This is a genomic window from Microbacterium sp. NPDC055988, from assembly GCF_042269505.1.
Classification (GTDB): domain Bacteria; phylum Actinomycetota; class Actinomycetes; order Actinomycetales; family Microbacteriaceae; genus Microbacterium.
In genome coordinates, this window is record NZ_JBHJXY010000001.1 from 447,336 (window position 1) to 505,006 (window position 57,671).

A 57,671-nucleotide genomic window follows, 5' to 3' on the forward strand; every position below is an offset into this window, starting at 1 on the left:
TTCACCGATCTCGATCTCACCGAGCTCATTGCCCTCAGAGTCCTTGATCACGACCGTGTCGCCAGGCTGACCCTTACCCTCGAAGGTCACATCCGGACCGACGAGCGTGGAACCCTTCTCCGGCGACGTCACCTCAAGAGGCGCCGTCACAACGACATCCTCGATCTCGACCTTCTGGTCACCCGACTCGACCGTCACCGAGCCACCCTCAGGCAGCGGAACAGTCAGCTCCCAGGTGCCGTCTTCACCGATCTCGATCTCACCGAGCTCATTGCCCTCAGAGTCCTTGATCACGACCGTGTCGCCAGGCTGACCCTTACCCTCGAAGGTCACATCCGGCCCCACGACCGTGCCACCGTTGCCCGGAGCGGTCACGACCAGCTCGGCCGTGTCGTCTTCGACGGTCACATCTTCGAGCACGACGGTCTGCTCCCCAGCGATCACCGTGATGGGTGCGGATCCTTCGGGAACCACGACCTTCACATCCCAGGTGCCGTCGCCATTGACCTCGGTCGAACCGAGCTCGTTGCCCTCGGCGTCCTTGATCACGACGGTCTCGCCCGGCTGACCCTTGCCCGAGAAGTCGGTGCCGTGGGTGCCGATCTTGTCATCGCCCTTCGGCGAGATGACCTCGAGCGGCGCGACCACGACGATGTCCTCGACGTCGACCTTCTGGTCGCCGGACTCCACGGTGACCGAACCGCCTTCGGGCAGCGGAACCTCGAGTTCCCAGGTGCCGTCCTTCTTGACCTCGGCCTCGCCGAGTGTATTGCCGTCGGAGTCCTTGATCACGACGGTGTCACCGGGCTGGCCGGTGCCCTCGAAGGTCACATCCGGTCCGATCAGCGACGAGCCGTTCTCGGGTGACGTGACGATCAGCTCGGCCGTGTCGTCTTCGACGGTCACGTCTTCGAGCACGACGGTCTGACCGCCGGCTTCGACTCGCAGCGGTGCCGCACCCTCGGGCACGACCACATTCAGCTCCCAGGAGCCGTCGCCCTTGACCTCGGTCTCGCCCAGCACGTTGCCATCGGCGTCCTTGATCTCGATCTTGTCACCGGGCTGACCGGTGCCCTCGAAGTCGGTGCCGTGGGTGCCGATCTGGTCGCCCGCCTTCGGCGTCGACACCACGAGCGGCTTGATCACGTTGAGGTCAGTGACCTCGATCTTGCGCTCCCACACCTCGACCGAGGCAGAGTTGGTGCCCTCGGGCAGGGCGACCTTCACCGAGAATGCTCCCGTCGTCGGGTCGGCCGTCGTGGTACCGATGACGATGCCGTCGGCGTCCTTGATGGTGACCGTGCGCCCGGGCTCTGCGGTGCCCTGGAAGAGCACATCCGAACCCACGACCGTGCTGCCAGAGGTGGGGGTGGTGAGCTTGATCTCGGCCGAGTCGTCGACCACGAATCCCGCCCAGTTGGCGGACTTCGACGCAGTCTTGAACGTCACGAACGTCGGCCCCTGGGGGAGCTGCAACGTCGCCGTCCACTTGCCGGTCGCGTCGGTCTTCACCGTGCCGTAGTTGTTGCCGTTGAGGTCGGTGATGGTCAGTGTCGCGTTCGGCTCAGCTGTGCCGGTGAACTTCGCGCCCTTCATCCCCACCTCCTGGCCAGCTGTGGGCGAGGAGATGACGATGTCGGCTTCTACGGCCTTCACAGCGGAACCGTCCGTCACCCAACCAGTGGTCGTGGAGCTTCCACGCAAGGCCATGAGGCGTCCACTCATGTGCTCAAGCCCAACCGTGGAGTTCGCGCCGTTCAGGGTGATGGTGGGATAGCCGCCGATCGATGCTCGCGATGCGGCCTTCCACATCTGAGCATTGCTGTTCGCGTTGCATGTCTCCCAGGTTCCGTCTCCGGTCGTGGGGTCGAAGCACTTTCCATACACGGACGAACCGACGGTCACGTTCCTGATGGGACCAATCGACCCCGCTGCCGGAAACTGGAACGCCCCCTTCGCAAGCGCAAGAGTTGCCGGAAGGGTGCTCGCGCTGAATCCTGTTCCGTTCGTCGCGCTTCCCGTCATCGCCGAGTAAGACGTCCCGCTCGCGTTCGGGCTGACCATGCTGCCTTCGAGCTGTGTCCCGGACTGCAGCGCTGCCTGTGCAGGAGCGGCGATGAACGCGCTCCCCGCCACCAATGCGGCGATCGTGCCGGCCGACGCGAGACCGCGCCCGAACTTCTTATTGATACCCAACATGTTGCCTTTCGTGTGTAATTGCCCGTTCCCCAGGGCGGGGCACCCCGCAGTGCGGGGCAGATCGTGACGGCTCTGCGAGGGCGGGCACAGTGCTCGCCGAGCCTGAGGCGCGGGTCCTGTGTGTGCCTTGGACCTGCACCGCTGATGTTCGTCATGCGTCGTCTGTCGTGAACCGGCGGAACACGCCGAACCGCTCCCGCGAAGGCGGCCCGCCGCCGGCGTGCGATCGCGTCCCCCGCGGCACGTATGCGGCTTCGCTCAGGCGTTGCGCTTGCGCGCGGCCCGCCAGGCGAAAAAGTAGAAAGCACCGGCACCCAGCACGAGCAGGACCATGCCGACAAGACCGAGGGCGTTGTCGAGCGGGTGCGCGCCCTGTTGGGCGAAGGAGCCCATCGCCAGCGCGGCCAGGTACAGACGCAGCTGGTTGAGCGCGAAGATCACGACCACGCTGATCGCGCCGATCGTGAGCGCACGCGGCCACGACACGAGGCGCAGGAGCGTGAGCACGCCGCCCGCGATCGCGACGACCCCGGCGAACAACGCAGCCCCGCACAGCACGGTGGCCTGGGCGGCGAACCAGCCCTCGCCCATCGTGAAACCGAGCGCCGGATTCCCGTCGCTCCACACGAACATGGTCTCGGTCGCGAACGTGGCGTCGGCGATCGAAGTCGCGATACGCATCTCGAGCTCACGGATCCACCACTCGCTCACGATCAGCCCGATGCCCATGACAAGCAGTGCGATGCCCGTGATCCAACGGCCGAGACCGCTCTTCGGCCCACGAGGCCGGTCTGTGCGCACTTCTTCGGTGCGTGCTCTTGTTGCGTCGTTTTCCAGAACGGAAGACATGGCAGATTCCCCCCATTGAGTTCGATTGGTTCCCAGTACCCGTGCGTCCCACGCAACGGGCTCATCGACTGCCGACGTTAGGTTCTGCCGCGCGAGCATTGCCTGGCCCGTGACGCCTCTCCGTGCTGGCGATGCGAAAGTTGGTGCGGAGCGCCAGGAATTCGACACACACTCTCGTAAGGCCCCGTGCATCGCGGAAACGCGCATTCGCGGTGCGCCTCCAGCCGCCAGGTACCTCTCCCCTGGCACGAAAAAGCGCGAGGACCGAATGGTCCTCGCGCTTTTCTCACGCACTCGCGTCGGGATCTCCGAAACGCCGGTAATGGGGGCGAGGTATCGCCTCCTGGGCGGCAAGGTAGCGCAGACGACGGCGCTCTCGCACGGCGAGCAGCAGGAAGACACCGACCGCGATGATGATGATCGCGGTGCCCATGACGGTCGTGAAGACGTTGCCGCCGGTGGCTACGAGCATGCCGCCGCCGCCGACCGCGGCACCTCCGCCCGGTATCTGTCCGTACATCTGAATCCCCCAAGGAATAAGTGGCCCGGCGTCATCCACCCAAGGAATGTGCCGGATGCCCACGCTAGGCGCGACGCTCTCCGACGACTCTGGCGCGAAGAGGAATCGGTGCAGGATCCTCCTGCGCCCGTGCCCGACGAGCCACCCTCCGTAGAAGGATCGGATACGCAGCCCGTGGCCCGCATTCGTCCCACACGCGCTCGCCCGCCGCCGTTTTGCGTACGCACGGGCCTCAGCGGTCGCACGTCGCCCGAGCGCGCCACGCGCTTCGCTCCCCCGCGCCCAACCTCCGCACGATCCTCGTTCGCGCCGGTTCATTCGCAGATCGAGGCGGGATCTCCGTAGAGAACACCCGAACACCCGAATGATCCACCCGAACCCCCGTACGGGAACATGTGCACGCTGGACGCCCGTCGACACGGACCGCCCACGCACGCGGCCGCCCGAAACCAGGGTTCGACGACGGCTGGCACCGACGATCCGCACCGACGCACGGGGACACCCCTGCTTCCGCCGGCCCCCGCGTACGCAGCGCATAGAAAGGGAGCACGAAAGCGACCGGGGAAAGTCGAGATCGACACCGGAGACGCACGACGCTGCGGCGGGGAACGCATACCTCCTTCTTGGGGGCTTCTGCCGAACGACCGTGGCTGCAACCACACCCATCGACTTCGAGCAGAGGACGTTTCATGAACGAGGTGATCACACCTTCCGCCGACGGGGAGACCGCGGTCTTCCGCACCCGCAGCGAGGCCCGCGCAGCTGAGGCCGAGCGCACTCCCGTGGCCGAGGCCGACCGCCCCGACGTCCGCGACACCGCTCCGACCCGCCGATCGCGCGCCGATCGTTCGACGGCCCCGCACGCCGAGCCGCAATCCTCCACCGACTCGATCCGCACGGCCAAGGTCAAGACGAAGACCGACGACGTCGTCAAGCCGGGGCTCCGCTTCGACGCGGTCGACGGCATGCGAGGTGTCGCCATCCTCTCGGTGCTGCTGTATCACTGCGGGTGGTCCACGCGCGGGCTCTTCGGCGTCGACGCGTTCTTCGTCGTCTCCGGCTTCCTCATCACGCTGCTCATGATCAAAGAGGCAGTGGGCACCGGACGCATCCGGATCGGGGCGTTCTATGCCCGCCGTGCGCGGCGCCTGCTGCCCTCGCTCTTCCTCACCCTCGGCCTCGTGCTCGCGGTGTTGTGGTCGAGTGGAACGCTCACCGAGCTGAAGTCCGCAGCCCAGACCGCGATCGCCTCGCTGTTCCAGGTGGCGAACTGGCAGCAGATCGGCTCGAACAGCGGGTACTGGGACCAGACAGGACAGATCATTCCGCTCGGCCAGATGTGGTCGCTGTCGGTGACCGAGCAGTTCTACGTGGTGTGGCCGATCGTCGTGCTGCTGCTGTGGTTCGTGTCACGCAAGCGCATCGGCATCCTCGCCACGCTGCTCACGGTGACCCTGTTCTTCACCGCACTGATCGCGCCGCTGCAGTTCGACGGCTCGAACACCGACCGCCTGTACCTCGGCACCGACTCGCGCATCGTCGCGTTCGTCGCCGGAGCCGCCGCGGCTGCTCTCGTCTATTGGCTGCTGCAGCGCGCTGCACAGCGGCCGGAGCGCACGCCCTCGCTGCTCGCCCGTGTCGGCGTCACCACGCTGAGCCTGGTGAGCCTGGTCGCGGTCGTCGCGGTCAGCATCGCGACCGAGACGTACCACGAGGCCTGGCTCTACCAGGGCGGGCTTGCGGCCGTCGCCGTCGGCATCGCGATCTTCACCGCCACTCTCTGTTTCCCCGCCAATGCGCTCGTGAAGCCGTTCTCGTACAAGCCCTTCCGCGTAGTCGGCATGGTCTCATACTCGATGTTCTTGCTGCATCTGCCCATCTTCTGGGCGCTGCAGCAGGCCACCGACGGAAAGATCCATCCGCTAGCTCTGTTCGTGGTCGGCGGTTTCCTGACCTGGATCGCGTCGATGATCCTGCACTGGGTGATCGCCGAGCCGCTGCGCACCCGCAACTGGAAGCCGTTCAGTGCGTTCATCGCGATCGTCGCCGGCTTCGCTGTCGTGATCGGACTGGCCTGGTACCTGCCGATCGATCGTGTGAACAACCCGCGCGTCGACGCGTCGGCACCGCAGGCCGCCAACCCGGGAAGCCTGTTCCCGTCCGGAGCCGCCTCGACCGTTCCGACCAGCGCCGACGGCTCGCCGCTGACCGTGGCCGTGATCGGCGACTCGGTCGCGGGCAACATGTACGACTCCCTGGCCGAGTACCGCACGGCGGACCTGAAGCCGCTCGACCTCACCTATGGCGGGTGCGGCATCTTCGACGCCGAGAAGGCCCGCGCCGACAACGGCTTCATCATGGAGTCGGAGCGGCTGTGCTGGAACTGGAAGGACAAGCTCCGCACGGCGAACGCCGACCAACAGCCCGACGTCTACGTGCTCCACAACGCATGGGACGCCGACGACCAGCTGTTCAACGGCGAGTGGGTCGGCCCCTGCACCGACCAGTGGCAGCAGCGCTACGCCTCGCAGCTCGAGATGCTCGTGGACATCGGCGACGAGCAGGCGCAGGCACCACTCATCCTGCTCTCCAACGACCGCGACCGCGGCGCCGAGAGCTCGCTGTCGGCCGAGCGCCTCGCCTGCAAGACCAGCGTCGAGGAGACGATCATGCAGGCGCACCCCAACGTGAAGCGCCTCGACTTCAAGACAGCCGTCTGCCCCGACGGGGTGTGCGTCACCGAGACCGAGACCGGCGACGCGATCTACACCGACGGCAGCCACTTCAGCCCCGCAGGCCTCGCGCGCATGGCGCCGTGGCTCCAGAGCGAGATGTCGAAGGCTCTGCGCCCGAGCGCGTGAGCGGCCTGCGACCACGAACCCACCCGAAAGAAGACATCATGACCAGCGCCTCTGCTCCCCTCGACACCCGAGCCTCCCGCCGAGCCCTCCGCGAAGCACAGGAGATCCGCGAGAAGCCGAACCCCTCCCCCGCGTACGTTCCCACCCCGACGACCAGCCGTGTGCACATGGCCATCCGCTGGGCACTGGCCCTGCTCTTCGCCGCCGGTGCCGCAGCCGCGGTGGCGTTCGAGCACGCGATCCGCACGATGGAAGCCGCGATCTCGGCCGAACTCCTGCCCTTGATCTTCGCGACCGGCACCAAGGCCGCGACCTCCAGCGGCAGCCCGGCGATCGCCTTCGAGGGCGACGGTCACTGGTATGCGCTGCGCATCACCGCGGAGTGCGCGATCGCGTTCTACGTCGCGGCCATCTTCGCCCTCACCGCGATTCTCCTGCTGCTGCCCCGCTTTCCGCTGGCCCGCCTACTGGGTGCGACCGTGATCGGCATGGTCGGTCTCATCGCGCTCAACCAGGTGCGGCTGGGCTGGCTGGCCTATGCGTTCTCGTTCCAGAGTCGCGAGGTCTTCGACTGGGTGCACATCGTCGGCGGCACCATCCTGATGGCCGTCAGCATGGCCGCCACCCTGCTGTTCTACGTCTTGTTCATCGTGCACAAGCCCAAGAAGAAATAGAAGGGAGGACGCATGTTCTTCACGATCGGCGGCTTCGCCTTCCTGCTCAGCGTCCTGTTCCTGCTCTACCTGGCGCTCATCCTCGTTCCGTTCCTGCGCGACAAGCCCGTCGTGCCGGGTGACCCCGACGACTTCCACTGGCACTTCTTCATCCCGTGCCGCGACGAGGAGGCCGTGCTCGCCACGACCATCGAACGCGCGCGCACGAACTTCCCGAACGCCCATCTGTGGGTGATCGACGACGACAGCGACGACGAGACGCTCGCGATCGCGGAGGAGTATGCCCGGTTCGACCCGCACGTGCACGTCGTCGCCCGCAAGCGTCCGAACGCACGACTCGGCAAGGGCGCGGCCCTCAACCAGGCGTACGCCGAACTGTCGGACTGGCTGCCGGCCCGCGCGAACCGCGACCTGGAGATCGTGATCGTGCTCGACGCCGACGGCGAGCTCGCCGAGAACGCGCTCGAGATCGTGTCGTCCGATTCGGTGTTCGGCGACGACGAGAACGGCGCTGCGCAGATCACCGTGTGGATGAAGAACCGCGACGACAAGAACCCGGTGCCCGGCGGCAGCGCGTTCAAGAACCGTTTCGGTCGACTCCTCATCCGCATGCAGGACATGGAGTTCCGCACGGTGAACGCGGCTATGCAGTCGCTGCGGTCGCGGGCCGGCACGGTCGGACTCGGTGGCAACGGGCAGTTCACCCGCCTCAGCATCCTCGACCGGATCGGCGACGAGTACGGCACCCCCTGGCATGGGTCGCTCCTCGAGGACTACGAGCTCGGGCTGCACGTCGTGCTCACCGGATCGACGACGAAGAACGTCAACGACACACACGTCTCCCAGGAGGCTCTTCCGTCGATGAAGCGCTTCGTCACGCAGCGTACGCGTTGGGCGCAGGGCAACATCGAGTGCGTCGGTTACATCCCGAAGGTGGTGAAGTCACCCTACGTGACCGCCGCCGGCGCCCTCGAGACCACCTACTACCTGCTGCTGCCCTACCTGCAGACGCTGGGGATGATCGCGCTCGCCCTGCTCGGGTTCAGTGCTCTGCTCGACGGCCTCGCGCACCCCGACGTGCTCGACGCCTTCGTGCGTGTGTGGTGGAGTGTGCTGACCATCTACATCGTCTTCACGCTGGCGCCGTTCGTGCTGTGGGGGCCCATCTACCGCAAGCGCTGCGAGCCCGACCTGGACCTTGCGACATCCATCCGCTACGGCTTCTGCTTCGCGATCTACATCTACTACATGTACCTCGTGTTGCCCGCCGCGTTCGTGCGCAAGTACTCCGGCAAGACCGGGTGGGCGAAGACCCGTCGCAACGGCGAGGTCGCCGCCAGGGGTGCCGCCATCGCCGTCGAGCACTGATCTGCCACACACCCTGAAGGAGGAACCCCATGACGAACGCGCATCGAACAGCCCGACCCCGATCCGGTCGCCTCCTCCGAGTGATCGCCGGCATCCTCATCGGCGCGGGCGTGCTCCTCGCCGTGGTGGCCGTTGTCGCGCCAGAGCGGGTCGAGCGCGCCTACGGCGCGACGAAGAGCACCGTTGACGCGATCGCTGCCGGCGTGCGGGCGACCGTGCTGGACGAGCTCCCCCGTGCCCGCCTGGGAGCGACCGGCGGCAAGGCGGAGCTCTCGCGCTGTGACGACACCTTCACGCAGATGGCTTCGTACACGCGAGCGGGCGTACCGCCGGTGTGGGCCGCCCACAACAACTGCGGTGGCGATGTGATCCTTAACTGGCAGCTCGGCGACCACGTCATCCTCAGCACCGCACAGGGCGACGTCGAGTACGAGGTGGTCGAGGTTCGACACGTCCCCAAGACGTGGTCCAGTACCGACGACCTCCTCGGACTCGACGGCGATCTCGCCCTCCAGACCTGCCTCTACGGTCAGGACATCATGGATTTCGTCGGCCTCGACCGGGTGGGGGACTGAGACCGGAGAGCACCGATGCTCGTCACTCCGTCCTGCAGGCGTCGGCGGCCTCCGCGGCCTCGTCTGGTTGCGGGTTCAGCTTCGGAGGGTTCAGTTGCACACTCGCGGGGAGGGCGACGTCCGGAACGTCGATCTTCGCGGCGATCACCGGACGCGACCACACGCCTGGGTCGGGTGGTCTGCGGCGTGGGCGCTCATCCGCACCACCGGCATCCGTCAGATCAGCCATCTACGCTCGTCCCCATCCCTCTCACGTGCCGCCATCGGGGAACCGCCCCTCCCGCCGGCGGTCATCGCACGTTCTCAGGATCGTGAACGTGAGCTCGCACGACAACGCTCGGGCCCACACTTCACCCACTTCCCCACCCTCGCCTTCCCCCGGGGGCGACAGAGGGAGTTCCGAGGGTTGTGCGTGCGCTGAAGCGAACTTTGCGTACGCGAACTCGGGATACGGGGTCACTTCTCCGAGGCATCACGCCTCCACGCGTCGCCGTGAGAAGCGCGCGATCGCAGGCAGCCGACAGCCGTCGACACGACCTCGGTCCGCCCCATTGCCGCGACGTCTGTTCTGACGATAGGTTTCGCGCATGCCCTTCCCTGTGTACACCTCGGCTGCCGAGTGGATCGAGGTCGCGCTGGGCTTCGCGCGCGGCTTCGCACTTCACGATGCGCGCGCCGCGATCCTGAACAGGAATCACCTCACCTCCGAGCACATCCGCGCACTGCTCACCGCTGAGGCAGCCGGGGCGAACGACGCTGGCGTCTCGACGGTCACGCCGGAACAGCTCGCCCAAGCCACCGGAATCGACCTGCGTGACGTTCTGCTGATACGAGCCGGGCTGTTCAGCTACGGCCTGCTGTCGAAGGCAGCCGCAGAGGCAGATGATGTGCAACTCCAGATCCCTCGCGCACACAGACCGTCCTGACGACGGTTCGGAGAACTTCCCGCGCATCCCTCATGTGGCGGACGCGCCGCGCCCGTCGCGACGCAGAACGAGCGCGAGGGCGGCGATGGCCAGTACGCCGGCCGCGATGAGGAGTGAGATCGCACTGCCGAGTCTGTGCGCGGCGGCGCCGACGACCGCCCCGCCGGCGAGCGATCCCCACAGGATCAGCGGACGCTGCCAGGCGCTGCGAGACCTTCCGGTCATGAGAGCGGCGAGCGCGAGGCCGAGACTGACAAGAGTGCCGGTCGCGTAGGTGATCGCGACGCGAGCGCGGCCCTCAGCGAGGTAGAGCGTGTTCACGGCGCCCATCGCGAACGCCAGAATCCAGAACCGCCACGGTTCTTCGGGCAGGAATACGGCCAGCGCAGCGCTGCCCGCCACAGCTGCTGCAGACCCGGCGACGGCCCGTACTCGTCGTCGGTCATCATCTCCGACGAGCGCCCCGGCCGTAACGCCCAGCACGAACGCCAGGACCAGTGAGAGCGGCATGAAGGCAGCGGTGATCCCGTGCTCCAGCACCTCGACCCCCGCCTGTGTGGAATTGCCGCTCATGAACGAGACGAACAGCCCGCCGGTGTCGATGAACCCGATCGCGTCGACGTACCCGGCCGTGACACTGAGCACGAGCGACAGCGTAAGCCCGCGGCGATTCACCTTCTTCACCGGTCGTCCTCCTTCACGCCTGCCGAAGACGCACTCGTCGAACCATATCGATTCCCGGCCGACATGAGCACGATGCGTCCTCGTCGACGAGGTCCGTGCACACCACCACGCGGGCCCATTCGACCCGGACAGCAGACGATTTCGCACGGGTCGTCGGCCGGCCTCCACGCAATACCACCGCAGCGACGCCAGCCCGCGCCGCGCCGCGTTAGCGTTTTCGACGAGGGCGGCTTCGGTTTCTCCGCGAACCCTCCCCGCGTCTCCCGTGCGCGGGACGGGAAACGAGTGGCCGGTCTCCCCTGGGGTCCGGCCACTCCCGTCGTCCGACGAGGAGGGATCAGAGCGATGGAAAGCCGCGGGATGACGCGCCGTGAGGAGCGCGCACGGCTCGAGCGCGACAGGCTCGAGCGCGACAGGGAGGCCGCGGAGTCGCAGTCCCTCGAGCAGCAGCCGACCCCGGCGGATGGTGTCCGCCCCGCTCCCACTGTCGGCTCCCGGCTGCGTGCCGTCGCCACGGGCGTCGGCGCAGCTCTCGCGATCGCTTTCTTCATCGCAGCAGCCATCCACTACACCAGCCAGCCTGCCCCGATGCCTGGCGCGGATTACGGCTCCTCCTCGGAACCACCGCCCCAGGTCGACCAGCCTGTCGCCGAAACCGTCGCCGAGCCAGGCAGCCCGTTCTCGATCGGCGCGCCGGGCCCTGCCCTCAGCTCTGCGGGGCCGCTGAAGGTTGCCCTTCTGGGCGATTCCGTCGCGGGGAACATGCACCAAGCGCTTCGCGATCATCGCAGCACCGATCTCGACCTCTCGCTGATGGCATCGGGTGGTTGCGGCCTGTTCGATGCGACCAAGGCCCGGGCCGGCAACGGCTGGGTGATGGATTCCGAGGAGAAGGGGTGCGGAAAGTGGAAGGACGACCTCCGTGGCCTCACTCCTGGCGAGCAGCCCGATGTCATCCTCGTGCACAACAAGTGGGACGTCGAGGATCAGCTCTTCGAGGGCTCTTGGATCGGCCCGTGTGAAGACGCCTGGGAGAAGCGCTACCACCAGCAACTCGAGACGCTGACGGGCATCACGGACGTCTTCGCCTCACCGCCGCTCATCCTCCTGTCCAACGACCGACCGCGTGACTGGTCGAAGACGGTCAGCCCCGAACGTCTCGCGTGCAAGTCGGCGGTCGAGGAGACGATCTTCGCGGCGCACTCGAACGTGCAGCGGCTCGATCTGTCCGGGGCCGTCTGCCCGGACGACGTCTGCGTCACCGACGTCTCCCCTGGAGTGGCTCTCTACGCCGACGATCGCGTGCACTTCACGCCGGCCGCGAAGCAGGTCATGGCACCGTGGATCGAGAATCGGATCGCCGAGGCGCTCTCCGGCCTCGGACGCCTCTGAGAAGTGAGGATGGCCCGGGGAGACTCCCCTCGCCCGGGCCATCCCGCGACGGTGGGACTTCGACAACTCACCGTCGCTCGCGACGCGGCGAGAGGGCCGCGTTCACTGCCGATGCGCCACCCGTGACGCATCGATCCTCATCCCACCGCCTCGCGGCAGCGACGGAGGGCCGCGCGAGACGATCCCCGCGCATCGTCTCGGATCCACCGTGCCGAAGCGCACGATTGCGTGCCTACGAGGTCGCAGCTCCGTGCCGTCTGCGCCCGGCGCGTCGTCGACGCGAGAGCGCGCCAGCGAGTCCCAGCACCCGTGCACACCAGCTGGCGCCGCGCCTACGTCGTGACCGCTCCCTGCTCTGAGCTCAGCGCCCGAGCACGGCCACCGTGTCATCCAGTTGAGCCCCGGAGAGCACGAGCTCGAAGTCCGCACCTGGGGCATCGTCAGCCAAGGCGATCAACGTCGCCCGCGGCGCCATGTCCAGCGTGCAGGGCCCGTCGGGCACACCTAGCGTCACGGTTGCGCCGCTCGCAGTCTGTTCCACATCGGTCGCCGTGGGTGCACACGTCGACGACCCCCAGGTGAGCAGCACGATGCCACGGTCGTCGAACCATCCGGCCGATGGCGCGAACTCCGTTTCCGAAGTAGACGCGGCAGCGAAGGCTTCATCGGCCTTCAACTCGACCGCACCACGCAGATCGTCGTACTCGATGAGGAGCTCAACGTCTTTGGACGGATCCACTCCCTCCGGGAAAGCGCCCAGGCTGGCGCGCGGCCCCATGTCGGCCGTGCAGGGTTGGTCCCCTTGCGGATCGGCCAGCGTCACCGACACCGTCTGCTCCTCCGTCTCGTCGTCGGCCGTCGCGTCGTCGACGATGGGAGGGCAGGACGACGACCCCCACGTGACCACGGCGAACATCCGACCGCCGTCGAGCCGAGCAGCCGCGAGGTCAGTCCCCACGTCTTCCCCCGGGGTTCCCTCAGCCTCCGCGGTGAGCTCGGGAGCCGGGTCCCCCGCCGTCGCGCAGCCGGACAGGGCGAGTGATGCCCCCAAAAGGGCTGCGATCGTGAAGCCGCGGACTCGTGCCGTGCCGATCGGGTTACTCCTGGCGACCATGTTCCCTCTTTCGTCGTGAGGTTGTGAGGTGGGCGCCGGTCGCGGTAGGGAGTGCCAGGAATCCCGCCTGGCGAACCGTGAACCGACCGGCGCCCATGTGCGGACCTGACCGTGACGACCTGCGCCGTGGGGGAGGAGCAGTCGGTGGTCCGCTGGTTCAAGAATCACCGATCGGTTCGATCCGAACAGCGATCAGACCCGGATTTCACCCCGCAGTTCACCTTGACGTTCGCCCGTGATCTCAATCCAGCTCACTGCGGCAGCTCGAACCCTGCGGGAGCGATGCCGGCTGATGCCGGAGAATCGGAATGTCCGGTGTCACCACGTCCACCGCGTGCACGGTCCACCACCCGCCGTCCGCGTGAACGGAACCCTGGAAATCCGAACGCTGTCTCATTCCGCTGTCTCCCTGCGTCGCGCGCCTGTGCTCACCAGTCTGCGCAGGCACCGCGTGATGCAACGCCGCGGGGCGCCTTCTCGGTATGGGCGCACCCGTTTGCCCGTACCGACGAGCTCCGGAGAGGTGGCGTGGGTTACGGCGTCGGGGCGGTCAGGTGCCAGTCCGGCCCCGCCTCATCGAGCGCGACGACAGCGGCACGACGCCCCTCGGCGATGAGGCGTCCGACATCGGACATCGTCCACTGAGCCATCCCCTCCATCTCGGGCTGGATCAACACGACGGAAGGATCCTCGACGAGGTCGGCTGTGCGCGAGACCGTCCTCATCATGCGCACGTTCTCCCACTTCGCATGCAGACGCACGACGATGACGCGAGAGGCACCGATCGCCCTGGTCGCCTCGACCGGGACATTGTCGATCATCCCCCCGTCGGCGAGGACCTGTTCGCCCCGGCGAAGCGGCGGGAGGAGTCCGGGCACGGCGACACTCGCCCGCAGCGCCTCGCTCAGCGGCCCGTGGTCGAGCACGACGCCGCGTCTCGTGCGCAGGTCGGTGGCGTACGCGGCGAACCGTCGCGGGAGGTCTTCGATGAGCGGATCAGTACCGAGCACCTGTTCCACCGCTGCGCGGATGACGCGCGTGTCCAGAAGTCCCCAGCGCGGCCGGAACGTCCACCGCGCGATTTCGCTCCAGCGGAAGCGCAGCACCGCGCTCTCGATCGCTTCGGCATCGAAACCGGCGGCATAGGCGCCAGCGGCGAGCGCTCCCGAGCTCGTACCGGCAGCGACCCCGGGCCGGATGCCACGCTCGGCGAGCACCTGCAGCACGCCGACGTGCGCGGCGCCGAACGCCCCTCCACCGCCGAGCGTGAGCCCCAGCGAACGGTCGTCACCCTCGAACATCTCGGCCCGAGCCGCCTGGTGCGCATGCCGCGCCGCCCCGGACCCGTCGGGTGTCGGAGGTTCGGAGATGTCGGTCATCCACCCACGCTAAGCGCGTCAGACGCTCCGCGACCAGAGCACGACGGGTGAAACCGGAGTGATCCGCGGGGTGAAGTTGCGAGGCGATCCCCGTGTGTGCGTTCACGCGACGCGATGCTGAGGGCACACGCCGTCGGCGCCGTCCGCACCGACGGCGGTTTCGAAACCAGAAAGGGCCTTCAATGACCACCACCTCCCCCCGTGCCACCGCCACCAACGGCATCCGCATCGCCCTCGGCGTGGGCGGCCTGCTCGCCCTGATCGTCGGAGTCCTCATCCTGGTGTGGCCGGGCAAGACGGCGGCCATCGTCGCCGCGATCGTCGCGGTCTACGCGGTCATCGCCGGTATCGTCTACGCCGCTCTCGGCCTGTTCAGCAAGACCAAGGGCGGGTGGGCGCGTATCGGACACGTGTTCCTCGGACTCGTGTTCATCGTCGCGGGAATCCTGGCCTTCTCGAACCTGGGGCAGACAGCGGCGTGGCTCGGCGCGTTCATCAGCATCCTCGTCGCGGTGCTGTGGATCGTGGAGGGTGCCGTCGCACTCTCGACCATCGGACACGCCGGTTCCAAGGTCTGGGCCGTGCTCTTCGCGATCATCTCCATCGCCGCCGGCATCGTGCTGCTGTTCGCTCCGCTGTGGGGCGCAGCGCTGCTGTGGATCCTGCTGGGACTGTCGCTCGTCGTGCTCGGCGTCGTGAACATCGTGCGCGCGCTTCGTTACGGCAAGAAGACCGCCTGATCCAGCAAACCCCTGCCGGGCGCCCACGCACCCGGCAGGGGTTTCACCGATGGGTCAGGCGGTCTCGTTCTCCGCGCGGGACAGCGCGAACACTCCCCCGACGGCCACAGCCCCTGCGACGATGAACGCGAACAGCGCCCACAGCGGAGCCGAGCTCGCCTCGCCGAGGATCACGATCCCGAGCACGACGGCGACGGCGGGATCCACGACGGTGAGACCGGCGACCACCACCTCGGGTCGGTTCGAAGCGTGCGCGCGCTGCACGAGGTAGACCGACAGCCCTCCGGCGATGCCGATCCCGAGGATGCAGGCGATCGTGAGGATGTTGGCCGCGTCCCATTTCAGGCCGCCCGACTGCAGCGCCGTCTGCACGCGCAGGATGACCGTCTTGCCGAGGGTCGCGACGAACGCCGAGAAGACTCCGCCGAGCACGACCCACAGCACCGGAGGGGTCGGCCGATTGCGGCCCAGCACCCACACGAGGCCGGTCGCGATCAGCACGGCGGCGAGCACCGACAGCACCGCGATCAGCTGCACGTCGGTGATCGGATGCTGCGTGCTGACGAGTGCCGCCACCGTGACGAATCCGGCGACGCCGACCACGCAGGTGAGGATCGCGAGCACGACCCGCCGCGACGGCATCCGCTTCGCGACGAGCGCCGTGATCAACGCCGTGAACACCAGCGCGACCACACCGAGCGGCTGCACCACCATGAGCGGGGCGAGGGTGAGCGCACTCAGCTGCAAGACGATCGCGACGACCAGCAGCAGCGCGCCGATCAACCAGAAGTGGTTTCGCACGAGGTGCATGACCTTGGAGCCGTCGACGCCCTGGGTCGCGTTCTGCTCCATCGCCCGCACACCGCGGGCTTGGAGCAGGTTGCCGAGGGCGAGCGCGGCGGCCGACGCGAGCGCCAGCGCGATTCCGAGCAGAGGGGTGGAGGACAGTTCCATTGTCATCTCTCGCTTTCCAGGTGGAGCTTCACGCTGATCTCGTAGGCGTCGAGCTCGTCGAGCACGTACCGCAGCGCGCTGGTGCTGTGTCGCCCCGACCGGCCGAGTTCGTGCAGGCGACCTCGCATCACCGTGATGACGGCCAGACCGAACTCGAGTGCCTCCGGGGTGTCGAGCCCATCCGTCGGGTCGAGGGGGGTGACGAACAGTGAGGCGGGTACGGCGTAGATGTCGTCCGAGAAGGGCTTGCGATCGCTGCGCCGCAGTCGGCCGCCTTCTACCGCAACGCGCGCGGCCTCGTTCAGCTCGGCATCGATCTCACGGATCTCCTCGCGCGGCAAGCTGCTCGATCCCTTGCGCAGCCCCAGAATACGAGCCAGCCACGGCAGCGTGAGCCCCTGGATGAGCAGGCTCCCCGCCGCGACGAGAAACGCGATGAACACCAGCAGGTCGCGCTCCGGGGTGTCGTTCGGCAGAGTCTGCGCGGCCGCGAGCGTCACGGCTCCGCGCATTCCCGCCCACACGATGATGGCGTTGTGCTTCCACGTGAGCGGTGACGTGTCGAAGTAGTCGATGTCGGCTCTCATGCGGCGGAGCCTCTTGCGGCGACGCTTGACCTGCTGAGCCGGAGAGACGCCGGGGAGGGCGGCCAGCGCCCGACCCGCTGTGCTCTCCGGTGGCGCGTCCCCTTGGTCCCCTGCCGACAGGCGCCCGCGCACGAACCTCTCCACGCGGGTCGTGTGCACGCGCAGCATCGGGAACACATAGGTCGCACGGACCGCGATGAGGATCACGAAGGCCAAGGCGGCGATGCCGATCCCCTTCCACAGCCCTTCGTCGGCGGCGAGATTCTTCTCGACGATGCCCCACAGCTCCAGTCCCATGAGAAGGAACACGGCGCCCTCGAGCAGGAACTCGACGGTGCGCCAGTTGAGCTTGTCCGAGATCCGCTGCTCCGGCGTCAGCCACCGCACCGCGCCCTGGCCGCACACCACTCCCGCGACGACGGCCGCGACGAGGCCCGAGCCGCCGAGCGCCTCGGTCGGCAGGAACGCGATGTAGGGGACGGTGAGTCCGAGCGCGGTGTTCGCCGTTGCACTCGTCGTCCACGCTCGCAGTCGCAGAGCGAGCGCTCCGGCGAGCGCACCGACCACGATCGCAGACAGCACCGCCCACGCGAAGGTGCCGAGAGTCGCGAGGAACGAGAATCCGGATGCCGCTGCCACGATCGCCGTGCGCATCAGTACCAGCGCGGAGGCATCGTTGATGAGCGCCTCGCCCTCCAACACCGTGACCACTCGGCGCGGCACGCCGAGACGACGCACGATCGACGTGGCGACCGCATCGGTGGGGCTGAGGATCGCTCCGAGTGCAACGGCCAGCGGGAACCCGAGGCCGGGGATCGCGATGAAGAAGAACACTCCCAGCACGAGGGAGCTGATGATGACGAGGAGCACGGCGAGCCCGCTGATCGCACTGAAATCCCGCCGGAGTTCGATCGCGGGCGCCGACACCGCCGCCGAGAACAGCAGGGGAGGCAGCACCCCCATCAGGATCAGTTCCGGTGGCACCACCACGGCCGAGACAGCGGGGATGAGGCTCACCCCGACGCCGACCGCGACGAGGATGAGCGGACCCGCGACGCCGATGCGGCTCGACAGTGCATTCGAGAAGACGATCACGATGACTGCGACGATGATCGCCGCCGTGAGCTCTAACGACATCCGGCTTCCCTCAGCTCGCCAGGTCGGCGACGCCGGAGCCGATCAGCTTGACCCCGAGGATGACGAACAGCACGGTCATGATGACGGCGTGATTCGACACGAGCCAGGTGCGCATCGCGCTCAGACGCACCTCGACCTTTCCCGGGGACACCACGCTGATGAACCACGGCACCATGACCGCCATGATGCCCATGACCCCGAAGACGAGAATGACGGCCACAACCTGTTCCACGGGCAGCGTCGCCTGTGAGATGCGGCCGCCGGCGGCGACGAGCAGGGGCAGATCCTTCGGCGACAGCGGTCCGGAGATGAGCACGCCGACCAGGAACGCCCCACCGAGCTTCAGCCCATCGAGCCGCGCCATCCAGGCCGGAGGCTCGTTCGACGCGCGGTGCCGCCACTGCCGGATCGCCAGTACGAGCAGGCCGAGGCCCAGGACGATCTCGACGATGTCGACCGTGATGTGGGGGCCGGAGTCCGGATCCTCCGTCCCCGCCGATCGCCCGACCAGGACCAGGATGCCGACGAAGACGATCGCGAACGTGTAGCAGCCGAGGATGAAGGCGGTGCCGTTGGTGCGGCCCTTGCCCGACGTGGCCATCAGGATCACGGCGACGATGGCGAGAGGACTGATCGCGATGGCGACGCCGATGGTGAGCAGGTCGGCGAGAACGGGGATCATGTCGGTACCTCCACCACATCGGGGGCTTGTGCGGATCGGCGCTGCAGCGCGCGACGTGCGGACTGGTAAGCCACCCCGGTCGCGGAGCGCACGCGGCGGGCGGGGCGCGAGGCCCCGGTCAGCCAGCCGACGACCGCGAGGATGAGTCCGAAGACCGCCACGGCTGTCCCGGTCGCGCTCAGGTCTGCGATGACATGCGCGTACACGGCGCCGATCGCAGCCGGCGGGATGCCGCTCTCACCCGCGGCGGCGCCGATCGCGATACGCCCGAACTCCAGGGCGACCGCCAGAGATCCGCCGCCGAGCGCCAGCGCGACGCCGATGCCCGTGAGCGCTGCACTCCGCCGTCGTGCCAGCATGAGCCCCGCCAGGAACAGCAGCGTCGTGATGATCGGGAGCCACCACCCGATGGCATCGGCGAGCGCGTACCCGGTGCGGATGGCGATCACGTTCTCCGCGCCGCCGACGATGATCGTGCGGTCGATGGTCGGCACGATCGTTGCGATCCCGATGCCGCGGTCGGCGAGCTCGGCTTTCACGCCGTCGACGAGCGGGCCCAGGCGGATGCCCACGCCCTGGTCGGTGAGTACCACGATCCCGCCGCCGTCCGACGTGGACACGGCCGTGAGCGCACGATGCCCGCCGCGCAGCGCCATCTCCCAGATGCGGGCGAAGGCCGCGGACTCGACGGCCGACTGCACCGAGGTCGACACCAGGCTGTCGAGACCATCGGCTGCCGGTTGCCGGAGCAGTCCGAGCATCTCGGCCGTGCGCTCGTCGGTCACGGGCACCACGACCCCGTCGAACACGGCGTCGGTCAGCACCTCGAAGTCGATCCGCGCGCGTACCGCGGTCATCGTCTCGTCGACGATGAGCTCCTGCACGGAAGGCTCATCGACCAGCGGCGCGAGCATGCCGACGAACGACTCCTCATCGATCAGCTGTACGCGCGCCCAGGCGCCGACGACCGACACCGGGACCAGCAGAGCCGCGACGGCGATCACGAGCGCCGACGCGACCGCCCGCCACCAGCCTCCGCGCGGACGCTCGCCGTGGATCGCCGCACGCCGAAGTTCCGCGTTCTGCCGTTCGAGCTCGTCCAGCCGAGCGACGACGCCCTCCTGGTCCAGGGCCGCCGGTCCCGTCACGACGCCGACCGCTTCCGAGAGCTGACGGTCTGCACATTGCGCAGGAAGAGGATGAGCCAGCTGAAGATCAGCAGGGCCGCGACCAACTCCACGGCGGTGAGGTTGTAGATGCCTGCTGCGAAGAGCAGCGCCAGCCCGACGATCGCCACGACGTAGATGTAGCCGAGCGCGATGAACACCCGCGGCATCGAGGGGATGAGCCAGGGCAGCGCCAAGACCAGGGCCGCGTAGGCGACGGCCATCCCAGTCGCCACAGTGTTGTGCACGAGGAAGAAGCGATCGACCGGGAAGATCCCGACGCACGCGAGCAGCACGCCCAGCAGCACGAAGATCACGCGCACGATGAGTCGCCGGCGCCGATCCCTGACCGTCGTGGAGGGAAGCGACGACGTGCCGAGTCGGGCGATGGTCGTGACGATGACCCCCGACACGATCAGGGTGAAGTTGAACGTCAGCGACGAGATGTCGTGCGTGATCCCCAGTGCGGAAAGGTTCATCTGCCACCACTGCGGATCACCGGCGCTCAGCATCGCTGTCACGAGGCCGACCACCAGGAACACGGCGAGAACCAGGGAGAGGTGCCGCGGCGACAGGCTCGCACCACTGAGAAAGGCGAGGTATGCGCTGAGCGCCGACGCGGCAGCGGCGAGCACGACGGCGGGAGAGGTGTAGACGGTGGCTCCGACGAGGCTGTGCTCGAGGACCGTGGCGATCCCGATCCACCCCAGCAGGGCGATCGCGCCGTGCGCCACCGACAGGGCGGTGATGTCGAACCACCGGTAGCGCTCATCCTCGGTGGGGCCGGCGCCCGCATCGGGACGACGCCGGGGCAGCATCCGCGACAGGGCGAAGCCCAGTGCCGCCGCGATGCCACCCGCGATCGCTGTGAAGTCGCCGAGCGAATTGCGGCCGTCGATCGCGAGCTCACGGCCCCAGAACACGAAGGCGGCGACGATGGCGACGATGACGAAGACCCCACCGCCCACCACGAGCGCGAAGGATTCGTCGTCCAGGCTCGACCGCTCACCGCTGCGCGAACCGATCACGGGGCCGGTCGCCGGCACCGGTTGCCACGAGAGTTCATCGGCGATGGGGTCGAGTCGCTTTCCCGCGGTCATGACGTCTCTTCTCTCAGCATCCGGTCTCAGCGTCCGGAACTTCCCGGTACGACAGCAGCCGACGGAGACGATCCGCCGCGCGGCCGGTCCCAGAACGGCAGCACGATCAGGGACGCGAACAGGAAGCAAAGCGCCCCGATGAAGGTGCCGTTGTTCGCGAGCGAGCCGTTCAGCGCGTCGCCGCCCGGCAGGATGTAGGCCCCGACCGCCGAGAACGCGAACGCCACGCAGCCCACGAAGTTGATGACTACCGACCACCAGGCGCGGCGTCCGAAGTCCCAGTGCCGGGCGACGTGCGCGTAGGCGATGAACGCCACGACCCCGCTCACGAGGAAGGCCACGGAGCCGCCCGCGTCTGGGTTCCACACGAAATGCTCCTGCGCGCCGATCGACTTCGCGCGCAGGGCGGCGGTGGTGCTCACGTTGAACATGAGTGTGCCGAACGACTGCGTCGCCGCCGCCAACCACTCGGCTCGGACCATGCGCCCCGGTCCGTAGGACACATCGACCGCGACGGCACCGCTGAGGAACAGCTGGATGAGGCCGGCGGTGGTGAAGAACAGGGCCCCCACGAAGAACAGCAGGTTCGAGATGCTCGATCCCATCGCCGCGCTCAGCACGGGGGCGGATCCGACGGCGAAGAACGCCGATCCGATCATGAACCCCCAGCACTGCTTGGTGACGGTGGGGATGAACAGACCGCTCCGGGGGGCGTCCATGGTGGTCGCTGCGGCGCTCATTCTGACTCTCGCTCTCGATCGGGTTCGGAGGGGGAACGAGGCGGGGAGGAAGCCGCCGAAGCGACCCTCCCCGCCTCGCCGGGGAACTCAGTGGTGGAAGTGTCCGCTGTCCGCCTGGTCGGGCAGTGGCGCCTGGAGCGCGTCGAGGAACTCGACCTCGCCGCGGATGTCGGCGAGCAGCGCCGAAGCGAGGTCCCGGCTCAGACCGACCTTCACCACGATGCGCTGCAGCACCACATCGGCCATGTCGTCGGCCATCGGGTATGCGGGCACCAGCCACCCCTTCATACGCAGACGGTCGGCCAGGTCGTACAGGGTCCACTTGTCGGTGTAGCCGTCCTTCAGCACCCAGGCGAACACCGGGATGGTATCGCCCTTGCTGACCAGGTCGAACGCTCCGATCTCGGCGATCTCGCTGGAGAGGTAGGTGGCCACGTCGATCGAGTTCTGCTGCACCGCGCGGTATCCCTCGAAACCGAGACGCAGGAACTGGTAGTACTGCAGCAGCACCTGGGCACCAGGTCGCGAGAAGTTCAGCGCGAGCGTGGGCATGTCTCCACCGAGGTAGCTCACGTGGAAGATCATGCTCTCCGGCAGCACCGCGGTGTTGCGCCACACCACCCAGCCCACGCCGGGGTACACGAGGCCGTACTTGTGGCCCGAGGTGGAGATGGAGTTCACACGATCCAGCTGGAAGTCCCACACCAGGTCCGGCTGGCAGAACGGCGCGACCATCGCTCCGGACGCGCCGTCGATGTGGATCTTGACGTCGAGGCCGGTCTTCGCCTGGATCTCGTCGAGCTTCTTCGAGATCGCGATGGTGTCGTCGTACAGGCCGGTGAAGGTCTGACCGAGAATCGACACCACACCGATCGTGTTCTCGTCGACGTAGTCCTCAAGGTTGTACCCGTCGAGGATGATGTGATCCGGGCTCACCGGCACGTAGCGCGGCTCGACGTCCCAGTAATTGCAGAACTTCTCCCACACGACCTGCACGGCCGCCGACATGATCAGGTTCGGCTTGTCGGTGGACTTGCCCTCGGCACGACGCTTCTCCTGCCAGAGCCGCTTGAGCGCGAGACCGCCCAGCATGCAGGCCTCTGACGAGCCGATGGTCGAGGTGCCGATGGTGTCGGTCTTGTCCGGCACGTTCCACAGGTCGGCCAGGATCCGCCAGCAGCGGTCCTCGATGGCGGCCGTCGCCGGGTACTCGTCCTTGTCGATCATGTTCTTGTCAGCGGCTTCGAGGTACAGCTTCTTCGCCTCGTCATCCATCCACGTCGACACGAAGGTCGCGAGGTTGAGGCGGGAGTTGCCGTCGAGGATCGCCTCGTCATGCACGATCTGATACGCGGTCTCCGGAAGGCTGGGCCCCGGCGGAAGGGAGAACTTGTCGAACTCCGTCGCCTCCCCCGGTCGGACGAACACGGGATTCACGCTGAGCGTGGGGTCGATGTTCGTGCTGGTACGTGCCTTGCTGGTGTTTGTAGTCACTTTCGCTCCTGTGTTCCTTGTGCTTCGAGTGAGGGTTGGCGGGTCGGGGTGCGCGATGGCTTCGGCTACACCTCGACGGGTGGGTAGAGACGGTCCATGTTGTACTGGCGGTTCCGTCTGGCGGCCAGGGTCGACACGGCGACGAAGACGATGGTGAGTCCGACGACGACCGCGATCGCGATCCCGAGCCGGTAGTCCACACCACCGAGGATCAGCTGTCGCAGCGCCGTGTTCGTATACGTCATCGGGTCGAACGGGTTGACCCACTGGAACAGCTCCGTGGTGGTCGGAACCGGGTAGATCCCGCCGGCCGACGTCAGCTGCACCATGAGGAACGCGAGGGTCAGCACGCGTCCGACTGCGGGTCCGAGGAGGGCGTTGAACATCTGGATCATTGCCATGAACATCATGACCATGAGCAGCATGAACCCGTAGGTGCCCCAGGCGTGCTCCGGATGCAGTCCGATCGCGAACCGCACGACCAGGAACAGGATCGTCGCCTGCAGGAACCCGACGAACACGGTCGGCGCGAACGAGGCGATCACCGTCCGGAACGATCCGAGCCCCTGAGCCAGCGGTCGAGCCAGCAGCGGGGTGAACAGCATCCACGCGATGATCCCGCCGACGAACAGTGCGAGACCCAGGAAGAAGGGCGCGAAGCCATACGCGAAGGTCTTCGCCTCGTTGTCGATGGTCTCGTGCAGCTCCACCGGCTGGGCGAGAGCCTTGATGAAGCTCGACTGCTGACCTTCGTCCCAGTTGGGGAGGAGCTTGAGCCCCTGCCCCGCAGCGCCGGCGAGTTCTTCCGTGCCGGCGGCGAGCTGCACGGTCCCCGCTGCGAGCTGGGTCGAGCCGGTCGACAGCTTCTCCAATCCGGTGCTGAGCTCGTCGGCCCCGGAGCGCAGTTCGTCGGACTTCTGCGACACCAGAGCGAGGTCTCGTTGCACGGCCCCACCCTCGACGGCGCGGAGGATGACGTTCACACGGCTGCTCGGGTCGTTGAAGTCGCCGGCGAGGAAGTCCACGTCACGGCGGAGGCCGTCGAACGTCGCCGACACCTCCTGCGGGATTCGCGCTCCCTGGAAGGTCTGCATGACCTCGGCGAGCTCACCCGCGAGGGCCTGCGCGGCGGGATCCTCGCTGCCGGCGAGGTCGTCCATGAGTGCCTGCAGCTTCGCCTCCGCCGCGGCGTGGGCCGATGCGACCTGGTTGAGACCGCGCTCGACCTCATCGGTGTTCGCCGTGATCCTCGCGACGGCCTGGCGGATCTCGTCCCCGGTGATGCCGGATGCCGAGACCACACGGTCGGCTCTGCCCACGGCGTCCTGCACCGCGTCGTCGAGTTCGTCGATCCCGTCGGCGAGTTGCGCCCCTCCGCCCTTCGCGGTGACGAGGCCGTCGGCCAGCTGCTGCGCGCCGTCGTTGGCGGTCTGCATTCCCGTGTTCAGCTCGTCGACGCTGCCGACGGCCGCTTTGATCTTGGGGATCGCGCCCTTGACGCCGGTGAGCACCATCTCGAAGGTCTGCTCGCCCACTTGGGCGCTGACCTGATTGATGACCTCCTCGGCGGCATCCTGACCGATGACGGTGGAGAGATAGTTGTTCGCGTCGTTGTACCGGAACTCGAGACTCGCCGAGCGGGGGTCGCTGCTGGCCGCCGAGGCGATCGACTCGCTGAAGTCCTCCGGCAAGGTGATCGTGAAGTAGAACTGCCCGTGTGCGAGGCCGCTGGTCGCCTCAGCCTCGGTCGCCTCATGCAGGTCGAGCTGCTTCGAGGCGATGAGCCCCTTGACGACGTCGGTGCCCGCATCGAGTCTCTCGCCGTTGATCGTCGTACCCGCGTCGAGGTTGACGATCGCGACGGGGATCTTGTCGACATTGCCGAACGGATTCCAGAACGCCCACAGATAGAGCGCGCCGTACATCAGCGGCATCAGGATGATGACGATGAAGGCGAGCCGCGGCATGCGCCCGCGGTAGTAGCGCTTGAAGTCGCTGCCGGGTGAGAATGCGGCGATCATCGGTCCAGAGCCTCTCGTTCGAGGACGGTGAAGGCGTCGTCCGTGAGGTTCGGCACCTCGATCACATCGGTGATGCCTTCGCCCAGGGGGACGCCGTTGACGTCGGCGGTGATGACCGTCTGCTCGGTACCGAGCGCGACCAGTCGTTCGAGCAGCCTGCCCGCGCCGGCGACACTAGCGAGCTTGTCCACCCCGCCGATGACGATCAGCGGGGGCTTGCGGATGTTGGCGACCGCGATCCGGAAGAGGGCGCCGGTGAGCTCGGGGAGCTCCTCGACCATCGCCTCCATCGGCGGGAGGGAGTAGTCGCCGAAGACCGGGCGGCAGATGCGCTCGAGGTCTGCCTCGGTGGATTGCGGCACCCAGCGATACCACTTCGACGCCCAGCGCACCTGCTCGGTGATGATGTCGTGCACCCGGATGGTCTGACCGATGCCGTCCACCTCGTCGATGTGCGCGATCGCCGCTCTGTCGAACAGGTGGTGCGGCGCGTCCGGGCGGCCGAAGGCCTCCAGTCGCCCGGTCGTCGGCTTCATCCGGCCGGCGAGGGTGAGGAGCAGCGCGGTGCGCCCCCTGCCCCCTGCCCCTTTCAACACGGTGACGCCGCCGGAGCGGACCGTGAGGTCGACCGGGCCGTAGATGTGCCCCCAAGACGCGTCGACGCCGATGCTCGACGCCCGGATCAGCACATCGCCGCGCCGCGGCAGTACCTCCTCGTTCGTCGCGATCCGCTCCGTCGCGATCTCCTCCGTCGGTTCACTCACTGTCTCTCCCCTTCCCTGCCCGATCCGGCGCCTCCGCCGGATCGCGTCACAGCGTGTTCTTGACGATCTGGCCGTTCTTGACGATCAGCTTGAAGTTGGCGTCGGGGTCGGCGATGACCGACAGGTCGGCGATCGGATCGCCGTCGACGAGGATCATGTCGGCCCAGGCGCCCTCCGCCAGCACGCCGAGCTTTCCGCCGCGGTAGCTGTTGCGCTCGCCAGCGAGCTCGAACAATGACGCATTGCCCGAGGTCAGCGTGCGCAGCGCCTCGACGTTGGAGTAGAAGTCGCCCAGTCGCGCGGCCATCACGCTCTGCCGCGCGGCCGACTGCGGCTCCAGCAGCAGGTCGGTGCCCCACGCGGTGCGCACGTCGTACTTCTTCGCCCACTCGTACACCTGCTCGGTACCGTGGCAGATCTCGGCGTTCTTGCCAGCGCGCACGGGGTCGGGGTAGTGATGGTCGTCCTCGGCGAACGGCTGCATCGAGAGCCAGGTCCCGGTCTCACCGATGTGTCGGATTGTGGCCTCGTCGGCGAGGTGACCATGCTCGATGGACTTCACACCCGCATCGATGGCCCGCGAGATCCCGGCCGGTGTGTAGACGTGGGTCGCGACGTACGTGCCGTAGTCGGATGCCGCCTGCACAGCGGCCTTGATCTCGTCGGGCGTGTACTGCAGCGTGTTCAGCGGGTCGTACATCGACGCGGCGCCGCCACCGAGCGTCAGCTTGATCTGCGAGGCCCCCTGCCGCAGCTGCTCGCGCACGGCGGCCAGCACGCGGGGAACGCCGTCGGCGATCCGTGTGAAATGGATCTCCTCCGTACGGGCGGGCTTGCCGCCGAACTCCTCGGGCACGTCATACACGAACGAGAAGTCCGCGTGACCGGACGTCTGCGAGATCATCGCCTGGCTCGGGAAGATGCGCGGGCCCTCGAAGACGCCGCGATCGATAAGTGATTTGACCGGAGCGGTGTCGCCACCCATGTCGCGCACGGTGGTGAAGCCGCGCAGCAGCATCCGCTTCGCCTCGGCGATCGTGTTCCCGTAGAGCGCCCCGGTGGGTCCCTGCAGGAAATCGACCATGCTGTTCGCGTTGCCCATCAGGTGCACATGGGCGTCGCTGAGGCCCGGCATGAGGAATCGTCCCTTGCCGTCGATCTGCACGACTCCCTCGGAGGAGTCGCCCGCGACGGGCGACGTGGAGACCGCGACGATGTGCGGGCCTTCCACGAGGACGTCGACGTTGTCCTGGGTCTTGTCGCTGACGCCGTCGAAGACACGGACGTTGCGGATGATCATTCGCTGGGGTGCATGAAGTCCTGTGGTCATGGCCGTGACACTATGCCCGGCTCGGATGCTGCCGAGGGTGGCTCCGAAGAATTCGCCCGCACCCTCATTCGCCGGGTGATGGCGGGTGACACCCGCCTCTCACCCGCGCCTCACCCCGTCGCGCTCGGGTCGAAGTTGTGAGTAGTGTCCCATCCTGAGCACCTCGGCACACGTCGTGAGATGTCCGTCGCGAGCCCGTGCACCCACTAGAGGAGAAACATATGCCCGACAAGGAAAGCGTCGCCGACAAGGAGACGAAGGCGAACAGCGGCAAAGCGATCATCGCGATCATCGTGGGCATCGCCGCCCTGTCGTTCGTGTTCTCGAACGTGGCACCAGCGACTCTCCGGTTCCTGTTCCTCGAGTTCACGATGCCCGCCTGGGGTTGGTTTCTCGCGGTGCTGGTCGCCGGCGTGGTGATCGGCTCGCTGTTCCCGTGGTTCCGGCCGCGCAAGAAGAAGTAGTTCATTCCCCATATGGCATAGATGCCGGGATTCGGGTGACCGAAGCTCGGCAGAGAAGGAGAGCATCATGTGCACGAGAGTTGTCTGGCCCGATGCCAACGGCGCGGTGATCGTCGGACGGAACATGGATTACCACCGCGATCTCGCCACGAACCTCTGGGTGCTCCCGCGCGGCATCCAGCGTGACGACGGCGTGAACGGCGACCTCACCTGGTCCGCCCGGTACGGCAGTGTCGTCGCGACCGCTTTCGACATGATCTCGGTCGACGGTCTGAACGAGGCGGGGCTCGCCGGGCACGTGCTGTGGCTGGCCGAGTCGTCGTACGGCGAGCTCGACCCCGCCCGTCCTGCCCTCAGCCAGGCGGTCTGGCTGCAGTACTTCCTCGACAACTTCGCGACTGTGGCGGAGGCCGTCGCCTGGATCCGCGAGACGGGTGCACAGGTCGTGCAGTTGCGGGATCCGGCCAGCGGAGAGGTCCCGACGATCCACCTCGCTCTGGATGACGCGACCGGCGACTCCGCCGTCATCGAGTACATCGACGGCGCACTCGAACTGCACCACGGCGCCCAGTACCGCGTGATGACCAACTCCCCCAAGTACGACGAGCAGCTGAAGCTGCTGTCGCAGGTCGACGCATTCGGCGGGGACAAGCCGCTGCCGGGCACGACCCTCGCCACCGACCGGTTCGCCCGGGCCGCGTACTACGTCGAGCGTCTCCCGCAGCCCGAGACTCAGCTGCAGGCCATCGCCTCCATGTTCAGCGTCATCCGCAATGCCGCGCAGCCCTTCCGACTTCCGGACCCCGGAAAGCCCGACGCCTCGCAGACCATCTGGCAGGTCGTGATCGACCTCACCAACCGCCGGTACGTGTTCGAGTCAACGACCCGCCCGAACATCGTGTGGGTCGAGCTCGACGACGTCGACTTCAGCGAGGGAGCGCCGCAGCGGGTCCTCGATCTGGGCGGCCGACTCGCCTTGGAGGGCGGTCTCGCCGGCAACGTCAGCGAGAAGTTCGAGGCCGGACGCGACCTTCACTTCCTCTCTCTCGCCGATCTGCGCGCCCTCGCGGCGACGAGCCGCACCGACGACGATGCCGGCTAGTCCTGCGGCCGGGGCAGCGGCACAGCCCCAGAGCGGAATCGGGTCGTCGTGAACCTCACCGACGGCGTGCTTGCGGCCGACGAGCTCCGTGCCGCCGTCGCGCACGGTACGCCGGAGACGATCGCCCGTACCGCGATGTCCCACCTCTGGCCGCTGTACAGCGAGCACTTCGACGAGCTGACCCGGGTGGTCGAGACCCTGCCGCCCCCTGTCCTCACCCGCTACCCGGCCCTGCGCGTGCTGCATCGCATGACACCGGTGCTGGCGAGGACAACTCGTCCGTTCAAGCCGCTCGTCGATCCGGATAACGCTCGCGCAATGGCCCCGGACGAGCTGGACTTCGTGACGCTCGCGCAGATCGTCGCGTTCCGCTTCAGCGGAGACGTCGCTGCGGCACTCATCTACGCGCGGCGCCTGGAGGAGCGGATCCAGCAGTTCCGCGAGACATCCTTCGAGCGCACGGACGGGCCGCTCTGGTTCTATCACCATCAGATCGGCTCCACCTTCCTTGCCGCGGGTGACACCTCGCGCGCGCTGCTCGAGTTCGCCACGTCCCGCCAACTGGGGCGACTGTCGCAGCAGCCGGACGCAGAGCGCGCAGCGCTCGGCCGCATCGCTCTCGCCCATGCGGTGCGGGGATCCCTCGACGACGCGGAACTCGCCCTCGCCGCCGTCGCCACCCAGCCTCCCGCGACGCCGGCGCACCGGGCGTCGACGGCGGCCACGGAACGAACGGCCGCCGCGATCATCGGAGTCGAGCGGATGGCGCCGAACGTCGAAGACCTCCTGGCCGACCTGGAGCGATACGACAGCATCGAGCTCACCTGGCCGTTCGCGCTGCTCGCCCGCACACGCGCTCTGATCGCGCTGCAGCGCCCGGACGAAGCGATCGAGGTCGTCCGGCTCACCAGCGAAGCCCACCCCGATCAGCACGGATCGGTCGCCTCCGATGTCATCGCCGCCGCATCCGTACACGCCCTTTGGGCGCTCGGGGCACCCTCCGCAGCTCGCCGCGTCGCCGAATCCTCGCCGCGCGGTGGCCTGCTGTCGAAGCTCGCGATCGCCCGCCTAGCCCTGCTCGAATGCCGCTGGGAGGCTGCAGATGCCGCGCTTCAGCGCCTCGCGGCAGACCCGTCGTTCGGCCCAGGGCCACGCGTCGAACTGCTGCTGATGTCGGCGTGGCACGAGTACGGATCGACCGACACGGTCGCGCCCGGAACCGCGGCGCATGTCGCCCGGCTCGCAGCGCGCGACGGGTCTCGCCGGATCGTGTCGATGATGCCCGTGCAGCTCGTGGACAGCATTAGAGAGGCTCTCCCCGCCGCTGAAGCCGCAGTGTTCGAGCGCGAGGTCAGCGGCCTCGCCCACGTCGACGCACCCCGGCGCCCGACGCTCACCCGGGGGGAGCTGCGCGTCCTCAACATCCTTCCCGCGCACACCACGACCGCCCAGATCGCCGCCGTGATCCACGTCTCCCCCAACACCGTCAAGTCGCAGCTCAAGTCGCTCTACCGCAAGCTCGGCTGCTCGACCCGCGAGGACGCGATGATCATTGCTTCCCGCTTCCACCTGCTCGCCGAGGACGGAGGGTAGCCGTGGCCATCCGGAGGGGCGATTCCCCGACCGGACTCGGCGGTCGCATGCGCGAGGCGGTGGCGGCGCTGCGTCCCCGCGCAACACCGGACCCGGCGCACGACGACGATGCCGGGATCCCGGCCATGCTCGGCGAGCTCGGCGCCGCACTCCTGGACTCCTCGCAGGCGACGAGCGAAGTCGAGGAGACCCTCCGACGCCTCGCCGTGCACTACGAGCGCCCCGACCTGCGCATCTTCGTGCTGCCGACGGTCATCTTGATCGAGGATCCGCGCGGCATCGGGCCGCAGACTGCGATCTTCCCTGCCGGCCGGAACGCGCTGCGCCTGGATCAGGCGGGCGGTGTCGAGCGCCTCGTGCGGCGGGCCTTTGCCGAGCGCACCGGCTCGGACGAGGTCATCGCAGCGGTGGCTTCGGCCCGGTCGGCTCCGGCACGATTCGGTCCGGTCCTCTCGGTCATCGGCTACACGCTGCTCACCATCGGCTTCGGCCTCGTCCTCAATCCGACGATCACGGCTCTGCCCGTCTATCTCGTCCTCGGCGTGATCGTCGGCACGATTGTGCGCCTGGGCGACCGAGCCGCGACGCTCTCCCTGATCCTGCCCGTGGCGACCGCTTTCGCGGTCACTCTCCTCATCTCCCTGCTCGTGCGGCCGATCGTGCACGATGACGTGCTCCGACTCGTCGCGCCCTCCCTCGTCTCATTCCTGCCCGGCCTCACCCTCACGATCGCCGCTGTCGAGCTCACGTCGGGCCAGGTCATGGCCGGCGCGAGCCGACTCGTATACGGGGTGGCGAGGCTCGGCCTGCTCGCGTTCGGTGTGTTCGCCGGCATCACCGTGGCGGGCGAGCCTCCGGCCCCCACCACTCAGCCGGAGCAGCTCGGAGCCTGGGCGCCGTGGGTCGGCATCCTGTTCGTGAGCGTCGGCTACTTCCTGTACTCGGCCGCCCCGCGGCGGTCTCTCCCGTGGATCCTCTACGCGCTGCTCGTCGCCTACTCCGCGCAACTGCTGGGAAACCTCCTCGTCGGAGCGGAACTATCAGGTCTGATCGGTGCGATCATCGTGATCCCCGCCGTCGCCCTCGCCGGTCGGCTTCGTGGCGCGCCGTCCACCGCGATCATGCTCACCTGCGCGTACTGGCTCCTCGTGCCGGGGTCGATGGGGTTCATCGGCCTGAGCGAGGCTGCCTCCGGCGCCTCCGGAGCGTTCAGCACGATCCTGCGCACCTTCGGCTCCCTCATCGCCATCGCGATCGGCATGGTCCTCGGGGCCGGCCTCAACCGCGACGTCACTGCTGTCGCCCGTGCCTGGCGGCGGCCCCGGACCCAGGAAGAGGGAGACTGACCATGACGATGATGGAGCGCGGCGACGGGACGGTCGCGACGACCGTGCGCCGCCCTTTCGCCACAGGATTCGCGGCGACACTCGGCGGACTGCTCGCGATCGCGCTGGGAGCAGCCGTCAGCAACCTCTCGACCGTGTTCGTCTCGATCGCGTTCGCGCTGTTCGCCGCTCTCGGCCTCGATCCGCTCGTGCGCAGGCTGGAGGCGCGGCGGGTCTCGCGGGGCTGGTCCATCGCCGCCGTGTACTCGGCGTTCGCCCTCGTGCTCACCGGCGTACTGCTGCTCGTGGTACCGACCGTGGTCAGCCAGATCACCCAGTTCGTCGGCGACGTGCCCAAGCTCATCGATCGCTTCGAGAGTTCGGCGACCTACGACTGGCTGCAGAAGGCGCTCGGCACCGACCTCGAGCACGTCGTCAATGAGGTCGAGTCGTACCTCACCCACCCGGATCGCGTCAGCGTGATCGGGCGCGGACTGCTCCAGGCCGGCGGCACAGTCCTCGCCGGCGTGTCCGGGATGATCGTGGTACTCGTCCTGAGCCTCTACTTCCTCGCATCGCTGCCAGCCATCAAGGCGGGACTCACGCGCGTGTTCCCCGCGAGGTCGCGAACAACCGTCGCCGCGCTAACCGAGCAGATCGCATCGTCCGTCGGCGCCTATCTGGCCGGCATGGTGGTGCTGGCATTCTGCAACGCCGTCGTCGCCTTCATCCTCCACGCGGCTCTCGGCCTGCCGTTCCCGCTGCTGATGGCCGTCGTCGCGTTCTGCATCACCCTAATCCCGCTCGTGGGGTCGGTCGTCTACTGGTGCGTAGCCACCGTCGTCGCGCTCTTCACGAGCCCTCTCGCCGCGCTGCTCTTCGCGTGCATCTATCTCGTGTACATGCAGCTCGAGGCGTACCTGCTCACACCTCGCGTCATGCACCGGGCGATCGCGGTGCCGGGAGCGCTCGTCGTGATCGGTGCCCTCGTCGGCGGGACTCTGCTCGGTCTGCTCGGGGCGCTCGTGGCCGTGCCCGTCACGGCGGCGCTCCTGCTGATCGCCAAACAGATCCTGCTTCCCCGCCAGGACGCCAAGGTCTGATCGCCTCGATCTACAGCTCAGGGGTCTCGGCGACCAGCAGATGCATTCTCGTGGCGGTGCGGATCGCCTCATCGCGCGTCGAGCAGCCGAGTTTGCGATACAGCGACTGCAGCTGCGACTTGATCGTGTTGGGCGAGACATGGAACCGAGCGGCCATCTCCGACGTTGAGTAGTGCGCGGGCAGCGCATTCAGGATGCGCAGTTCGCCGACGGTCAAGGAAGGCCGGGCGTGCATGTCGAAGTTCGTCAGCCCCTTCGTCACGAAATCGAAGTCCACCAAGGACTCGGAAGGGAGCACCGCCCTGACGTGCTCGACGAGCTGGCGGGGCATGATCGCGAGCAGGCGTCTGCTATCGCGGCGACGAGCGATCCGGGAGATCTGCGCCGCGGTGTCCCGGTCGATCTCTCCGCTGCGTCCGAGTTCGAGCCAGCCCGACAGCAGCACCGCTTCCGCCCGCTGCGACGGCCCCAACGAGGGCTCGGCAGCGAGGAGACGCAAGACGTTCCCCGCGGCGTCAAACCTTCCGTCGTGCAGCGACAGGCGGGCCTTCGCGAGCTGTGTGAACATTCCGGGTTTCGGGTTCTCCTCCACGATCTGCCAGGCGCGGCGCAAGTCACCGGTCGCGATGAGTGCCTTGATCGTCGTCGCGGCGATGATGTCCGCAGCGACCGAGCCGTGCTGCGGGGGATGCGCATCGGCGGCGAGGCGAATGGCCTCGAGCGCGTCCTCCGGCTGCTGCCGCACCAGGTAGGCGCGACAGCGCGCCAGGAGCGCGAACGGCCAGCTCAGTTCGATCGTGTCGAAGGGATCCATCGCCGTGAGGAGTTCGTCGAGATTCTCCGACAGCCGGTCGACGCCGATGAGCGCCGCCGCCGCAGTTTCGGACGACCGGATGGAGTTCGCGTGCGCCTTGGTGACCGGCGGTAGCGCGGCCGCTTCGGCGAGGGCACGGTCGGCGTCGCCCAGGGTGCCGCGGAGCGCGTGCGCGAGGGCGATGCGACTGAGCGCCATCCGCTCGGCATCCTCCTGAATGGCGAACTTTCCGAGCTGCCGGGCCGTCGCGAACTCCAGGAGCGCGCGGGCGGAGACACCTGCAGCGAGAAGCGTCGAGCCGATCTGGTGGTGGAAGAACCACAGCGGCCCGTCCATGCGATCGCGCGATTCAATCGGAGTCTGCAGGATGCGGTCTTCGAGGCGTCGCGCGTACACGAGCGCGGCGGCGACATCCCCGCTGAAGCGGCACGCGATCATCTGCGCGAGGATCAGGAAGTCGAGCTCCTCCGGGCTCATCGCGCGCGCATCGTCGGCGTACACGACGGGTTTGAAGGGACGGGTGGTCCGGGCGAGCACCGGAGTCATGGGGTGGAGCGCTTTGAGAATCGGGTAGCGGTCGAGCAGTGCGGTGGGGAGAGCGGCTATCACCGAGGTCAGTGTGTCCGCATGAGCGCTGTACAGCGGCCAGACGTTGGCGACGGCCGCGCGAGCGATGGTCTCCGGCTGTCCCGAGCTGATGGCCCGTGCGAGTTCTTCGCGGGCCCTTTCGGGGTCGTTGAGATTCATGTTCGTCGCCAGGTCGCCTGCCCGGACGGGCGAAGATCGTTCCGGATCCCCCGCCGCGGGGAGGAGGGCGCAGCGCTCGAGCTTCTCGTGCGGATCACCTCTGGGTACATGTGAACCTTCCGCTCAGCGAACCGATATTCGATGTTCTCGGCGTCTCGACCCCGGGCTGGGTGCTCGACATATCGGCTGCAAATCGTTTCATTTCTAGTACACCCCGAGAACCACGGGGCCGGATGCCCCTTGACATCACCCGCCTCATCACCCGGTGCCGTACCCACCTTCACCCGCCCACCGCTGCGTTTGACCTGGGGCGGATGAGTGCTACGCGCAACTCAGCGCATGCGCATCCCCGTCCCGATCAGGTGGTCTCGGATGCCGGGGCGCGTGCGCGCACCGACCTTCTTCATGAGCTTGTTCACGTGCGACTCGACGGTGCGCACGCTGACGACGAGGGCTTCCGCAATCATGGGGTTGGACAGGCCGGACGCCACCAGCTCCGCCACCTCCAGCTCCCGCGCGGTCAGCTCGACGTACGCGGCGGGGACGGCGCGGCGGCCCGCGGCGGCGATCGACTCCAACGTTGCCAGGACTCCCGGATCGACGTTGGTCCGCGAGGCGAGGCGCTCGAGCGCGACCCTCGCGAACTCTGCCGCATCCGTTCGCTCTCCCGCCGCAGCCACCTGGGAAACGGCGTCAGCGAGCCCTTTCGGGTCATCGCGGATGAGCGCCTCGGTGAAGGCCGCCCAGCGTACGATGCCCGGGCTGCCGACCTGTGCGATCCGCTCTCTGGCGTACTCCCAGTCGTCGGCGTTCGGTGCCACCCGCAACCCGTCGAGGTAGGCGAAGGCCGCACCGAGCAGAGACCCGCGCTCCCACAGGTCGTCTCCGGCCTTGCGAGCAATCCTTCGCGCCTCATCCAGATCCGCGTCGAGCACGGCGATCCCCAGCGCGGCGAAAGAACGGTGGAGTCCCGGCAACGGCCCGTCGAAGAGCTCAGCGGTTTCGATGGCTGCCAGATGTTCCACGGCGACTGCGCGAAGACCACGTTGCGCAGCGAAGAACGCGCTGAGCACGTTCAGACCGACGAAGGACGCCGGAGTCTCGCCGGCGGGAACACCGAGCGAGTTTGCCGCGTCGATCGCCGCCTCCGCCACGTCCGTCTCCCTCGTGAACACTGCCGCGAGCGCGGTGAGGAACTCGTAGGCCCGAACGCGCGGCGCGTCGAAGTCCTCCCGGGCAGCCATCGCCTTCTCCTGAGCGATGTTCATCGCGGCGGAGTGCTGGCCGAGACCGAGCTTCGCGTAGACCAGCGCTGCCTGCAGTCGCGGATCGACCGAATCGATCATGGCCTGTTCCTCGAGGAGCGCGTGCGCCTCCTCGGCCCTGCCGCGCACGAGCATCCAGTACGACTTCACGAGCACGACGGACTCACGTGCGGCGGGGTCGAGCTCGCTCTCGTCGATCGTGCGGAGCGGGGCCTCGCGGGGTGCGCGCCCCGAGCCCATCTCCAAGAGCAGCGCCTCCGCCTCGAGTCGCGGAGCGAGTACCGGGTGATCTGCCGCCACCGCCCGTAAGCGGGCGATCGCCGCGGCGCGTTGATTCTGATGGTGGGCGGTGAACATGGCGTGGGCCAGGGTCCACTCGGCGCGAGCGTCTGCTGTCCCGTCGAGCCGTTCAGCGTCGGCGATCAGCGTCGCGAGTTCATCGGGCGACTGGGCGGAGTCGGCAGCGAGCGCGTTGAGCAGCCGCGCCGCCGATTCCAGGCTGCGATGCGTACGCCAGTCCTCCCTTGCCACCAGGGTGCGGTGCCGCGTGCGCTCGTGAGCGAGCCGGACGAACAGAGCGGTTGCATCGGGAGACTCGAAGTCGGTTCCTCTCCCCTCCAGCGATTCCGTGAGCGAGCTGTCGATGCGTGTCAGCGCGTCCGCGCGTTTCCCCGGCAGCGACTCGTGGCGGAAGTACTCCGCGAGGAGGGGCGGGTGCACCGACACCAAGGGACCGTCCCGGGTCTCCATGACGTCGATGAATCCATCATCTTCCAGCGCCAGGATCACCTCGGCCTTCACCAGCTCGCGTGCGGTGCGGAGGTTGGCAGGCCCGAGCAGGGCCAGCATCCGAAGCGCCGATATGTCATCCGCGTCGAGTCCCCGCATCGTGCCCTCGGCGATCGAGGCGAGTGCCGGGCTCCACAGGGCTTCGGTCGCACGCAGGCTCTTGCCCTCCAGCACCATCCGGCCGGTGCGTCGCGCGGATTCCAGAATCGCCGCGGCGACGCCGATGTTGCCGCCCGCCTTCGAGAAGACCCGGCTCATGGTCGACTGCTCGATCCGCGCGCCGACCTCCGCTTCGAGGGCAGTCTCCATCTCTGCGTAGGACATCGCGGGCAGCCGTAGCGAGAACACCGGACCCACGCCGCCGGTCGCGGGCACGGAGGGTCCGGCCTGCCGAGCCAGTCGTGTGAACGCAAGCGGGACACGGTGCAGGCGCGTCACAGCACTGATCGCGGCCCATGATGCCTCATCGAGCCATTCGACGTCATCGACGAGGATCACCGTGCGATCGGCCACGACCTGCTCCCCGAGCGCGGAGACCGCCTGCATCGTGGAGACACCACGCCGGTCGGGCCAGATCACGACTCCGGTCAGCGCGATGCCGCCGAGAGGGGTGCGCTGGAGCGCTTCGATGCCATCGATCGAGAGCGTGCGCCACCCGAGGGTGACGAAGTGCTCGCGCACGCGGTTGAGCATGTGCGTGCGTCCGGAGAGCCGCTCGCCGGCGATGCTCACGCTGCGACCGCTCTGCAGAAAATCGACTGCCGTGAGAAATACTTCCGTGCGCGACATACGCCACCTCCTTTCTGTTCTGAGGAGAGGCGACCGGATGGAGGGATCTTCCCTCTCTCCGACCGGCCCCGCCAGGAAAGCCCACCCGGGATGCGACGACAGGACACGCGCCCTAGCGAGACTAGGTTCGCCCGACCATCGGTACCGCCGCGTCGCACGTCGACCAGTGTTCCGGCGTCGAGAATCCGTGCTCCGAGTGTTCGCACCCGTGCACTTCTCGGAAACCGCTTCACGCCGCGTGTGGCCTGGGTGCCCTTTCGTCCTGACCACGCAACCCGCGGAGGTCGCGCGCTCCGGTATCGGCCAGCGTCCGACAGATCACGGCGATCCTGGCACTCGCGCCACCATCGCCATACGGCGACGGTTCCACGGCCAGTCGGCCTCGGACATCCGGGTCTGCGAGGACCGCCGCAGCCTCCTCCGAGATGCTCGCGCCCGGCGGCACGAGTCGTGCAAACCCGGCCTCGATCGATTCGGGCCGCTCGGTACTCCGCCGCGGCACCAGGAGCGGACGGCCCAGCACCGTGACTTCCTCCTGCAACCCACCGGAGTCCGACACGATCAACGTCGATGCCTCGGCCGCGAGGAGGAACTGGCGGTGCGTGAGCGACGGGACGACCTGCATGCCCACGAGCAGGTGATCGAGCACGAACCGGCTGATGGCCGCCCTTGTCCGTGGGTGCGCCACGAACACCACGGGCGACGGGATCTCGCCCAGCTCGACTAGCACCCGGCGCAGCGATGAAGAGGTATCGGTGTTCTCCGGTCGGTGGATGGTAGCCAGCACGAAGTCCCCGGCAGGGAGGTCGAACGGCAGTTCCGCCGGCAGCGACAGCGAGTGCCGAGTCGCCTCGACGATCGTGTTCCCGGTCACGGCGATCCGCTCCTCGGGCACCCCCTCTGCCCGAAGGCGCCCTGCGTTGTGCTCGGTTGCCGCGCAGTGGATATCGGCCACCGCCCCGGCGACCAGCCGGTTGATCTCCTCCGGCATCGCACGGTCGTCCGAGCGCAGCCCGGCCTCCACGTGCACGACCGGGATGTCGAGGTAGTTGGCGGTCTGCGCCCCCGCCGACACCGCGTTGGTGTCCCCCTGGACCACCACGACGTCCGGCCGCTCCCGGCTGAACTGCGCACCGAGCTCGGCGATCACGGTCGCGATCTGCGACCAACGCGGCTGACCGCCCACGCCGCTCAGCACCAGTTCGGGCGCAGGGATACCGAGGTCCTCGAACATCTGCTCGGAGAGTTCTCCGTCGTAGTGCTGCCCCGTGTGGATGACGAATGCGTCGTCTCCGAGTTCCCGTAGGAGCGGGGCGAGCTTGACGATCTCGGGGCGCGTCCCCAGCACCACCGCGATGCGGCGTCTTCCAGACCTTCCACCCATGACATTCCCCCTGATACTCGTTCCCTGTCACGCCGGTCCCACGCCGCGTGTTCGCCTCGAAGGTATGCCGCCCGGGTGCTCGTACTTCGGCTGAGGAGAGGGCGACCGTGGATAGGAGGGCCCGAACCGTGAGCCGCAGACGCAGAGCGGTGCTCGGCCGTCGGGAATGCGTGCACCGCAATCGAGTGCGCCCCCGGCTCATCCGTCGGGTGAGCCGAGAATGACCTCACGGGTGAAACGTCGCGCGATCGCTTTCCATCCGCGCACGTGTGGAGGAGCGTGGAGCCGTCCCGTTGTCCCCAGGCGAGAGGCGAACCATGACGCACGGCGAGGCGTTCCTCAGCGCGATCGAGCTGTTGCAGACGGGGTGCAGCGTCGAGCTGATCGGGGAGAGAGGCGCGGGACGCTCCCACACCCTCGGTCGCATTCGCGAGCACTTCGTGCGTCTGGGGTGGCGGACGATCGATGTCGCCGGTGCGGAGCATCTCACCCGGTCACCGTTCGCGGCCCTCGCTCTGGCGGGGATCTTCGATCCGGTCGAGGCGCGGGGCGGCCCTCTGATCACGTCCTTCAAAGGGCTCGCCGAGAGGGTCGCGCCCGACCGGACCGTTCTCCTCGTCGATGATGCCGACGCCATCGACGAGTCGTCCTGGGGTGTGATCGGCGCAGTAAGTCAACGCCACCGGGTCCCGGTGCTGTCAACCCGGCGCGTTCCCGTCGCCCCCACGCTGCACTCAGGCACCGTCACCGGGCTCTTCACGGTCGAGCTCCCGCCGATGGGCTATGCCGAACTGGATTCTGCGTTGCAGGGCGTCTTCGGATCCAAGATCGATCAGGTGACGATGAGCCGCGTGTTCGCGAAGTCCGGCGGCAACGTCGGGCTGGCGATCGCCATCCTCGAGGCGTCCCGCCGGGCGGGCCGGGCCACGATCACGAAGGGAGTGCTGCGCGCCGAGGGATCGCTGTGGCACCCCGCCCTGCAAGCCGTCACCCGCCCGCTCGTCGACGCGCTCGATCCGCTCGAGCAGGCTGCGCTGCGCACGCTGTCGCTGCTCGGTCCCACCGACGTGGCGACGGCGGCGCGGATCATCGACGGCGGCACGGTGCGCACCCTCGAATGCCGTTTCCTGGTCCGCATCGTCGAAGCGCGGGGAAGACTCATCGCCACCGTCAACCCGCCCATCCTCGCGGAGCACTTCCGGCACGAGCAGCTTCCCGGACTGCGTGCGGCGGCGCTGCAGCAGATCGACCGGACTCTCGCCGACGGCGCATCGGTCGAGTTTCCCGTGCTCGCGTCGGACCCACCGGAGAACCCTGCCGTGTTCGTCCGCCTCGTCCACGAGCGACTCCGTCGACGCACGCTGCGCGCGCGCGAAGCGTGGCGGCAGAAGCCGGGCCTGCGTGCCGCCGCCGATCTGATTCAGGCGCTCGCCGCCGATCTCGCGCCCTCGGACGACGAGGCGGATGCCGTGCTCGCCGCCAGCCGTGAGCTCACGGGGCTCGTACCCGAACGGGCGGACTGGGAGATCGTGTGCGCCACGTACCTTGCGCGCAACCGGCACAGTCCTGACGAAGCGGTGGAGGGGCTGCGGCGGGCTGCGGCGGCGGTGCCGGGCGAAGCGCTGCGCCTCACGGCCGAAGCACTCGTCATCGAGATGGAGTTCGCCGAGCTCCCCGCGCGGATGCCCTTCGAAGATCTCGACCTCGACGACGTGGACGAGAGCACGCGGTCCTCGGTCCTCCTGGCCCAACTGGTCTGGCTCACCGCGACCGGGCGCATCCGAGAGGCCGTCACGCTCGCGGATGCGCACGAACAACGCGACACGGGGGACCCGCGGCTGGACACCGTGATGACGGTGGCGACACTCGCGATGGGCGAGTTCACCGCGGCATTCCAACGTTCGCAGGCGAAGCTCGCCGAGGCGCGTGCTGACTTCGATGCGACCAGGCTGCGGGTCTACTCGTTCCTGTCGGCCGTGTCCGCCGTCCTGCTGCGCCGGTTCGGTGACGCGGAGCGGGCGATCGCCGCGCCGGCGACGCTCGGGAGCCCGGCCAGCGAGGCCCCGTTGTCGTTCGTGGGTCTGATGGTGCTGAGCGCTTATTTCGCGGCGAACCGCGGTACCAGCGCACTGGTGTCTCAGTTCCTCGACGAACTCGACGAGTCGCAGATCCCCGACGGCCCGTTCCCCGGTCTGCAGCGAGATCTGGTCTCGGCCAGACTCGCCGCACTCGACGGCGACGCCGCCACCGCGGAGCGCATCAGTCGAGAGCTCGGCGACGCACTGTGGGATCGCGGCGCCCGTCTCGCGGCGGCGATCGTCTACCTCGATGGACTGCGCTCATCGGCGTCGGCCGACGCCTGGGCGCACGCCGAAGCGCGGATCCGCTCGATCGACAGCCCGGCCGTCACCCGATGGGCGGACTTCGCCGATGCCCTGGTGCGTCGCGACCTCGGGGCGCTCGTCACCGTCGTCCAGGCCACGGCGGAGGCGGGCGAGGAGGCACACGCCGCACAACTGGCGGAGATCGCGCTGAGATTCGTCGATGCCGCTGGTTCGTCGGTGTCCGAAGAAGCCGTCACGGTGCTTCGCAGGATGCTGCTCGCCGCCCCCCGCCGCCGCTCGAAGGAGCGCTCCCCCCTGTCGCAGCGCGAGCGCGAAGTGGCCGAGCTCATCGCGTCCGGCCTGTCGAATCCGATGATCGCCGAAGCTCTCGTCGTCAGCACGCGCACGGTGGAGTCGCACGTCAACAAGCTCATGCGCAAGATCGGCGCGACCGACCGGAGCGATATCCGCGAGTTCATCCGCGAGTCACCGGACGGGCCCTGAGCGGATGGCCGAGCTGGGCGACCCGGAACTCGAACACGCTCTCGACGCACGCGACCTCAGTGCGCTCCGCGCCGCGCTCGCGACGAGATCGCCGCTTTCCATCGCGCGCGTCCTCGACCGAGCGGACACCGCGGACCGCGCGGTCTTGTATCGACTGCTGTCGCGGGAAGCGGCGCTCGAGGTGTTCGGCATACTCGACGTCGGCATGCGGGCGGACCTGTTCCGCGGTCTCCGCAGCGAAGACGTCGCCCGTGTGTTCGAGGAATTGGATCCCGACGACCGGGCCCAGCTCCTCGACGAGCTCCCCGCAGGCCAGGCGACCGCGCTGATGCGCGATCTCTCACCCGACGAGCGCGACCTCACTGCGTCGTTGCTCGGCTACCCCCGGCGCAGCGTGGGCAGGCGGATGACCCCCGAGTTCGTACGGCTGGATGCGCAGCTCACCGTCGGCGACGCGCTGACGCAGATCGGTCACCACGGCGAGCGCGCCGAGACCGTGTATTCGCTCCCCGTCACTGACCGCGAACGCCGTCTGCTGGGAGCGGTGAGCCTCCGCGACCTCGTGCTCGGCAGCCCGGGGAGGCTCATCACCGAGGTGATGCATCCCGCGCTGGTCGCCCACACTGCCGACGGTGCCGAGGAGGCCGCCCGCCGGCTGGTGGCCGCCCGTGTGCTCGCTCTCTCCGTGGTCGACGCCGAGCACCGTGTCGTCGGCATGCTCCCGGTCGGCGATGCGCTGCGCATCCTGGACGAGGCGGATGACGAGGATGCCGCACGCCAAGGCGCATCCGAGCCGCTCGGCCTGGCGTACCTGGCCACACCGGTCCTGCGGATCGTCCGGTCTCGCGTGGTCTGGCTCCTCGTACTCGCGGTCTCTGCGCTGCTGACGGTGCAGGTGCTCAGCGCGTTCGAGGACACGCTCGCGCAGGTCGTGACCCTGGCCCTTTTCATTCCTCTGCTCACGGGCACCGCCGGCAACACGGGGGCGCAGGCCGCGACCACGGTGACGCGGGCGCTGGCCACGGGGGAGGTCACGACGCGCGATGCACTCGCCGTCGCCGGTCGCGAGGTGCGGGTCGGCGCAGCGTTGGGAACACTGCTGGGAGGGCTCGGGTTCGTGCTCGCCGCCATTGTGTATGACATTCCGCTCGCAGCCGTGATCGCGGTGACGCTCTTGGCCGTGTGCACCCTGGCGGCGACCGTCGGCGGTGTCATGCCGATCATCGCGAAGCGCCTCCATGCTGATCCGGCCGTGTTCAGCACACCGTTCATCTCGACCTTCTGCGACGCGACGAGCCTCATCATCTACTTCCTCGTCGCCACCTGGCTCCTGGGCCTGTAAAGCGTCCAGGAAAGAGAAAGCGCCCTAGAACAACCGGGGAGAAGTCCTAGGGCGCTTTACCTGGCATGATGACCAGGCGCGGGGCAGGGAACCCCGCACCGCGACAGGCCGAGGGTGGGGATGGCCTGCGCGGACGTGTTGAGTTCGGCAACGCGCCGGATACCGAGCCGTCCGGCAGGCGGAGGTCCGCGACCCGAACGCGGATCACCCTCCGCCCGCCGGAGGCTCAGCTGGCGCTTGCTGCGACATCCACACTGCCGCGGCCCGCAGGCGTCGGGCGGCCATGCGCGTGCTTCCGGTGGTGTCCTGGCGAATCTCCGTGTGCATCACGACGATGCCCGTGGAGCGGCGTCGCCGAGCCCATGCTCGCGCGGCGCCCGGGCGCGGAAGCTGCCGCTCACCTCCAGGTGATTCCCGCGTCACCGGGAGGTGAACGGTGGAGTGACAGCGATGATGATCTTCTGGCCGAATCCGCGCCGACTCTACGCGCGGAGGGCAGACTCTCCTCACACGACCGACTCCCGAGGCTGTTCTCCCCCTATGCATCAGGGGCCGGTTCGCTCCCCCTCGCAGGGGAGTCGAGGCCCGATCCGGTGACGTAGCCCCACTACCCCGGATCGGGTCGCCCCTCCCCGCTCAGGAACTGCCGACGGTCGAGACCAGCTTCGCCATCACCTGGTTGATCGTGAACGACGCCGATTCCTGCCGCGCCGGGAACTCGGCCAGTGTGCCGAGCATCTTGGCGACGTAGGCCTGCGCCGGCACGAACAGGAACACGTGGTCGAGCACCCAGTCCCAATAGGTGTTCGAGGTGATGTCGGCCCGCTCGTACGGATCGGTGCGCAGGTTGAACAGCTTCGGGAACCGCAGCTCGATGTACGGCTCCTGCCACACCAGCAGGGTTCCCACGGCGCGCTGCTCGAGGAAGACGAGCTTCCAGTTCTCGAAGCGCAGCGCTGTGAGGTCGCCGTCGTCCGAGACGTAGAAGAAGTGTCGACGCGGACTGTGCTCGACGGCGCCCGTGATGTAGTCGAGCTGGTTGTGCCCGTCGAGGTGCACCTTGTACTCGGTGCCGTGCAGCTCGGTGCCCGCCTTCAGCCGCTCGGCCACGTCGTCGTCGCCGACGGCCGCGAGCAGCGTGACGAACCAGTCGTTGTGGCTCACGATGCCGTTGCGCGTCGTGCCCGCGGGAATGTGCCCGGGCCAACGGACCATCGCGGGCACCCGGTAGGCGCCCTCCCAGTTCGAGTTCTTCTCGTTGCGGAACGGGGTCATGCCCGCATCCGGCCAGCTGTTCATGTGCGGGCCGTTGTCGGTGGAGTACATGACGATCGTGTTCTCGGCCAGCCCGAGCTCGTCGAGGAGGTCGAGGAGGCTCCCCACCACGTCGTCGTGGTCGAGCATCGTGTCGTGGTAGTTCGACTGCCACCGCCCGGCGCGCCCCTTGCTCTCTTCTTTGGTGTGCGTGCGGAAGTGCATGTGAGTGGAGTTGAACCAGACGAAGAACGGGGTGTCGTCGGCGGCCTGCGTGCGGATGAAGTCGGCGGCGGCGTCGCGGAATTCCTCGTCGACCGTCTCCATGCGCTTCTTCGTCAGCGGACCGGTGTCTTCGATGCGCTGCGTGCCGTCGGCGTTCGCCCAGGTGTGGAGCACGCCGCGGGGCCGGAACTTCTCGCTGAACCCGGGGTACTCCTCCTCGGTCGGATAGTCCGGGTGCTCCGGCTCCTCCTCTGCGTTGAGGTGGTAGAGGTTGCCGAAGAACTCATCGAATCCGTGGGCGGTCGGCAGGTGCTCGTCGCGGTCGCCGAGGTGGTTCTTGCCGAACTGACCTGTGGCGTAGCCGTGGTGCTTGAGTGCATCGGCGATGGTCGGGTCTTCGGGCTGGAGCCCCAGCTTCGCCCCGGGCATGCCCACCTTGGTGAGTCCGGTGCGGTACGGGTTCTGCCCGGTGATGAACGCCGCGCGTCCCGCGGTGCAACTCTGCTCGCCGTAGTAGTCGGTGAACTTCACGCCCTCGTCGGCGATCCGGTCGATGTTCGGCGTCCGGTAGCCCATGAGACCGTCGGAATACGTGCTGAGGTTGCTGATGCCGATGTCATCGCCCCAGATGATCAGGATGTTGGGCTTCTCAGCCATGGGTGACTCCTTGCTTCAACCGGTGAGACGGGCGGGTGCCCTCGGTCGTAGCCAAGCACTCCCCCGGGCCTGAGCCCAGGGGCGGGTCACTCGGAGCGGGTGAGGCGGAATCCGATGTGCGACATGCCGGTGTCCTCAGCCTGCGGCGAGCGCGCGGCGGGCCGGAAGCGCAGGCAGTAGTCCGGGGAGCAGAGGTGCGACCCGCCCTTGAGGACGCGCCGGGGAATGTCGGGGAAGCCGTCCTGCGCGCTGGCCGCGGCGAGCAGGTTCGTCCGCTTGCCCGCATCGACCGGGGTGTCCGAGAGCCGCAGGTGACGCGGCGTGTAGAAGTCGGTCGTCCACTCCCAGACGTTGGCGATCATGTCGTAGAGGCCGTAGCCGTTGGGCGGGTAGGAGCCGACGGGCGCCGTGCCGCCGACACCCTGATTGTCGTAGGGGAAGCGTCCGAGCCAGGAGTTCGCCTGCGCGACCCCGTCGGGGTAGGCCTCGTCGCCCCAGGCGAATGCCGCGCCGTCCAGTCCCCCACGCGCTGCGTACTCGTGTTCGGCCTCGGTGGGCAGCCGCATCCCCACCCAGTCGGCGTAGGCGACGGCATCCTCGAACGCGACGTGGACGACCGGATGCTGCAGCCGATCGTCGATCGACGAGTCAGGGCCGAACGGCTTGCGCCAGAACGCCCCGGGCTGCCAGCGCCACCAGTTTCGCCAGTCACCCAGATTCGTCGGACCGGCAGTCGGGGTGAACACCATCGCTCCCGGGACGAGATCGGCGGGATCGGCACCCGCGAAGGCCGCAGGATCGAGCGGACGCTCGGCGACCGTGACGTACCCGGTCGCGTCGACGAACTCGGCGTACTGCTCGTTCGTGACCTGGTACCGGTCGATGAAGAACGACGCGACCTCGCGCTGGTGCGCCGGCCGCTCATCGGGATAGAAGTCGTCGGACCCCATCAGGAACGTGCCGCCGGGGATGTGGACCATGTCGCGCGAGTTCGTCACGAGACTCAGCGTAGTGTCCGGCCGCATCGGGGGGACCGGGAGTATTCCGGCCGGTGGACCCTGCGCTCAGCGGGACGCGTCGAACGTCCGGGTGCTCCCCCACAGCGGACGGAACGCCAGCTCGGCCGCACCGACGAGCAGCCGATCGGAGCCGAGTTCGGCGGCGCGGATCGCGACAGCGGCGGCACTCTCGGGCATCGCCAGTCGCGAGACCTCGTCGACCAGCCGGTCGTGCGCTCCCTCGTCGACCAGCGCCAGGAAGCCCCCGAGGATCACGAGAGCCGGATTGAGCACGTTGACCGCGTTCGCCAGCGCGCTTCCGAGGATCTTCGCCTGCCTGACGAGTTCCGCCTGCACCTCGGGCGCCTCGGCAGCGGCGAGGGCTGCGGCGAGCTCGTCGTCGTCGGCGTCGTCGAGCTCGAGGAGGTCGAGCAGGTGCCGGCGATTCACCTCGTCTTCGAGCACGCCGTCATCGGTGCGACGGTCGGCGCCGTCGATGCCGGGCCGGTTGTGCCCGAACTCTCCCGCGTAGCCGCTCGCGCCGGTGGCGGCCAGACCGTGGATCACGAGCCCACCGCCGATGCCGGAGGCGCCGCCGTTGAGGTACACGAGCTCGTCGATGCCGCGCCCGGCGCCGAAGAGGTGCTCGGCGAGCGCACCGAGGGTCGCGTCGTTGTCGACGGCGGTACGGATGCCCGTCGCGTCCTGGATCATCGCGGCCAGCGGCTCGTCGATCCAGCCGAGGTGCGGGGCGTTGCGCACCACGCCATCGGCCGAGCGCACGAGCCCCGGCACCGCGACGCCGATGCCGATCACGGCGCAGTCGGCGAGGGCATCCGTCCGCCAGCCGTCGACACGCTCGGCGACGAGTGCGGCGACATCGGCCGTGGTCGGTGGGGCGGTGTTGACGATGCGCTCGCGCACGCGGATGCTGCGGTCGAGGGCGACGGCGGCGATCTCGACCGCGTCGACCTCGGGGTGCACGCTGATCGCGACGACGTCGGCGGAGGGTGCGACCACGGGAGACGGCCGACCCGCCCGCGCCGAGGATTCCGGCGGCCGCTCATCGACGAGGCCGGCGCCCACGAGCTCGGCAACCAGCGCGGCGATGGTCGAGCGGTTGAGACCCGTCGCCTCGGTCAGGGCCGAGCGAGAACGGGGGCCCTCGTGATGGACGATCGAGAGGATCCACGCCAGGTTCGCTTCGCGGGAGCGCGGGGCAGCGGATTCAGGGGGCACGTTCCCACTTTAGGGGTGCGGATGCCTGCTGTCATCGGTTATGTTGTGAAGCACAACTTATTGCGTCCGTGCATCCCGTGCGCCCGCAGCATTCGCAGAGGAGCGATCATGCCCAACCCCACCCGCGACGACAAGTTCTCCTTCGGGCTCTGGACCGTCGGCTACAACGGCACCGACCCGTTCGGCGGCCCGACCCGTCCGGCGCTCGACGTCGTCCACGCGGTCGAGAAGCTCGCCGAGCTCGGCGCCTACGGCCTCACCTTCCACGACGACGACCTCTTCGCGTTCGGATCGACGGATGCCGAGCGCCAGACCCAGATCGACCGCCTCAAGGGCGCACTCGCCGACACCGGTCTGATCGTGCCGATGGTCACCACCAACCTCTTCAGCGCGCCCGTCTTCAAGGACGGCGGCTTCACCTCGAACGACCGCCAGGTGCGCCGCTTCGCGCTGCGCAAGGTGTTCCGCCAGCTCGACCTCGGTGCCGAGCTCGGCGCCAAGACCTTCGTGATGTGGGGCGGCCGCGAGGGTGCGGAATACGACTCCGCCAAGGATGTGCGTGCGGCTCTGGAGCGCTACCGCGAGGCCGTGAACCTGCTCGGCGACTACGTGACCGACAAGGGCTACGACATCCGCTTCGCGATCGAGCCGAAGCCCAACGAGCCCCGCGGCGACATCCTGCTGCCCACGCTCGGCCACGCGATCGCGTTCATCGACTCGCTCGAACGCCCCGAGCTCGTGGGCGTGAACCCCGAGGTCGGGCATGAGCAGATGGCTGGGCTCAACTTCACGGCCGGCATCGCCCAGGCGCTGTTCCACGGCAAGCTCTTCCACATCGACCTCAACGGCCAACGCGGCATCAAGTACGACCAGGACCTGGTGTTCGGCCACGGCGACCTGCACAACGCGTTCTCGCTCGTCGACCTGCTCGAGAACGGCGGCCCTTCGACAGGCTCAGGGACCACCGCGATTCCCGCCTACGACGGCCCCCGCCACTTCGACTACAAGCCCTCGCGCACCGAGGACGAGGCGGGCGTCTGGGCATCCGCCGCGGCCAACATGCGCACGTACCTGCTGCTGAAGGAGCGCGCCGCGGCCTTCCGCGCCGACCCCGAGGTGCAGGAGGCCCTGGCCGCCGCGAAGGTCGCCGAACTCTCCACCCCGACGCTGAACGAGGGCGAGTCGTACGACGACTTCCTCGCCGACCGCTCCGCCTACGAGGACTTCGACGCGAACGCATACCTCGGCGGCAAGGGCTTCGGCTTCGTGCGCCTGCAGCAGCTCGCCACCGAGCACCTGCTCGGCGCGCGCTGAGTCCGGCGATGGCACTCGTCCTCGGGGTCGACTCCTCGACCCAGTCCTGCAAGGTCGTCGTCGTCGACTCCGAGACGGGTGCCGTCGTGCGCTCCGGTCGCGCCCCGCACCCGGATGGCTCCTCGGTCGATCCCGAGGCGTGGTGGGTCCCTCTTCAGGCAGCGATCGCGGAAGCGGGAGGCCTCGACGACGTCGCAGCCTGGGCGATCGGCGGGCAGCAGCACGGCCTGGTCGCCCTCGACACCCAGGGCCGCGTCATCCGCGACGCCCTGCTGTGGAACGACACCCGTTCCGCACAGGCGGCGGAAGACCTGATCGGCGAGTTCGGGGCCGCAGCCCTCGCCGACCGTACCGGGCTCGTGCCGGTCGCCTCGTTCACGATCACGAAGCTGCGCTGGCTGCGCGACCACGAGCCCGAGAACGCGGCTCGTGTCGCCGCCGTCGCCCTGCCGCACGACTGGCTGACCTGGCGGCTGCGCGGATTCGGCCCCGAGCGTCCCGACTTCGACGAGCTGGTGACCGACCGGTCGGACGCCTCGGGCACCGGTTATTGGAACCCGGCCACGGGCGAGTACGACCGCGAGCTGCTCATCGCCGCCCTCGGCCATGACGCGGCGCTGCCCCGAGTGCTCGGGCCGCGCGAATCCGTGATGGATGCCGCAGGGCGTCGCGTCGCCCCTGGTGCAGGAGACAACGCCGCCGTGGCGCTGGGCCTCGGCGCGCGGACGGGCGACGTGGTCGTCTCGATCGGCACCTCGGGCACGATCTTCGCCGTGACCGACCGAGCGGTCGCGGAGCCGACCGGCATCGTCGCGGGGTTCGCGGATGCCGACGGCGGCTACCTGCCGCTGGTCTGCACGCTCAACGCCGCCCGCGTGCTCGATGTGATCGCGCGTCTCCTCGGAGTGGACCACGACGGGTTGAGCGTGCTGGCCCTGACCGCGGAGCCGGGCGCGGGCGGAGTCGAGCTCGTCCCATACTTCGAGGGCGAGCGCTCCCCCAACCTGCCCGACGCCACCGCAAGCCTGAACGCCATGACGCTCGCCTCGACCACCCGCGAGAACCTCGCCAGGGCCGCGGTCGAGGGCATGCTCGGCGGGCTCCGCTTCGGGCTCCACGCGCTGCGAGAGCTCGGCATCCCGCTCGAACGTGTGCTGCTCGTGGGCGGCGGCGCGCAGTCGCAGGCCGTGCGCGAGATCGCCCCACTGGTCTTCGGACTCCCGGTCGAGGTTCCGGAGCCCGCCGAGTATGTCGCCGTCGGCATGGCGCGTCAGGCGGCCTCGGTGCTCTGACAGGATCGGGGCATGATCACCGTTCACCTGCGCTACGAGATCGACCCCGACAAGCTCGACGACTTCACCGAGTACGGTCGCACCTGGATCCGACTCGTGGCCAAGCACGGCGGCACGCACCACGGCTACTTCCTGCCGAGCGAGGGCGACAGCGACGAGGCGTTCGCGCTGTTCACCTTCCCCTCGCTCGCGGAGTACGAGGGCTACCGGACCGCGTCGAAGACCGATCCGGAGTGCGTCGAGGCATTCGACTTCGCGCGGCGGACGCAGTGCATCCGCCGCTACGAGCGTCGCTTCCTGAGCCCCGTCTTCGAGTGAGGTGAGCTCGGGTCGCCATCACGCGAAGCCCCGTCGCCCCCGCTGCCGATGGCGTCGAGCCCGAGGTGCCGCTGCAGCGCGGCGGTGATGCCGTCGACCTGCGCGAGCTGTTCGGGTGTGAGCGCATCGACGAACAGGGAGCGGATGGCGTGCAGATGCGGCACGTTCGCCGCCCGGAACGCGTCGGCTCCGGTCTCGGTGAGAAGAACGTCGACGCCGTGCACGCCGTCGGCGCACGGGACGCGTCGGACCAGCCCACGCTTCTCCATCCGCCCGAGGTGGTGTGACAGCCGACTGCGCTCCCAGTCGATGAGGGCCGCGAGTTCGGACGAGCGGGCCGTGCGTCCGTCGGCCTCGCTCAGCGCGAGCAGCACCTGGTAGTCGCCGGAGGAGAGCGCCGACTCGCTCTGCAGCTGCGCCGCAAGACGGGCACGCAACGTCTCATTCGTCTCGACGAAGCCCCGCCAGATGCGCAGCTGCTCGGGTGTCGGCGTGCGGCGTCGTCGTTCTTCGGTCATGGCGCCTTCCGGGAATTGATACGTCAATCATACGGTTGCATGGAGTTGACACGTCAATCCGGAGAGACCGGTGCCGTGGAGAAGGGTCGTGATGGACATGACGGAACTCGAGTTCGGGCTGAACTCCTTCGGCGAGGTGGCGACGGACGGCGGCCGCATCCTGTCGGACGGCGAGACGCTGCGGCTGCTCGTCGAAGAGGCGCAGCTCGCCGAGTCGGTGGGCCTCGACGTGTTCAGCATCGGCGAGCACTACCGCGAGGGGCACATGGACTCCGCGACCCCCGTGCTGCTAGCCGCCGCTGCGCAGGCCACGTCGACGATCGGGCTCGGCTCGTCGGTCACGGTGCTCTCGACGCAGGACCCGGTGCGTCTGTACCAGGAGTTCGCGACCGTCGACGGACTCTCGAGCGGACGCGCCCAGCTCATCCTCGGACGGGCGTCGGCGATCGAGTCGTTCCCCCTCTTCGGATACGACATCGCCGAGTACGAGCGGATCTTCGAGGAGAAGCTCGACCTGTTCCTGCGCCTGATGCGCGAGGAGCGCGTCACCTGGAGCGGCTCCTACCGCAGCCCGCTCGAGAACGTGCGACTGCAGCCGCGTATGCCGGAGGGCGGCATCCCGGCGTGGATCGGGATCGGCGGCAGCCCGGACTCCGTCATCCGCGCCGCCGAGAACGGACTACCTCTGATGATGGCGATCATCGGCGGACGCCCCGAACGTTTCGCCGGCCACGCGCGCCTGTACCTGCGTGCACTGGAACAGTTCGGGCGGGCGGAGCTGCCGATCGGGCAGCACTCGCTCGGCCTCATCGCCGACACCGACGACGAGGCGAAGAACGTGCACTGGAAGCACTGGGAGCCGGTCGTGACGCAGATGAGCAAGGAGCGCGGCTTCTACGCACCCACGCTCGAGCGCTACGAGGAGGAGGTCGACACCGGCGCGCTGTACGTCGGCTCCCCCGAGACCGTCGCGCACAAGCTCGCGGCCGCCGTGCGGAGCAATCACCTGTCCCGGTTCGACCTGAAGTACGACATCATGCATCTGCCGAAGGACGTGCGCGAGCACAGCATCCGCCTCTTCGGAGAGAAGGTCGCCCCGCGCGTGCGCGAGCTGCTCGCCGACGACCCGGGAGAGGGCGCGTTCGGCGACCCCGGCGTGGCCCGGATCACGAAAGACGGCAAGGCCGTCCACGCGTGAGGGGGATCGACATGAACGACACCATCACGACCATCGGCATCCTCGGCGCGGGCAAGGTGGGCACCACGATCGCCCGCCTCGCCCTCGCCGCGGGATACCGCGTGCTCATCGCCGGCTCGGGCGCTCCGGAGCGGATCGCGCTCACCATCGACGTCTTCGCACCGGGCGCGACCGCGGTGACGGCTGAAGAGGCGGCAGGCGAGGCGGATGCCGTCATCCTGGCTCTTCCGCTCGGCAAGTACCGGACGCTCCCGGTCGAACAGCTGCGCGGGACGTTGGTGCTCGACGCCATGAACTACTGGTGGGAGACCGACGGCATCCGTGACGATCTGAGCGATCCGCGCACCTCGACCAGCGAGCTCGTGCGGGAGTTCCTGCCGCAGTCACGGGTCGTGAAGGCGCTGAATCACATGGGCTATCACGACCTCGAAGACGAGTCCCGACCGGCAGGAGCAGCCGGCGCAAGGCGATCGCCGTCGCGGGTGACGAACCTGGCGACCTCGCCCGCGTCGCGGAGGTGATAGACAGGCTCGGCTTCGACGCCGTGATCATCGACACCCTGGCGGCCGGAGCGGTGCTCCAACCCGGGAACCCGGCGTTCGGAGCCGACGTCACCGCCGCGGAACTGCGCGGACTGATCGGAGTCGCCTCGCCGATCGCGCCGCGATGAGCGACGGACGGCCGGGCGCGGCCACGACGCGGGCTAGGCTCCCAGAAGCCGTCGACGACCATGGAGGCACCGATGCCCATTCCCCCCAGGCTGCGCGCGAGCGCACTCGTCCTCGCCGGGATCCTGGCCTGCGCCGGCTGCTCCGCGGCGAGCGTCCCCAGCGCGCCGGCGGCCGTCGGCGACGGGTTCCCCGGCACCTGCCTCCCCGCGGAGGTCTCCTGGCCCTCCGACTTCCTCGAATCCCTGCCCGGGGAGTCCGAGGCGATCGGCGGCACCGTCGTGGGCCTGCGCCTCGAGTGGGTCGACGACGACTTCGCGTGGCGACTGCGCAGCGCCGACACCCGTGAGGACGGATTCGGCGAGCGCGTCGACGACCCGAGCTTCGGCCGGGAGTCGCTGGTCGACGTCCGCACCCTGGAGGTCCTCTCGACCGGCGAGACGGAGCTCACCGAGGCGGAGCAACAGCTGAACGGCAGCAGCGCCTACAGCGCGGCCCAGCTCTCGGGTGAGCAGTACCCGAGTCCGCTCATCGTCGAGATGGCGCGGGTGATGGACGACGGCTCGCCCGTGTGGCAGCTCACGATGTGCGACACCGCCACCAACGAGTTGACGGTCACGACCCTGAACTGACGCGCACCCGTCCGGAGCATTCAGCTAACTTGCACGCTCGTGTGCACGTATTGTGTAAACTCGTCCTGTGAAACAGAGCTGGCGGGTCTACAAGCGCGACGTCAAGAGACTCTCCCGCGTGCCCAAAGCCTGGATCATCATCATCGGGGTGCTCATCACCCCGGCCCTGTACGCGTGGTTCAACATCAACGCCTTCTGGGACCCCTACGCCAACACCGCGAACATCCGCGTCGCGGTGGTCGATCTCGACGAGGGCGCCACCTCCGACCTCACCGGTCACGTCGACATCGGCGAGCAGGTGACCGCGCAGCTCGAGGACGACGACCAGCTCGGCTGGACATTCATGGGCGAGGACGAAGCTCAGGAGGCCGTGAAGAAGGGCGACGTCTACGCCGCCATCGTCATCCCGGCACAGTTCAGCGAAGACCTGCTCAGCATCACCAGCGGCGACTTCACCCAGCCGGCGCTGGAGTACTACGTCAATGAGAAGGCCGGGGCGATCGCGCCCAAGATCACCGACGTCGGCGCCTCCGAACTCGACAAGCAGGTCACCACCGCCTTCAAGGAGCAGGTGGCTCTCGCCGCGACGAACGCCCTCAAAGACGTCGGCGACTCCACCGAGCTGCGACTGCTGAACGCCAGGGACAACACCCTCAACGCGTTCGACCAGGCGGCGCAGACCATCTCGTCGGCGCGGGAGAACCTCGCCGAGACGCAGGACGGCCTCACCTCGTCGCGCGGCACGCTCGCCTCTGCACGGAGCACGCTCGGCGACGTCGACAAGACGCTCGGCGACGTGCAGAAGTCGCTCGCCCAGACGCAATCGATCATCGCCGAGACGCAGAAGGAGGTGATCGCCTTCACCGACAGCGCCACCACCGCGTTCCTCCAGGGCACCACGCTGCTCGCCGATGCATCGTCGAAGGCGAACGTCTCGATCACCCGTCTCACCCAGAGCCTCGAGCAGGCGGGTGTGCGCATCGACGCCGGGATCGACGACGTCTCGAACGTGCTCGAGGCGAACGAAGCGGCCGCAGCGCGTCTGCAGACCCTCGTGGACAGCACCGACCTCAGCGAAGAGACGAAGCAGCAGCTCACCGAGGTCATCGCCTCGCTGCAGCAGCGCAACGCCACCGACCAGCAGCTGCTCGCAGACCTGAAGGACCTCAAGGCCAGCGCGTCCGACACCGTGGGCTCCGTTCAGGCGACGGCCGACGCGGTCGACAAGGCGATGCAGGACACCAGGGATGCGTCGTCGGCGATGCGCGACATCCTCACCCGCACCGTCCCCTCGCTGAACAGCGCCATGTCGCAGCTGTCGTCGAGCGTCGGATCGCTCTCGGCGGCACTGGATGCGCAGAAGGGCGTGCTCGCCGAGGCCGATCAGCTGCTGGCCGGGTTGGACTCCCAGCTCGTGGCCACCTCGTCGGCACTGGAGAGTTTCGACGGCGACCTCGCCGGCATCGAGCAGGGCCTGCAGACCTCGCGCACCGACGTCGTCGCCCTCAACGCCGCATCCGAATGGGGTCTGCTGGGCACGCTGACCGACTTGGAGCCCGAGCAGATCGCCCAGTTCATCTCCTCCCCCGTCGAGGTCGACGAGCACCTGGTGTTCCCCGTCGACACCTACGGGTCGGCGATGGCCGCACTCTTCACGAACCTGTCGCTGTGGATCGGCGCCTTCGTGCTCATGGTGATCTTCCGCGTCGAGGTCGACACCGAGGGCGTCGAGGGGGTCACCGTGCGCGAGGCCTACTTCGGCCGCTTCTTCCTCTTCGCGACGCTCGCCGTCGGCCAGGCGCTGATCGTGTGCACCGGAAACCTCATCATCGGCGTGCAGACCGTCAGCGCTGCCGCCTTCGTCGGCACCGGAGTGCTCCTCGCCCTCGCGTACGTGAGCATCATCTACGCCCTCTGCGTCGCGTTCGGCCACGTCGGCCGCGGCCTGTGCATCCTGCTCGTGATCATGCAGATCCCCGGAGCATCCGGCCTGTACCCGATCGAGCTGATGCCCGGATTCTTCCGGGCGATCTATCCGCTCCTCCCGTTCTCGTACGGCATCGACGCCATGCGCGAGACGATCGGAGGGTTCTACGACGGCCACTACTGGCGTTACTTGGGCGCCCTCGCCGTGTTCGTCGTTCTGGCGTTCCTCATCGGGCTCGTGCTCCGCCGCCGGCTCGCGAACTTCACCCTGCTCTTCAACCGGCAGGTGCTCGCGACCGACCTCCTGATCGGCGAGAAGGTGCAGGTCGTTGGCAGCGGGTACCGGCTCACCGACGTGATCCGCGCGCTCTCGAACCGCCGCGAGTACCGCGAAGACCTCGCTCGACGCGCCGAGCCGTTCACCCGCCGCTACCCGACCCTGTTGAAGGCGACGGTGCTCACGGGGGTCGCCGGGCTCGTCGTGCTCGGGGTCATCACCTGGGCGCTCCCCGGATCGAAGGCGCTGCTGTTGGGCCTGTGGACGCTCTGGATCCTGCTCGTCATCGGATTCCTCGTGGCCATCGAGTACATCAAGCACAGCTTCGAGAACGGCGCGGAGGTCGCCTCTCTCGACGACGCCGAGCTGCGTGAGCTCGCCCTCGTCGGGCCCGCCGGCCGCGACGCGGTCATGCCCGCCTCAGCGGACGCGTCGCTCGACACGGTCGGGCACGCACCGGTCGCCACGACCGCGGCCGAGACGGCCGAGACGCCCGAGGCGCCGGATGTGCCGGGTGCTCCGGCCGCCGGCGCGGAGGCCGATGCCCTGCTCACCGAGTGGTTCGAGCCGGAGCCGGCCACGCAGCCATACCCGGAGACGACGACGGAGGCGGAAGTGGAGCCCCGCATCGGACCGGACGCCGAGCAGACCGCCGACGAGCAGGATGCCGAGCAGGACATCGCGCAGACCACCGCTCACAACACCGCCGAGCAGACCGAAGAAGCACTCGCGGACGAAGACGAGCGCACGACCGACGAACACCGGAGCGCAGAAGGAGAGGACCGCGCATGAGGGACATCCTGCACCTGACGGCGCGCGACGTGCGGCACGCGACCCAGAACGTGATGGCGTGCATCGTCCTGTTCGGACTCGTCGTCATCCCGTCGCTGTTCACCTGGTTCAACGTCATCGCCAGCTGGGATCCGTTCGCGAACACGAAGGACCTGAAGATCGCGGTCGCGAGCACCGACGCCGGATACGAGAGCGACCTCGTGCCGATCCGCGTGAACGTCGGCGAACAGGTCCTCTCCCAGCTTCGCGGGAACGACCAGCTCGACTGGGTCATCACCGATGAGCACGACGCGGTCGACGGGACGAAGTCGGGCGAGTACTACGCCGCCATCGTGCTGCCCGAGACGTTCAGCGCCGACATGCTGACGTTCTACGCCGACGGCGGCGACCGCACGCACATCGCGCTCTACACGAACGAGAAGAAGAACGCCCTGGCGCCGAAGATCACCGGGCAGGGGGCGGAAGGGGTCTCGTCCGCGATCAGCAGCACCTTCGCCGAGACGCTCGGCGACGTGGCTCTCGGCCTCGTCTCGTCGATGTCGGACTATCTCACCGATGAGGACACGCAGGCCGCACTCACCCGCATCGAGGCGCGCCTCGGGAGCGTGGGAGATCAGCTGCGGTCCGGAGCGCACACGGCCGACACCTTCACTGCTCTGCTGGAGGCCAGTCGGCCGCTGCTCGACAGCGCCTCCGGCCTGGTCGGCTCGGCCGGTGACGCATTCACCGACACCTCCGGCGCGCTCGGCAACGGGGTGGACGCCGCGGGCACACTGAAGTCGACCCTGCAGACGGCATCGCAGTCCCTGGCGGATGCACTCGCGGCGACGTCGAGCAGCTACGACGCCGTCGGCCAGCGCATCGACGAGCTGTACGCCGGCGCCGACTCGCTCAGCGGCAGTCAGGTGCAGGCGATCACCACTCTCGCCGAGCGCGTGCAGCAGCAGATCGATCAGTACTCCGCGGTCAAGAACACCCTGGAGACCGAGATCGGACCGAACCTTCCCGAATCCGCGCAGCCCGACTTCGACGCCGTGATCAGCCGGCTCGACGAGGCCATCGCCCGGCAGCAGGCACTGCAGGAGCGCCTCCAGACCGCGGCGACCGAGATCGCGGCCGGCAACGACTCGGCGCAGAGCTCGCACCAGGAGATCACCGCCGCCGTCGCCGCAGCGAAGAAGGCGATCAACGACGCACGGAGCACGTACGACAACGGGCTGAAAGCCCAGCTGAACTCCCTCGCGTCGACCCTCACGCAGATCGGCTCCGACGTGTCGGCGATCCGCTCCGACCTCTCCGGCATCACGTCCGGTCTCTCCGGAGCATCCGATTCCGTGCAGTCGACCCTGTCGCGCGCGCAGGAGGCCACCACGCAACTGTCGGCGTCGCTGAACACGCTGGCCGACCGGTTCGACACCGTGCAGCAGGCGATGACGAAGGCCGCGGACACCGGCGATCTCAGCGAGCTGATGGGCGCCGATCCCGGCGTGCTCGCCACCTCTCTCGCCGAACCCGTACGCGTGGACCGCACCGCGGTGTTCCCGGTGGCCGGTTTCGGCGCG

Annotated in this window: 47 protein-coding genes (1 of these 47 only partly in view); 23 read left to right on the plus strand and 24 right to left on the minus strand. The window is 68.2% G+C overall.

Annotated elements, in window-relative coordinates; translation table 11 throughout:
* The 3 genes from ACFC14_RS02310 to ACFC14_RS02320 form a co-directional block, all read right to left on the minus strand.
* The coding region (locus ACFC14_RS02310) for an Ig-like domain-containing protein (RefSeq protein ID WP_376101030.1) at positions 1 to 1,656 on the minus strand (1,656 nt) is incomplete at its 3' end.
* A gap of 801 nt (positions 1,657 to 2,457) precedes the next feature.
* Positions 2,458 to 3,000 (minus strand): hypothetical protein, encoded by a 543-nt coding sequence (locus ACFC14_RS02315; RefSeq protein WP_376101031.1) that lies wholly within the window; start codon positions 2,998 to 3,000, stop codon positions 2,458 to 2,460.
* 334 nt (positions 3,001 to 3,334) lie between these two features.
* On the minus strand, positions 3,335 to 3,568 hold the full coding sequence (locus ACFC14_RS02320; protein WP_376101032.1) for a hypothetical protein: 234 nt from the start codon (positions 3,566 to 3,568) through the stop codon (positions 3,335 to 3,337).
* A 689-nt stretch (positions 3,569 to 4,257) separates the two neighbouring features.
* Here ACFC14_RS02320 and ACFC14_RS02325 point away from each other — a divergent pair.
* The 4 genes from ACFC14_RS02325 to ACFC14_RS02340 are packed head-to-tail and all read left to right on the plus strand — an operon-like array spanning position 4,258 to position 9,046.
* A complete protein-coding gene (locus ACFC14_RS02325) occupies positions 4,258 to 6,429 on the plus strand; it encodes an acyltransferase family protein (protein WP_376101033.1) in 2,172 nt (723 codons plus the stop codon).
* Positions 6,430 to 6,467: 38 nt separating this feature from the next.
* Positions 6,468 to 7,103, plus strand: a complete 636-nt coding sequence (gene xrtR / locus ACFC14_RS02330) for an exosortase R (RefSeq protein ID WP_376101034.1) — start codon at positions 6,468 to 6,470, stop codon at positions 7,101 to 7,103.
* Between the two features lie 12 nt (positions 7,104 to 7,115).
* On the plus strand, positions 7,116 to 8,471 hold the full coding sequence (locus tag ACFC14_RS02335) for a glycosyltransferase (RefSeq protein WP_376101035.1): 1,356 nt from the start codon (positions 7,116 to 7,118) through the stop codon (positions 8,469 to 8,471).
* A 29-nt stretch (positions 8,472 to 8,500) separates the two neighbouring features.
* The gene (locus ACFC14_RS02340; RefSeq protein ID WP_376101036.1) at positions 8,501 to 9,046 is read left to right on the plus strand and encodes a hypothetical protein; all 546 of its coding nucleotides are present in this window, start codon (positions 8,501 to 8,503) and stop codon (positions 9,044 to 9,046) included.
* 22 nt (positions 9,047 to 9,068) lie between these two features.
* Here ACFC14_RS02340 and ACFC14_RS02345 read toward each other — a convergent pair whose 3' ends face one another.
* Complete coding sequence (locus ACFC14_RS02345; RefSeq protein WP_376101037.1) at positions 9,069 to 9,275, minus strand: hypothetical protein; 207 nt, start codon at positions 9,273 to 9,275, stop codon at positions 9,069 to 9,071.
* A gap of 358 nt (positions 9,276 to 9,633) precedes the next feature.
* On the opposite strand from ACFC14_RS02345, the gene ACFC14_RS02350 reads away from it, so the two are divergent.
* The gene (locus tag ACFC14_RS02350) at positions 9,634 to 9,972 is read left to right on the plus strand and encodes a hypothetical protein (protein ID WP_376101038.1); all 339 of its coding nucleotides are present in this window, start codon (positions 9,634 to 9,636) and stop codon (positions 9,970 to 9,972) included.
* 30 nt (positions 9,973 to 10,002) lie between these two features.
* On the opposite strand, the gene ACFC14_RS02355 is transcribed toward ACFC14_RS02350, so the two are convergent.
* Entirely contained in the window at positions 10,003 to 10,656 is a 654-nt protein-coding gene (locus ACFC14_RS02355; protein ID WP_376101039.1) for a YoaK family protein, read from the minus strand.
* Between the two features lie 345 nt (positions 10,657 to 11,001).
* Between ACFC14_RS02355 and ACFC14_RS02360 the strand changes: the two genes are divergently transcribed.
* On the plus strand, positions 11,002 to 12,048 hold the full coding sequence (locus ACFC14_RS02360) for an SGNH hydrolase domain-containing protein (RefSeq protein WP_376101040.1): 1,047 nt from the start codon (positions 11,002 to 11,004) through the stop codon (positions 12,046 to 12,048).
* Positions 12,049 to 12,409: 361 nt separating this feature from the next.
* On the opposite strand, the gene ACFC14_RS02365 is transcribed toward ACFC14_RS02360, so the two are convergent.
* Together ACFC14_RS02365 and ACFC14_RS02370 are read right to left on the minus strand one after the other, a co-directional pair.
* Positions 12,410 to 12,964, minus strand: a complete 555-nt coding sequence (locus tag ACFC14_RS02365; RefSeq protein WP_376101041.1) for a hypothetical protein — start codon at positions 12,962 to 12,964, stop codon at positions 12,410 to 12,412.
* 731 nt (positions 12,965 to 13,695) lie between these two features.
* Complete coding sequence (locus ACFC14_RS02370) at positions 13,696 to 14,541, minus strand: patatin-like phospholipase family protein (protein WP_376101042.1); 846 nt, start codon at positions 14,539 to 14,541, stop codon at positions 13,696 to 13,698.
* Positions 14,542 to 14,723: 182 nt separating this feature from the next.
* Here ACFC14_RS02370 and ACFC14_RS02375 point away from each other — a divergent pair, with 182 nt between their 5' ends.
* Complete coding sequence (locus ACFC14_RS02375; RefSeq protein WP_376101043.1) at positions 14,724 to 15,281, plus strand: DUF308 domain-containing protein; 558 nt, start codon at positions 14,724 to 14,726, stop codon at positions 15,279 to 15,281.
* A 54-nt stretch (positions 15,282 to 15,335) separates the two neighbouring features.
* Here ACFC14_RS02375 and ACFC14_RS02380 read toward each other — a convergent pair whose 3' ends face one another.
* The 10 genes from ACFC14_RS02380 to ACFC14_RS02425 all read right to left on the minus strand — a co-directional run bounded on the left by ACFC14_RS02380 (position 15,336) and on the right by ACFC14_RS02425 (position 27,256).
* A complete protein-coding gene (locus ACFC14_RS02380) occupies positions 15,336 to 16,241 on the minus strand; it encodes a multidrug DMT transporter permease (RefSeq protein WP_376101044.1) in 906 nt (301 codons plus the stop codon).
* Positions 16,238 to 17,959 (minus strand): cation:proton antiporter, encoded by a 1,722-nt coding sequence (locus ACFC14_RS02385; RefSeq protein WP_376101045.1) that lies wholly within the window; start codon positions 17,957 to 17,959, stop codon positions 16,238 to 16,240. The genes ACFC14_RS02380 and ACFC14_RS02385 overlap by 4 nt, the downstream gene beginning before the upstream one ends.
* A gap of 10 nt (positions 17,960 to 17,969) precedes the next feature.
* The gene (locus ACFC14_RS02390) at positions 17,970 to 18,641 is read right to left on the minus strand and encodes a GAP family protein (RefSeq protein WP_376101046.1); all 672 of its coding nucleotides are present in this window, start codon (positions 18,639 to 18,641) and stop codon (positions 17,970 to 17,972) included.
* Positions 18,638 to 19,789, minus strand: coding sequence for a hypothetical protein (locus ACFC14_RS02395; protein ID WP_376101047.1), 1,152 nt, complete (start codon positions 19,787 to 19,789; stop codon positions 18,638 to 18,640). The genes ACFC14_RS02390 and ACFC14_RS02395 overlap by 4 nt, the downstream gene beginning before the upstream one ends.
* On the minus strand, positions 19,786 to 20,907 hold the full coding sequence (locus ACFC14_RS02400) for a hypothetical protein (RefSeq protein WP_376101048.1): 1,122 nt from the start codon (positions 20,905 to 20,907) through the stop codon (positions 19,786 to 19,788). Before ACFC14_RS02400 ends, ACFC14_RS02395 begins: the two co-directional genes overlap by 4 nt.
* A gap of 26 nt (positions 20,908 to 20,933) precedes the next feature.
* A complete protein-coding gene (locus tag ACFC14_RS02405; protein ID WP_376101049.1) occupies positions 20,934 to 21,647 on the minus strand; it encodes a hypothetical protein in 714 nt (237 codons plus the stop codon).
* 87 nt (positions 21,648 to 21,734) lie between these two features.
* A complete protein-coding gene (locus ACFC14_RS02410; RefSeq protein ID WP_376101050.1) occupies positions 21,735 to 23,141 on the minus strand; it encodes a glutamate decarboxylase in 1,407 nt (468 codons plus the stop codon).
* A 65-nt stretch (positions 23,142 to 23,206) separates the two neighbouring features.
* On the minus strand, positions 23,207 to 25,162 hold the full coding sequence (locus tag ACFC14_RS02415) for a YhgE/Pip family protein (RefSeq protein WP_376101051.1): 1,956 nt from the start codon (positions 25,160 to 25,162) through the stop codon (positions 23,207 to 23,209).
* A complete protein-coding gene (locus ACFC14_RS02420; RefSeq protein ID WP_376101052.1) occupies positions 25,159 to 25,926 on the minus strand; it encodes an ATP-binding cassette domain-containing protein in 768 nt (255 codons plus the stop codon). Before ACFC14_RS02420 ends, ACFC14_RS02415 begins: the two co-directional genes overlap by 4 nt.
* A gap of 46 nt (positions 25,927 to 25,972) precedes the next feature.
* Positions 25,973 to 27,256, minus strand: a complete 1,284-nt coding sequence (locus ACFC14_RS02425; RefSeq protein WP_376101053.1) for an amidohydrolase family protein — start codon at positions 27,254 to 27,256, stop codon at positions 25,973 to 25,975.
* A 221-nt stretch (positions 27,257 to 27,477) separates the two neighbouring features.
* Here ACFC14_RS02425 and ACFC14_RS02430 point away from each other — a divergent pair, with 221 nt between their 5' ends.
* The 5 genes from ACFC14_RS02430 to ACFC14_RS02450 all read left to right on the plus strand — a co-directional run bounded on the left by ACFC14_RS02430 (position 27,478) and on the right by ACFC14_RS02450 (position 32,843).
* Positions 27,478 to 27,720, plus strand: coding sequence for a LapA family protein (locus ACFC14_RS02430; protein ID WP_376101054.1), 243 nt, complete (start codon positions 27,478 to 27,480; stop codon positions 27,718 to 27,720).
* A gap of 67 nt (positions 27,721 to 27,787) precedes the next feature.
* Positions 27,788 to 28,822: a linear amide C-N hydrolase gene (locus ACFC14_RS02435; RefSeq protein ID WP_376101055.1), complete on the plus strand. Its 1,035-nt coding sequence runs from the start codon at positions 27,788 to 27,790 to the stop codon at positions 28,820 to 28,822.
* A gap of 48 nt (positions 28,823 to 28,870) precedes the next feature.
* Entirely contained in the window at positions 28,871 to 30,415 is a 1,545-nt protein-coding gene (locus ACFC14_RS02440; protein ID WP_376101056.1) for a response regulator transcription factor, read from the plus strand.
* Positions 30,416 to 30,417: 2 nt separating this feature from the next.
* Positions 30,418 to 31,761, plus strand: a complete 1,344-nt coding sequence (locus tag ACFC14_RS02445; RefSeq protein ID WP_376101057.1) for a threonine/serine exporter ThrE family protein — start codon at positions 30,418 to 30,420, stop codon at positions 31,759 to 31,761.
* Between the two features lie 2 nt (positions 31,762 to 31,763).
* Positions 31,764 to 32,843, plus strand: a complete 1,080-nt coding sequence (locus ACFC14_RS02450) for an AI-2E family transporter (RefSeq protein ID WP_376101058.1) — start codon at positions 31,764 to 31,766, stop codon at positions 32,841 to 32,843.
* A gap of 10 nt (positions 32,844 to 32,853) precedes the next feature.
* Here the strand turns inward: ACFC14_RS02450 and ACFC14_RS02455 are convergent, their stop codons facing one another.
* From ACFC14_RS02455 to wecB, 3 genes are all read right to left on the minus strand, one after another.
* Positions 32,854 to 34,404 (minus strand): response regulator transcription factor, encoded by a 1,551-nt coding sequence (locus ACFC14_RS02455; protein WP_376101059.1) that lies wholly within the window; start codon positions 34,402 to 34,404, stop codon positions 32,854 to 32,856.
* 332 nt (positions 34,405 to 34,736) lie between these two features.
* Positions 34,737 to 37,190: a LuxR C-terminal-related transcriptional regulator gene (locus ACFC14_RS02460; protein ID WP_376101060.1), complete on the minus strand. Its 2,454-nt coding sequence runs from the start codon at positions 37,188 to 37,190 to the stop codon at positions 34,737 to 34,739.
* A gap of 286 nt (positions 37,191 to 37,476) precedes the next feature.
* On the minus strand, positions 37,477 to 38,631 hold the full coding sequence (gene wecB / locus ACFC14_RS02465) for a non-hydrolyzing UDP-N-acetylglucosamine 2-epimerase (RefSeq protein WP_376101061.1): 1,155 nt from the start codon (positions 38,629 to 38,631) through the stop codon (positions 37,477 to 37,479).
* A gap of 317 nt (positions 38,632 to 38,948) precedes the next feature.
* Here wecB and ACFC14_RS02470 point away from each other — a divergent pair, with 317 nt between their 5' ends.
* Entirely contained in the window at positions 38,949 to 41,459 is a 2,511-nt protein-coding gene (locus ACFC14_RS02470) for a LuxR C-terminal-related transcriptional regulator (protein WP_376101062.1), read from the plus strand.
* A 4-nt stretch (positions 41,460 to 41,463) separates the two neighbouring features.
* Positions 41,464 to 42,801, plus strand: coding sequence for a magnesium transporter (gene mgtE, locus ACFC14_RS02475; RefSeq protein WP_376101063.1), 1,338 nt, complete (start codon positions 41,464 to 41,466; stop codon positions 42,799 to 42,801).
* Positions 42,802 to 43,437: 636 nt separating this feature from the next.
* Here the strand turns inward: mgtE and ACFC14_RS02480 are convergent.
* From ACFC14_RS02480 to ACFC14_RS02490, 3 genes are all read right to left on the minus strand, one after another.
* Positions 43,438 to 44,937: an arylsulfatase gene (locus ACFC14_RS02480; RefSeq protein WP_376101064.1), complete on the minus strand. Its 1,500-nt coding sequence runs from the start codon at positions 44,935 to 44,937 to the stop codon at positions 43,438 to 43,440.
* Between the two features lie 86 nt (positions 44,938 to 45,023).
* Entirely contained in the window at positions 45,024 to 45,917 is an 894-nt protein-coding gene (locus ACFC14_RS02485) for a formylglycine-generating enzyme family protein (RefSeq protein ID WP_376107065.1), read from the minus strand.
* 84 nt (positions 45,918 to 46,001) lie between these two features.
* Positions 46,002 to 47,174 (minus strand): ROK family protein, encoded by a 1,173-nt coding sequence (locus ACFC14_RS02490; RefSeq protein ID WP_376101065.1) that lies wholly within the window; start codon positions 47,172 to 47,174, stop codon positions 46,002 to 46,004.
* Positions 47,175 to 47,282: 108 nt separating this feature from the next.
* Here ACFC14_RS02490 and xylA point away from each other — a divergent pair, with 108 nt between their 5' ends.
* Genes xylA through ACFC14_RS02505 form a run of 3 tightly spaced genes read left to right on the plus strand, consistent with a single transcriptional unit; the run spans position 47,283 to position 50,098 of the window.
* Positions 47,283 to 48,488, plus strand: a complete 1,206-nt coding sequence (xylA, locus tag ACFC14_RS02495) for a xylose isomerase (RefSeq protein WP_376101066.1) — start codon at positions 47,283 to 47,285, stop codon at positions 48,486 to 48,488.
* An 8-nt stretch (positions 48,489 to 48,496) separates the two neighbouring features.
* Positions 48,497 to 49,780, plus strand: a complete 1,284-nt coding sequence (xylB, locus tag ACFC14_RS02500; protein WP_376101067.1) for a xylulokinase — start codon at positions 48,497 to 48,499, stop codon at positions 49,778 to 49,780.
* A 12-nt stretch (positions 49,781 to 49,792) separates the two neighbouring features.
* Entirely contained in the window at positions 49,793 to 50,098 is a 306-nt protein-coding gene (locus ACFC14_RS02505; RefSeq protein ID WP_376101068.1) for an NIPSNAP family protein, read from the plus strand.
* Here the strand turns inward: ACFC14_RS02505 and ACFC14_RS02510 are convergent.
* Positions 50,062 to 50,616 (minus strand): MarR family winged helix-turn-helix transcriptional regulator, encoded by a 555-nt coding sequence (locus ACFC14_RS02510; protein WP_376101069.1) that lies wholly within the window; start codon positions 50,614 to 50,616, stop codon positions 50,062 to 50,064. The genes ACFC14_RS02505 and ACFC14_RS02510 overlap by 37 nt on opposite strands.
* A gap of 91 nt (positions 50,617 to 50,707) precedes the next feature.
* On the opposite strand from ACFC14_RS02510, the gene ACFC14_RS02515 reads away from it, so the two are divergent.
* The 6 genes from ACFC14_RS02515 to ACFC14_RS02540 all read left to right on the plus strand — a co-directional run.
* On the plus strand, positions 50,708 to 51,814 hold the full coding sequence (locus tag ACFC14_RS02515) for an LLM class flavin-dependent oxidoreductase (protein ID WP_376101070.1): 1,107 nt from the start codon (positions 50,708 to 50,710) through the stop codon (positions 51,812 to 51,814).
* 11 nt (positions 51,815 to 51,825) lie between these two features.
* Positions 51,826 to 52,335 carry an NADPH-dependent F420 reductase gene (locus tag ACFC14_RS02520; protein WP_376101071.1) on the plus strand — a complete coding sequence of 170 codons (510 nt, stop codon included), beginning with the start codon at positions 51,826 to 51,828 and terminating at the stop codon, positions 52,333 to 52,335.
* Positions 52,332 to 52,484 carry a hypothetical protein gene (locus ACFC14_RS02525; protein WP_376101072.1) on the plus strand — a complete coding sequence of 51 codons (153 nt, stop codon included), beginning with the start codon at positions 52,332 to 52,334 and terminating at the stop codon, positions 52,482 to 52,484. The genes ACFC14_RS02520 and ACFC14_RS02525 overlap by 4 nt, the downstream gene beginning before the upstream one ends.
* 72 nt (positions 52,485 to 52,556) lie before the next feature.
* Positions 52,557 to 53,114: a hypothetical protein gene (locus ACFC14_RS02530; protein ID WP_376101073.1), complete on the plus strand. Its 558-nt coding sequence runs from the start codon at positions 52,557 to 52,559 to the stop codon at positions 53,112 to 53,114.
* A 67-nt stretch (positions 53,115 to 53,181) separates the two neighbouring features.
* Positions 53,182 to 56,109, plus strand: coding sequence for a YhgE/Pip family protein (locus tag ACFC14_RS02535; RefSeq protein WP_376101074.1), 2,928 nt, complete (start codon positions 53,182 to 53,184; stop codon positions 56,107 to 56,109).
* Positions 56,106 to 57,671, plus strand: partial view of a YhgE/Pip family protein gene (locus tag ACFC14_RS02540; protein ID WP_376101075.1) — the 5' portion only. The gene runs 615 nt beyond the window's last position; only the first 1,566 of its 2,181 coding nucleotides appear in the window; the start codon lies at positions 56,106 to 56,108; its stop codon lies off the right edge, out of view. The genes ACFC14_RS02535 and ACFC14_RS02540 overlap by 4 nt, the downstream gene beginning before the upstream one ends.

What these genes read in the sequence shown, in the direction of transcription:
- ACFC14_RS02320 (WP_376101032.1), bottom strand. Translation starts at nt 3,568, where the DNA reads ATGTACGGACAGATACCGGGCGGAGGTGCCGCGGTCGGCGGCGGCGGC.
- ACFC14_RS02325 (WP_376101033.1), top strand. Translation starts at nt 4,258, where the DNA reads ATGAACGAGGTGATCACACCTTCCGCCGACGGGGAGACCGCGGTCTTC.
- xrtR (WP_376101034.1), top strand. Translation starts at nt 6,468, where the DNA reads ATGACCAGCGCCTCTGCTCCCCTCGACACCCGAGCCTCCCGCCGAGCC.
- ACFC14_RS02335 (WP_376101035.1), top strand. Translation starts at nt 7,116, where the DNA reads ATGTTCTTCACGATCGGCGGCTTCGCCTTCCTGCTCAGCGTCCTGTTC.
- ACFC14_RS02340 (WP_376101036.1), top strand. Translation starts at nt 8,501, where the DNA reads ATGACGAACGCGCATCGAACAGCCCGACCCCGATCCGGTCGCCTCCTC.
- ACFC14_RS02345 (WP_376101037.1), bottom strand. Translation starts at nt 9,275, where the DNA reads ATGGCTGATCTGACGGATGCCGGTGGTGCGGATGAGCGCCCACGCCGC.
- ACFC14_RS02350 (WP_376101038.1), top strand. Translation starts at nt 9,634, where the DNA reads ATGCCCTTCCCTGTGTACACCTCGGCTGCCGAGTGGATCGAGGTCGCG.
- ACFC14_RS02360 (WP_376101040.1), top strand. Translation starts at nt 11,002, where the DNA reads ATGGAAAGCCGCGGGATGACGCGCCGTGAGGAGCGCGCACGGCTCGAG.
- ACFC14_RS02365 (WP_376101041.1), bottom strand. Translation starts at nt 12,964, where the DNA reads ATGTTCGCCGTGGTCACGTGGGGGTCGTCGTCCTGCCCTCCCATCGTC.
- ACFC14_RS02370 (WP_376101042.1), bottom strand. Translation starts at nt 14,541, where the DNA reads ATGACCGACATCTCCGAACCTCCGACACCCGACGGGTCCGGGGCGGCG.
- ACFC14_RS02375 (WP_376101043.1), top strand. Translation starts at nt 14,724, where the DNA reads ATGACCACCACCTCCCCCCGTGCCACCGCCACCAACGGCATCCGCATC.
- ACFC14_RS02380 (WP_376101044.1), bottom strand. Translation starts at nt 16,241, where the DNA reads ATGACAATGGAACTGTCCTCCACCCCTCTGCTCGGAATCGCGCTGGCG.
- ACFC14_RS02385 (WP_376101045.1), bottom strand. Translation starts at nt 17,959, where the DNA reads ATGTCGTTAGAGCTCACGGCGGCGATCATCGTCGCAGTCATCGTGATC.
- ACFC14_RS02390 (WP_376101046.1), bottom strand. Translation starts at nt 18,641, where the DNA reads ATGATCCCCGTTCTCGCCGACCTGCTCACCATCGGCGTCGCCATCGCG.
- ACFC14_RS02400 (WP_376101048.1), bottom strand. Translation starts at nt 20,907, where the DNA reads ATGACCGCGGGAAAGCGACTCGACCCCATCGCCGATGAACTCTCGTGG.
- ACFC14_RS02405 (WP_376101049.1), bottom strand. Translation starts at nt 21,647, where the DNA reads ATGAGCGCCGCAGCGACCACCATGGACGCCCCCCGGAGCGGTCTGTTC.
- ACFC14_RS02415 (WP_376101051.1), bottom strand. Translation starts at nt 25,162, where the DNA reads ATGATCGCCGCATTCTCACCCGGCAGCGACTTCAAGCGCTACTACCGC.
- ACFC14_RS02425 (WP_376101053.1), bottom strand. Translation starts at nt 27,256, where the DNA reads ATGACCACAGGACTTCATGCACCCCAGCGAATGATCATCCGCAACGTC.
- ACFC14_RS02430 (WP_376101054.1), top strand. Translation starts at nt 27,478, where the DNA reads ATGCCCGACAAGGAAAGCGTCGCCGACAAGGAGACGAAGGCGAACAGC.
- ACFC14_RS02435 (WP_376101055.1), top strand. Translation starts at nt 27,788, where the DNA reads ATGTGCACGAGAGTTGTCTGGCCCGATGCCAACGGCGCGGTGATCGTC.
- ACFC14_RS02450 (WP_376101058.1), top strand. Translation starts at nt 31,764, where the DNA reads ATGACGATGATGGAGCGCGGCGACGGGACGGTCGCGACGACCGTGCGC.
- ACFC14_RS02455 (WP_376101059.1), bottom strand. Translation starts at nt 34,404, where the DNA reads ATGAATCTCAACGACCCCGAAAGGGCCCGCGAAGAACTCGCACGGGCC.
- wecB (WP_376101061.1), bottom strand. Translation starts at nt 38,631, where the DNA reads ATGGGTGGAAGGTCTGGAAGACGCCGCATCGCGGTGGTGCTGGGGACG.
- ACFC14_RS02470 (WP_376101062.1), top strand. Translation starts at nt 38,949, where the DNA reads ATGACGCACGGCGAGGCGTTCCTCAGCGCGATCGAGCTGTTGCAGACG.
- mgtE (WP_376101063.1), top strand. Translation starts at nt 41,464, where the DNA reads ATGGCCGAGCTGGGCGACCCGGAACTCGAACACGCTCTCGACGCACGC.
- ACFC14_RS02480 (WP_376101064.1), bottom strand. Translation starts at nt 44,937, where the DNA reads ATGGCTGAGAAGCCCAACATCCTGATCATCTGGGGCGATGACATCGGC.
- ACFC14_RS02485 (WP_376107065.1), bottom strand. Translation starts at nt 45,917, where the DNA reads ATGGTCCACATCCCCGGCGGCACGTTCCTGATGGGGTCCGACGACTTC.
- xylA (WP_376101066.1), top strand. Translation starts at nt 47,283, where the DNA reads ATGCCCAACCCCACCCGCGACGACAAGTTCTCCTTCGGGCTCTGGACC.
- xylB (WP_376101067.1), top strand. Translation starts at nt 48,497, where the DNA reads ATGGCACTCGTCCTCGGGGTCGACTCCTCGACCCAGTCCTGCAAGGTC.
- ACFC14_RS02505 (WP_376101068.1), top strand. Translation starts at nt 49,793, where the DNA reads ATGATCACCGTTCACCTGCGCTACGAGATCGACCCCGACAAGCTCGAC.
- ACFC14_RS02510 (WP_376101069.1), bottom strand. Translation starts at nt 50,616, where the DNA reads ATGACCGAAGAACGACGACGCCGCACGCCGACACCCGAGCAGCTGCGC.
- ACFC14_RS02515 (WP_376101070.1), top strand. Translation starts at nt 50,708, where the DNA reads ATGGACATGACGGAACTCGAGTTCGGGCTGAACTCCTTCGGCGAGGTG.
- ACFC14_RS02520 (WP_376101071.1), top strand. Translation starts at nt 51,826, where the DNA reads ATGAACGACACCATCACGACCATCGGCATCCTCGGCGCGGGCAAGGTG.
- ACFC14_RS02530 (WP_376101073.1), top strand. Translation starts at nt 52,557, where the DNA reads ATGCCCATTCCCCCCAGGCTGCGCGCGAGCGCACTCGTCCTCGCCGGG.